The organism is Collinsella sp. CLA-JM-H32B, assembly GCF_040098065.1.
Classification (GTDB): Bacteria; Actinomycetota; Coriobacteriia; order Coriobacteriales; family Coriobacteriaceae; genus Collinsella.
The window spans coordinates 115,343-173,013 of sequence record NZ_JBBNNA010000003.1 but is presented as its reverse complement, the minus strand read 5'-3'; the positions used below and the strand labels follow the sequence as shown (position 1 = coordinate 173,013).

At 53.2% G+C, this 57,671-nt stretch carries 33 protein-coding genes and 1 tRNA gene (1 of these 34 cut by a window edge); 25 read left to right on the top strand and 9 right to left on the bottom strand.

What is annotated here, in order from left to right:
• The first annotated feature begins 133 nt into the window (after positions 1-133).
• From AAA138_RS03735 to AAA138_RS03715, 5 genes are all read left to right on the top strand, one after another.
• On the top strand, positions 134-967 hold the full coding sequence (locus tag AAA138_RS03735; RefSeq protein WP_349089638.1) for an ABC transporter permease: 834 nt from the start codon (positions 134-136) through the stop codon (positions 965-967).
• A gap of 9 nt (positions 968-976) precedes the next feature.
• The gene (locus AAA138_RS03730) at positions 977-1,765 is read left to right on the top strand and encodes an ABC transporter ATP-binding protein (RefSeq protein WP_349089627.1); all 789 of its coding nucleotides are present in this window, start codon (positions 977-979) and stop codon (positions 1,763-1,765) included.
• A gap of 20 nt (positions 1,766-1,785) precedes the next feature.
• Positions 1,786-1,859 (top strand) — tRNA-Arg (locus AAA138_RS03725).
• Between the two features lie 116 nt (positions 1,860-1,975).
• Entirely contained in the window at positions 1,976-3,133 is a 1,158-nt protein-coding gene (locus AAA138_RS03720) for an acyltransferase (protein ID WP_349089626.1), read from the top strand.
• Positions 3,134-3,158: 25 nt separating this feature from the next.
• Positions 3,159-4,532 (top strand): cell wall-binding repeat-containing protein, encoded by a 1,374-nt coding sequence (locus tag AAA138_RS03715; RefSeq protein ID WP_349089624.1) that lies wholly within the window; start codon positions 3,159-3,161, stop codon positions 4,530-4,532.
• A 366-nt stretch (positions 4,533-4,898) separates the two neighbouring features.
• On the opposite strand, the gene AAA138_RS03710 is transcribed toward AAA138_RS03715, so the two are convergent.
• The 3 genes from AAA138_RS03710 to AAA138_RS03700 all read right to left on the bottom strand — a co-directional run bounded on the left by AAA138_RS03710 (position 4,899) and on the right by AAA138_RS03700 (position 11,587).
• A complete protein-coding gene (locus AAA138_RS03710) occupies positions 4,899-8,315 on the bottom strand; it encodes an RICIN domain-containing protein (RefSeq protein WP_349089623.1) in 3,417 nt (1,138 codons plus the stop codon).
• A gap of 85 nt (positions 8,316-8,400) precedes the next feature.
• Positions 8,401-9,579 (bottom strand): nucleotide sugar dehydrogenase, encoded by a 1,179-nt coding sequence (locus AAA138_RS03705; RefSeq protein WP_349089622.1) that lies wholly within the window; start codon positions 9,577-9,579, stop codon positions 8,401-8,403.
• A 1,729-nt stretch (positions 9,580-11,308) separates the two neighbouring features.
• The gene (locus AAA138_RS03700; RefSeq protein WP_349089621.1) at positions 11,309-11,587 is read right to left on the bottom strand and encodes a hypothetical protein; all 279 of its coding nucleotides are present in this window, start codon (positions 11,585-11,587) and stop codon (positions 11,309-11,311) included.
• A 387-nt stretch (positions 11,588-11,974) separates the two neighbouring features.
• On the opposite strand from AAA138_RS03700, the gene AAA138_RS03695 reads away from it, so the two are divergent.
• From AAA138_RS03695 to AAA138_RS03680, 4 genes are all read left to right on the top strand, one after another.
• Positions 11,975-16,753: a cell wall-binding repeat-containing protein gene (locus tag AAA138_RS03695; RefSeq protein ID WP_349089619.1), complete on the top strand. Its 4,779-nt coding sequence runs from the start codon at positions 11,975-11,977 to the stop codon at positions 16,751-16,753.
• A gap of 63 nt (positions 16,754-16,816) precedes the next feature.
• Entirely contained in the window at positions 16,817-19,930 is a 3,114-nt protein-coding gene (locus AAA138_RS03690) for a cell wall-binding repeat-containing protein (RefSeq protein WP_349089618.1), read from the top strand.
• A gap of 245 nt (positions 19,931-20,175) precedes the next feature.
• Positions 20,176-22,128: a cell wall-binding repeat-containing protein gene (locus AAA138_RS03685; protein ID WP_349089616.1), complete on the top strand. Its 1,953-nt coding sequence runs from the start codon at positions 20,176-20,178 to the stop codon at positions 22,126-22,128.
• Positions 22,129-22,219: 91 nt separating this feature from the next.
• Positions 22,220-23,119 carry a hypothetical protein gene (locus AAA138_RS03680; RefSeq protein WP_349089614.1) on the top strand — a complete coding sequence of 300 codons (900 nt, stop codon included), beginning with the start codon at positions 22,220-22,222 and terminating at the stop codon, positions 23,117-23,119.
• A gap of 119 nt (positions 23,120-23,238) precedes the next feature.
• Here AAA138_RS03680 and AAA138_RS03675 read toward each other — a convergent pair whose 3' ends face one another.
• Positions 23,239-25,950, bottom strand: a complete 2,712-nt coding sequence (locus AAA138_RS03675) for a cell wall-binding repeat-containing protein (RefSeq protein WP_349089613.1) — start codon at positions 25,948-25,950, stop codon at positions 23,239-23,241.
• A 225-nt stretch (positions 25,951-26,175) separates the two neighbouring features.
• Between AAA138_RS03675 and AAA138_RS03670 the strand changes: the two genes are divergently transcribed.
• Entirely contained in the window at positions 26,176-29,376 is a 3,201-nt protein-coding gene (locus AAA138_RS03670) for a cell wall-binding repeat-containing protein (RefSeq protein ID WP_349089612.1), read from the top strand.
• Positions 29,377-29,471: 95 nt separating this feature from the next.
• Here AAA138_RS03670 and AAA138_RS03665 read toward each other — a convergent pair whose 3' ends face one another.
• From AAA138_RS03665 to AAA138_RS03650, 4 genes are all read right to left on the bottom strand, one after another.
• Complete coding sequence (locus AAA138_RS03665; protein ID WP_349089611.1) at positions 29,472-30,938, bottom strand: cell wall-binding repeat-containing protein; 1,467 nt, start codon at positions 30,936-30,938, stop codon at positions 29,472-29,474.
• A gap of 100 nt (positions 30,939-31,038) precedes the next feature.
• Entirely contained in the window at positions 31,039-34,989 is a 3,951-nt protein-coding gene (locus AAA138_RS03660; RefSeq protein WP_349089610.1) for a cell wall-binding repeat-containing protein, read from the bottom strand.
• 14 nt (positions 34,990-35,003) lie between these two features.
• Entirely contained in the window at positions 35,004-35,969 is a 966-nt protein-coding gene (locus AAA138_RS03655; RefSeq protein WP_349089609.1) for a hypothetical protein, read from the bottom strand.
• A gap of 145 nt (positions 35,970-36,114) precedes the next feature.
• Positions 36,115-37,050, bottom strand: coding sequence for a glycosyltransferase family 2 protein (locus AAA138_RS03650; RefSeq protein WP_349089608.1), 936 nt, complete (start codon positions 37,048-37,050; stop codon positions 36,115-36,117).
• A gap of 263 nt (positions 37,051-37,313) precedes the next feature.
• Between AAA138_RS03650 and AAA138_RS03645 the strand changes: the two genes are divergently transcribed.
• The 15 genes from AAA138_RS03645 (at position 37,314) to AAA138_RS03575 (ending at position 57,209) form a co-directional block, all read left to right on the top strand.
• Positions 37,314-38,609 carry an AAA family ATPase gene (locus AAA138_RS03645; protein WP_349089607.1) on the top strand — a complete coding sequence of 432 codons (1,296 nt, stop codon included), beginning with the start codon at positions 37,314-37,316 and terminating at the stop codon, positions 38,607-38,609.
• Positions 38,606-39,289 carry a hypothetical protein gene (locus AAA138_RS03640; protein ID WP_349089606.1) on the top strand — a complete coding sequence of 228 codons (684 nt, stop codon included), beginning with the start codon at positions 38,606-38,608 and terminating at the stop codon, positions 39,287-39,289. Before AAA138_RS03645 ends, AAA138_RS03640 begins: the two co-directional genes overlap by 4 nt.
• Positions 39,290-39,988: 699 nt before the next feature.
• A complete protein-coding gene (locus AAA138_RS03635) occupies positions 39,989-40,438 on the top strand; it encodes a hypothetical protein (protein WP_349089605.1) in 450 nt (149 codons plus the stop codon).
• Between the two features lie 278 nt (positions 40,439-40,716).
• Positions 40,717-42,885 (top strand): DUF4118 domain-containing protein, encoded by a 2,169-nt coding sequence (locus AAA138_RS03630; RefSeq protein ID WP_349089604.1) that lies wholly within the window; start codon positions 40,717-40,719, stop codon positions 42,883-42,885.
• Positions 42,882-43,787, top strand: coding sequence for a hypothetical protein (locus tag AAA138_RS03625; RefSeq protein WP_349089603.1), 906 nt, complete (start codon positions 42,882-42,884; stop codon positions 43,785-43,787). The genes AAA138_RS03630 and AAA138_RS03625 overlap by 4 nt, the downstream gene beginning before the upstream one ends.
• Positions 43,784-45,664: a DUF2194 domain-containing protein gene (locus tag AAA138_RS03620; RefSeq protein ID WP_349089601.1), complete on the top strand. Its 1,881-nt coding sequence runs from the start codon at positions 43,784-43,786 to the stop codon at positions 45,662-45,664. Before AAA138_RS03625 ends, AAA138_RS03620 begins: the two co-directional genes overlap by 4 nt.
• Positions 45,661-47,088: a GT4 family glycosyltransferase PelF gene (gene pelF / locus AAA138_RS03615; protein WP_349089599.1), complete on the top strand. Its 1,428-nt coding sequence runs from the start codon at positions 45,661-45,663 to the stop codon at positions 47,086-47,088. Before AAA138_RS03620 ends, pelF begins: the two co-directional genes overlap by 4 nt.
• 3 nt (positions 47,089-47,091) lie before the next feature.
• On the top strand, positions 47,092-48,636 hold the full coding sequence (gene pelG, locus AAA138_RS03610; protein ID WP_349089598.1) for an exopolysaccharide Pel transporter PelG: 1,545 nt from the start codon (positions 47,092-47,094) through the stop codon (positions 48,634-48,636).
• Positions 48,626-50,395 carry a CotH kinase family protein gene (locus AAA138_RS03605; protein ID WP_349089597.1) on the top strand — a complete coding sequence of 590 codons (1,770 nt, stop codon included), beginning with the start codon at positions 48,626-48,628 and terminating at the stop codon, positions 50,393-50,395. The genes pelG and AAA138_RS03605 overlap by 11 nt, the downstream gene beginning before the upstream one ends.
• Positions 50,382-51,173 (top strand): polyphosphate polymerase domain-containing protein, encoded by a 792-nt coding sequence (locus AAA138_RS03600; RefSeq protein WP_349089596.1) that lies wholly within the window; start codon positions 50,382-50,384, stop codon positions 51,171-51,173. The genes AAA138_RS03605 and AAA138_RS03600 overlap by 14 nt, the downstream gene beginning before the upstream one ends.
• Positions 51,174-51,176: 3 nt before the next feature.
• Entirely contained in the window at positions 51,177-51,842 is a 666-nt protein-coding gene (locus AAA138_RS03595; protein ID WP_349089595.1) for a DUF4956 domain-containing protein, read from the top strand.
• A gap of 85 nt (positions 51,843-51,927) precedes the next feature.
• Positions 51,928-52,899 carry a LacI family DNA-binding transcriptional regulator gene (locus tag AAA138_RS03590; protein ID WP_349089637.1) on the top strand — a complete coding sequence of 324 codons (972 nt, stop codon included), beginning with the start codon at positions 51,928-51,930 and terminating at the stop codon, positions 52,897-52,899.
• A 184-nt stretch (positions 52,900-53,083) separates the two neighbouring features.
• Positions 53,084-54,484 carry a PTS transporter subunit EIIC gene (locus tag AAA138_RS03585; protein WP_349089593.1) on the top strand — a complete coding sequence of 467 codons (1,401 nt, stop codon included), beginning with the start codon at positions 53,084-53,086 and terminating at the stop codon, positions 54,482-54,484.
• A 104-nt stretch (positions 54,485-54,588) separates the two neighbouring features.
• Positions 54,589-56,121 (top strand): glycoside hydrolase family 32 protein, encoded by a 1,533-nt coding sequence (locus AAA138_RS03580; RefSeq protein ID WP_349089592.1) that lies wholly within the window; start codon positions 54,589-54,591, stop codon positions 56,119-56,121.
• A 95-nt stretch (positions 56,122-56,216) separates the two neighbouring features.
• Positions 56,217-57,209, top strand: coding sequence for a PLP-dependent transferase (locus AAA138_RS03575; protein ID WP_349089591.1), 993 nt, complete (start codon positions 56,217-56,219; stop codon positions 57,207-57,209).
• 225 nt (positions 57,210-57,434) lie between these two features.
• Here AAA138_RS03575 and AAA138_RS03570 read toward each other — a convergent pair whose 3' ends face one another.
• Positions 57,435-57,671, bottom strand: the 3' portion of a protein-coding gene (locus AAA138_RS03570) for a LysR family transcriptional regulator (RefSeq protein WP_349089590.1). Its footprint extends 111 nt past the window's final position; only the last 237 of its 348 coding nucleotides appear in the window; the start codon falls outside the window, past its right edge; it ends in the stop codon at positions 57,435-57,437.

Below are 57,671 nucleotides of genomic sequence, written 5' to 3'. Positions count from 1 at the left end.
TCCATGCCTTTCTTTAGATAAAGTATGGGTTAATACCCCTCTTTTAGGCGCCCGTTCATTCTGCGAGCTACGGGAGGATATACTTCTCTCTCGACATGATATTGTTGTTAAGGAGTCGTTTGTGGCGAATAGCATGGATGGCCGCGTTGGTGCGAAGAGTATTCAATCGCACGCGGCCAATGATATTCAAAAGGATTTTTACATCCTAAAACAGCTAGTTACCAAGGATTTTAAGCTGAAATATCGTCGTAGCGTTCTTGGCGTCGCGTGGTCAGTGCTTAATCCTTTGCTTATGATGATCGTGATGGCGGTCGTTTTTTCGACGATTTTTGCCCAGGGCCGAAATGGTTCTATTACGCCAGAGATGTATCCGCTTTATTTAATTGTTGGTAATGTTACTTTCGCCGTTATGTCCGATTCCACATCGCAGGCCATGACGTCGATACTTGCTGCAGCGTCATTGTTAAAGAAGGTCAAAGTCCATCGCTGGGTATTTCCCGTTCAAAAGGCTTTGTTTGCCTTGGTAAATTTTGCTTTTTCGCTTGTTGCTGTTGCCTTAGTCATGTTGTGGTTCCGTGTAGTGCCCACATGGCATCTTGTTTGGCTTCCGGTGTGTCTGATTCTTTTAATGTTGTTTTGCATGGGTATTGGTCTGGCGCTTTCTGCCCTTGCAGTTTTCTTTAGAGATGTGATCCATCTTTGGAGCGTTGTGATTACCGCCTGGACGTACTTTACTCCTATTTTTTGGACTACAGATTTTATTGCCGGAATGCCACATATCCTTAGGGTTCTAATGTATGCGAACCCCATGTATAACTATTTGACTTTCATGCGTGATATCTTCCTGTTTCAATGCAATCCTTCCACACAGGTATTGGTTTTTTGCGTCCTATGGGCAGTCCTTTCACTGGTTATAGGGTATGCAGTATTTCATAAGAGCGAGCATAAGTTCATTCTTTATATCTAGGGGAATAGTATGTCTGGAGTTATTCAAGCGGGTGCTATGCCCTCGGTTGACTATGAGAAGAAGCCTCTTTCGGTTGAAGTCAAAGATGTCTCTATGGTCTTTAATATGGCTTCTGAGTCGCTGGGTAGCTTTAAAGAGTATTTTATAAAGCTTGCGAAACACGAACTCTTTTTTGAGGAGTTTAGGGCACTTAAACACATCTCATTCGAAGTTCATCAGGGCGAGGTCGTTGGTCTGGTCGGAACGAATGGATCCGGCAAATCCACTATGCTTAAGATCATTGCTGGCGTTCTTGAGCCGAGCGAAGGCGAGGTCAGGGTTCATGGCAACATTGCTCCGCTTATTGAGCTTGGTGCCGGTTTTGACCCGGAGCTGACGGCTCGCGAGAATATCTACCTTAACGGCTCGCTTCTCGGATATACCAAGGAATTTATCGATGCAAACTTTGATGGGATCATCGATTTTGCTGAGCTTAATGATTTTGTCGATATGCCGCTAAAGAATTTTTCTTCGGGTATGGTGGCACGTATCGCCTTTGCAATTGCTACGATTACCGAGCCTGATATTTTGATTGTTGATGAAACGCTATCGGTTGGTGACGTGTTCTTCCAGGAAAAGTGCGAAAGGCGAATTCAACATTTTATTGAATCCGGTGATGTTACTGTCCTATTCGTTTCGCACTCAATGGATCAGGTTGAGCGTATTTGCCAGCGCGCTGTGTGGATCGAGAAAGGCGATCTTCGCATGGACGGTCCCGTTGATGCGGTTTGCAGAGCATACCGTGATCAGTTCAATTAGGGTATAATCAATTTTTACCCGCTCCATTAGCTCAGTTGGATAGAGCAGGGGACTTCTAATCCCAAGGTCGACGGTTCGAATCCGCCATGGAGCACCTTGTTTTTGTTGGGTCGTCTGCAGCTTGTTGGCGGCCTTTGTTTTTTTGAGTGATTAATGGATCATTGCTTACTGTTGCGATGTGATTTTTGAGCGTTAGCCACGGTCTGGTTAGTGATTAGTAAAACTAGAGTCAAGGGTGTTGCTAATTTGCAGTATTTATGTCGTTATCATGTGAAACCGTCTTCTGCTCATATGGCCATTGGCTCTAGGGTTAATAAGCTTGACTATATAAGATGTCTTGCAATTTTGCTTGTGGTTGTTTGTCATTGTAACGAGCGCTTATATGGCAAGATTGCGGCACCACAGTTGAGGATCACGCTATCTTATTCGGCTTTCTTTGCGCTTGGTCGTATAGGCGTGCCGCTGTTTTTATTTTTGACCGGAAGCCTTGTTCTTTCTAAATTAGTTAAGGGCAATGATGATGTTGTTTCGTTTTATAAGCGTAAGCTGCTTCCATTAGTTGTTTCTGCAGCCCTTTGCACAGCGTTTTATTATGTCCGATCTATCCTAATTCTTGATCAGCCGTTTGATATATTTCAGGCATTTCGTATTTTATTGTTGCTGGAAAACTGCCCGCGTGCGGTTCTCTGGTATCTTCCAATGATAATTGGGATATACATCGCGCTGCCTTTTGTTGCAGTGGTTTTTCGAAATTTTACGTTCCGAAGTTTTTCTTTACCGCTGGGCGTTCTGCTTCTCGTTCAGTTTGTCCTGCCCTTTGTATCGAATATATCGGTTGTCTTTGGGTTTTCGCCTATTGGCGGGAACTCTGCTCTCGATATTTCATTTCTTGGTGGAGCATACGGTCTGTATATTGTTTTTGGCTACTTCGTTCAGAGCGGCGCTTTTGACGTTCGTTGTAAATCGAGGATTGTTTTAGTTATAGGCGCAGCCAGCTATTTCCTGCTAGTCGCCATGTTATTTATATCTTCCGTTTACCAACGTGGGTATGTGCTCTGGTATTCCGATTTGCTGCTTCTAATTGCATCCTGCTGCTTATATTTAATCCTATTCAATTATTTAAGACTAAATCGCTGCCATGTGATTGAGTTGGTTTCTAGGGCTTCTTTCGGCATCTATTTAGTGCATTATGCAGTAATTGATTTGTTTCAGTCTCCGTTTTTTGTGATGTCTCAAATGGGTGCTTTAGGCTATTTTGCTTCAGTCTCTATTCTTTCCGCAATCGTTTTTGGAGCAACTTTTTTGTTGATTCTGATTATTAATAAGGTTTCCCCAAAAATAGCTGAGTTGCTGTTTTTATATAAGTGATAATTCGCTTTGAGCGATGGATGAGTTGAATCGCGCTATTGCAGACATAAGAAATAAAGGGTTGTACTGGGCTGTGCAACCCTTTATTGATGTCCGATATTGCTTAGTGGGACTATCATTAAAGATGTGTTGCTGGGACCCTGCTAACTGGGTTGAGCCCGAAGGGTTTAATCCCCTTGAGGACTATAACGCTCCTGAGTACTTGCTTCCTGAAGGATATGGTGTCCTCGGGATTTCGGATTATGGCTGGATAGTTGACAACGAGTCGCTTAAAGACTCTACAGGAAATCCAGCAGGTACCATTTTTACCGTGCATCCTAGGGGCGCTGATTCTCCTAAAGTTACTTGGCGAGTTAACTGGAACCGCAATGCCGGCAAGCCCTTTAACCCCTCTCAGCCTAAGATGCTCACTCGAATCAACGGCGCCACTCGCTATCAGACCATGAGTGGATTGGTAGACCTAATGAGTGCTGGGAAAAACGGCGTCGTTATTGTGGCCTCTGCGACTAACTATCCTGATGCCCTCGCTGCGTCTTCGCTGGCTGGCTGCTATGATCCAGCTCCTATTCTGCTGACCGATCCGAGTGATTTAACCGCAGAGGTTAAGGAACAGATTCAAAAACTCAATCCCAGTTTTATTTATATTGTCGGAGGCGAAAGTGCTGTTTCCTCAACTGTGGAGGATCAGCTGAAGGCCAATTCTCAAGCCTATATTCAGCGATTGAGTGGTCAGACGAGGTACGAAACTTCGCTGCGCATAGCTAAAACAGCCTATAACGTTGCCAATATCGACGGGGAGGCGCCTTGGCAGGTCATAATTGCTACGGGCACAACCTTCGCCGATGCGCTGTCTGTAAGTCCTTATGCATATGCGGGTAAAATGCCCATCCTTTTGTGCGATCCTGTGGCTGGTTTATCGGATGACGCATTAGCTTTTCTTAAAGCTAAGGGCATAAGAAACGCCATGATCGTTGGAGGCAATCAAGCCGTTCCGTCATCCGTTGAGGCTCAGCTCGAGTCCGTTGGCGTGTCGTATAACCGCTATTTTGGTAGTACGCGCTATGAAACAAGCGTGAAAATCGCCGAACGCGCTTCCTCGTTATTTAATAATTCAAGCGTTCTTGGTCTAAGCGGTTCGATATTTGCTACGGGAAAGAATTTCCCCGATGCTTTGGCGGCTGGTCCGGTTGCCGGTCATTCACGGTCTTTTGTTCTTTTGGTTGATGATTATAATGATGCGGCGGTTCAGTATGCACGCAAGTGGACTGAGGACTACGGGAGTCGTCCTGACATGCAGGACATGGTTCCGACGGCTGCCTATATTGCCGGTGGAGTAAATGCGGTTGGTGAAACTACTGCCAATAGCCTTTCAGAGGCTATGAATATGCAGATTAAGTAGCACACCTTGTTTTAATGCGTACAGCGAAGGGGTCCTTTAGGCCTCTTCGCTTTTTTCGGGTTTGCAGCGCCACGGAATACAAGCAATTGTCGATGGCGAGGTCACAGCAATCTTAATGTCGGGGGTAACGACGTAATCCTCGATAGCCTTCTTGGCGATCTGGAGGGCAGCTGTGTGCAGCCCGAGCCTTTTGCCGAGCTTGTGCGCGATGACAGTCTGGACATCTGTCTTCCTATGTTTTGGGGTGCCTTGATGGCCTCTGGTGTGAATTTGCCATGGAGCACTTTGAAAGTAAAAGGGCCACATCGTTTGATGTGGCCCTTCTTGTGTGTTATGACATGCGTTTACGTCAAAGCGTGTGCGGGTTTAATCGTCACCAACATTCGTGCCGGTGAAGTCATAGACAATCGCCATGTAGTAGGTTCCATTCTTGTTTACTACGCCTACGCCTGCTTTTGTTACGGTTCTGCAATTCATCATAATTCGATGCTCCTTGTGATTCTTCCATTTGGTTACAGCGTCGTCGCCGGTCATTCGGTATGTGGCGTATTGTAGGATGTCTGAGTAGATGTGATACTGTTTCCTCATGGTATGTTCAAGTTTGCCAACATCTGCGCAATGTTGTGCAGACTGGTGTGCGAGGGCCTCCATGTAGCTGTCGCGCACGGGAATCGAGAAACCCTTGCTCCTGCGGTAATTGCAGTAAGCCGTCCAGATCTCGTTTTCCATGCTACGGCACTCTTCATTGGGGTCGATTTGCTTGGACGTGCGCCTGAGTGTCCAAGACTGGTTGGCGCTTAGGTTCCTGTCTTGTATGGTGACGTTGGCACCGTTTGTTGCCGTATTGCCGGTAATATTCAGTGCGCGCTGTGTGGCCAGGTTCAAAAACACGAGCTTATTGTCTTTGGTAAGCCACAGTTTCCATTTCTGATTGTTGCCTCCAACGTAGTCCCATTGTTGGACATTACCGCCGTTGACGTTTGTATCCTGGCCAGCGACTTCTAGGCATTTTCCCGAATTTACGTTGATAATCTTGTAGATGCCATTTTCAGTTTTGACGAACTGCCATTTTTGCCAATTGGTTCCGTTGCTTGACCAAGAATTAACGTTGACGCCGTTGTCTTTGCCGCCCCCAACCACATCAAGGACCTGATTGCTGCCAGAACAGCTCTGAATAATGTACATACCTTCGGAGACTACGTAATAGCGATCGCCGTTATCGTAGGTATGCTCGGTAACGCTTACGTTGCCAACCGTAATGGTCCTCGTGCCTTTTGTTTTAATCGTCTCGGGCTTGAGCTCGAATAGCTGGGCCTTACTGTTATTGCGGCTCCAGACCTGGATGTTGGTTCCATTGTCGGCGTATCCGCCGTAGCAATCGAGGACATAATTGGAATGCACGTTTATGAACATCAGCTTGTTGTTGTAGACCTCGGCACGCCACAGCTGATCGTCTCTACCGCTTGAACTCAACTGAAGAACGTTACAACCCTCTTCATTTTTATGATTAGAGTCAAGGCTCAGATACTTATCCGAATAGGCGTTCTTTATGCGGTATACGCCCTCAGATTCCTCAACGAATTTCCAGATCTGGCCTGTTACACCGTTGTTGTCCCAGAGCTGAACATTAGCGCCGTTGTCCTTGGAAACCGCTGCCACATCGACGCATCGATTGGTGTTGTTACATGTGCTAATCGAAAGCCATTGATTAGGGACGTCGACGTAACTGTATCCATCGGGATAGCTGTAGACCGTGACGGTAATTTCGCCGACCTTTACCTTTTTGACGGTTGCCTGACCCCTAGTGATCTTAAACGTCGAAGTTGCCGATCCAGTGTAGTCGTCCTTGCCGGTGACGGTAATGTTTGCGGTTCCGACTTTGATGTTGTTGCTGTAGGAGGTTGTAAAGTCCGTACCGGATTCGAGCGACTTGCCGTCGAGCGTGACCGTGGGTACGGGCGTAAGCTGCGAGCCGGTGTAGTTTTGGGCTGCAACGCTAATGCTCGCCTCCGAGATGTTTGCGGGCGAGATGGTGAACGTCCCGCTAGCGGTGCCGGTGTAGTTGCCTTTGCCGGTTACGGTTGCCTCGGCGGTGCCCGCATGCTGATTGTTTGAATATGAGACGGCGTAGTCCGTTCCGCTCTTAAGGGTACGGTCACCGAGCTTAACAGTGACGCTAGGGGACAGAGCCTGACCATTGAACGTCTGTTTGGCGGCGCTGACCTTGGCCGACGAAATGCTTGCCGCAGAGATGGACCAGTTCACTTCGACGTCGTCGGATTTGCCGGTTGAAGCCCACTGATAACGGGTCTTGTCCTTGAGCGAAAGCGTGGCCTTATAGGAACCCGCATTTGTGGCCGCGCCGTTCTTGACGGTATAGATTTCGTTTGAGGCTATGGCGGTTTGGCTGGACCCGCTGTAGGTTAGCTTGGCGGGGGAGGGTATATTTACGCTCTGCTTGGAGACGGAAGGTTTATCGATAATTTCAAAAGTGCCTTTGGCGACTCCCGTGTATTGATTAATGCCAGTAACTGTGACGGTTGCCGTTCCAGCCTTAGTATTGTTCGAATACGAGACACTGTAATCGACATCCTTTTTGAGCTTTTGATCACCAAGGGTGACTTCGGGGGCCGGCGTGAGCGGCTGGCCCGTGTATTGTTGTTGCGGTACTTTAACTTGAGCGCCTGATAGGTCCGTGAGGTTCGGTTTCGGCTGCGTTGGTGTATCATTCGGCGTCAACGCCACAACTATGCGTTGATAGTCATCGTCGGATACTGCGTTAATGCCGCCAGCAACGAAGGCGTTGCCAACATTGCCCTTAAACCGTTCAATGTAAGCGCATGCTGTTTGCGCTCCACTATCAACAAGAAGAAGGGGTGAGTTGATTCTGCCCATGCAGGGTTCCATTGCAAGGGCGTCGGCGTAGTTTGAGCCAGTCGCAAATCCCAGCGGGTCTGCCGTAAAGAGGCTGGTTTCCGATATTTCAAAAGCAGTAATCTGCGTACTTGTTTCGTAGCGAGTCACTCCACTCAGACGGCGAATTCCATCGGTGGCAATATTTGCATTATTGAGTTGAGAGATCACGACATCGGGGACAGCTGCGTTGCCGCCAACAAGGATTGCCCTGGAGAATCCTCCTGCGCGAATTGCTTCGACAGCCTCTTGCGTGATGCCGCCGTAAGGGTCGCACAATACGATGGGACTCTTGGTTACATACGCGAATGGGCTTATCGATAGGGAATCTGCGTAATTTGCGCCTGTAGCGACAATTACTGTGTCAGACGAAGAATTGCATTGGCGCAAGATCTCTAGGCTAGTTTCGTATCGAGTTGAGCCGTATAGCCGAATCGTATTGCTTCCGCATATATTGCTTGCCGCCTGTAGTGCCGCGTCGCTCACGGCTGAAGGGCCGCCAACAACATAAATGGTTGACGGGCCAAGCTGTTTAATTGTTGCAGCTGCCTTGCTTGATAGCTCAGTGGGGTCTGTAAGGATAATTGGGGCGTCATGTACGCCGGCTAACGCAGAGGCAGACAGCGCGTCAGGATAATTTGTGCCACTGGCAAGTATTACCTTATCGGATGCGCTCCATCCGCCAACGTTCGAAATCAATTCCGACATTGTGTCGTAGCGCGTGTCGCCTGCCACGCGCTGGACATTAACCTGTAAAGCTAGCGCTTCCGTCGCGAAGAGCGGCAGAAATGCCAGTACAAAAAGGGCTCCTAAGAAGGGCAAACAAAGTCTTCCTAGGAAGCATTTTGACTGCGCTTGTTCGCTTCGCATAAAACCACCTCTCATAGGTTGCCTATGTACTTCAGAGTATATGAGGGGAAATGTGAAAACTGTTGCGCAACAACTTTTACTGGTGCTAATCCCTCTGCCAGAGGTCTCGCGTGTAAACCTTGTCTGTCACATCGTCGAGAACGCTGTCGTAGCGATTGGCGATGATCACGTCGCTTGCCTGCTTAAATAAGACGAGGTCGTTGACGACGCGGCAGCCTTGGAGTGTATCGAGGGAACTGGAGGGTTCGTAAACGATGACCTCGACTCCGTGAGTCCTAAGCTTGTCGATTACATCGAGTGTCGAGCTCTGCCTGAAGTTGTCCGAACCGCTCTTCATGGTGAGGCGGAATGCGCCGACGACCTTCGGCTGCATCGCCAGAACTTGATCGACGATAAACTGCTTTCGCGTGCTGTTGGAATCGACGATGGCGCGAATCAGGTTTTGGGGGACGTCCTGGAAGTTGGCGAGGAGCTGCTTGGAATCCTTGGGCAGGCAGTACCCGCCGTAGCCGAAGCTGGGGTTGTTGTAGTGGGTCCCGATGCGCGGGTCCAGGCAAACGCCCTGGATGATATCGCGCGTGTTGAGGCCTTTACTTTTGGCATAGGTGTCGAGCTCGTTAAAGTACGAAACCCTCAGCGCCAGATATGTGTTGGCAAAGAGCTTGATGGCCTCGGCTTCGGTGGAGCCCGTCACTAGGATTTCTGTTCCTGCATCTTCGGAGCCTTCGTCCAAAAGATCGACGAAGGCTTGGGCGGCCTTGCGGTCGGCGGCCTTCGTGATGCCGGCGACGATGCGACTGGGGTGCAGGTTGTCCTCGAGCGCATGGCCCTCGCGCAAAAACTCGGGTGAGAAGATGATTTGGAGCTGAGGATATTTAGCGCTTACGTCCTTGGTGTAGCCAACGGGAATGGTGGACTTGATAACCACGACAGCGCCAGGGTTGAGCTCTTTGACTAAATCCAGGACGCTTTCGATGCTTGAGGTATCAAAGTAGTGGGTGACGTCATCGTAGTTGGTTGGTGTTGCTATGACGACATAGTCCGCGTTTGCGTAAGCCGCGGCGGAGTCCGTTGTCGCTTGCAGGGTGGAGGGGCGATCTGCCAGATATGCCTCGATGCAGGAATCCTTAATGGGGGAGATGCCGTTGTTAATTTCGGCAACCCTGTGCTCGTTGATATCGATGGCGACCACGTCGTTGTACTTGGAGAGCAGGCAGGCAAGCGAAAGGCCTACATAGCCAAGGCCTGCGACGGTGATGTTCATAGATATCTCCCTGCAAAGTTGACGTTTTAGGAATCCGATACTGATAATTCGACGATTAATCTTACCGCGTTATTTGTGATCGGCCGTATTGACGACTCAGTTTGCACGAGGTTTTCGCGTTCGCTGCCGGGTGGGAAATGAAGCTGGACATCCTCGATGATCCATATGCGCTCCTCCAAAACTTTTAGATTGGCACATTTTTGTTGCGCAACATTTATTGATATGTCCTATTTAGAAAATGTGCCGGTCCGCTTGTTGTCGGATAACAGCCGCTCGCATTTGTTGCTCAACATTTGGTTCGCGCACGGTCGTATCATCAAATTTGGATGACTGATACCCCGCGAGAAGAAGGACCTGTGCTATGAAAGCCCTCCGCAAGTGCGCATACGTAGCTGTTCAGCTCGTTGTTACCACCGCGCTTCTGTTCCAGCAGTGCCCTGTTCAGGCAATTGCTCTTGGCTTGGAGCAGGGGAGCGACTATGTCGAGATTCCCGCCAGCGAAGAGGATGCGGATGCTGCGGACGGCTCGGTTGACGCTCCCTCCACTGGTGACAACTCGAATGAGGCTGCGCCTGCTTCTTCTGGGGAAAATGAGGTTAAGACGGCTTCGAGTTCTTCGGTCGATGGCCGTGAGGGAGCTTGTGAATCGATGGCGCAGCGTGCGGAAGATGACTGCCCCATTTTGGATTCTCAGATCGAACCGCTGGAAGCCAAGAAAGAGATTGCTCCATGGGCCAAGTGTGGCCTTTGTGAATGGATGATTGATTCAAACGGTACTTTGATTATTCGCCCCCGAAATAATCTCGCAAGTGCTGAGCTCGACAATTATGCAAAAGCCCCTTGGCGTGAATATAGCGACTCGATTACTGCTGTTTTAGTTGAAAGGGGTGTCGTTGCGGCGGGCACCACTACCAGTCGGATGTTTTATGGCTTGGGGAATGTCGCTAGTGCAGACTTGTCGGGATTGGACACGTCTAGAGCGACGGACATGTCCTACATGTTTTACGGTTTCGGAAAAAAATTGACGCTCGATCTGAGCTCCTTTGAAACATGCAATGTTACTAGTATGTGCGGTATGTTTCAGGGGTCTGGTGTTGTCGGGGTTGATGTCTCATCCTTCGACACTTCGCGAGTCACCAATATGGAGCGTATGTTTTATGAGGCGCATGCAATTCAGTCTCTAGATTTAACCTCTTTTTACGTTCCAGAGCTTCTGAGCATGAAGGAAATGTTCTTTTGGTGTAATCAACTCAAAAGCATAAAGTTCAATAACTTAAATGCGCGGTCGCTCAAGAGTCTCGAGTCGACATTTCAAAATTGCTCAAAACTCGAATCCATTTCTTTAGGAAGTTTGGGACAGACAAGAGTTTGGTGCCTTAAAAACACTTTTAAAGATTGTGACTCTTTGAGGTGCGTCGATCTGCGCGGCTTTTCTTCACCTGTTCTTGAGACCATCGAACATGTTTGTTCTGGCGATAAAATGCTTGAAACTTTTTTGATGTCAGGTTCATTTCCTTCCGCATTGAAGAGTTCTTATTTTGCTTTTGGTGGCTGCAGCTCTTTGGAGACGCTAGATATTTCGGGGCTTACATTCAGTTCAAACAACTATACAGATAATGCCTATATGTTCAGTGGCGTAAATTCATTAAAGCGAATTAGCGTCGGAAACAGCTTCCGAGTTTACAAATCTCAGTCAGATGAGACGTTTTGTACTCCTGGAGATTCAGGCTTATTTACCGGCAAATGGGTCAATCTTGGTAATGGGCACGCATTTCGTGGCCTTGATGACATCAAGGGGGACGGTGGCGTCTATATCTGGCAAAAGGAATTGACGCCCGCAACTGTATCTGTGGATACATCTTCCGTAATATACGATGGTTCTGAACACGAGAAAACAGTCGTCAGTGATCTCATTGAGGGCGAAGATTTTACCTGTGAATATGACTCTAATGTAAATGTCGGAGAGGCCCATCTGAAAGTTGTCGGCCGGGGCGCCTGTATCGGCCAAAGTGTCTCCTTTACATTTATGATTGAGAAGGCCGTTCCCGTTTATGATGTGCCGGCTTCCATCGATTGCGCGTATGGAGAGGCGCTCGAGGATATTGATTTGCCGATAGGTTTTTCATGGGAGGGCAATGCTAAGCGTAGGGTTCTTAAAGTCGGTGACATTTCGTCTTTCACGGTGAAATACACTCCGACGGATACAACAAACTATAAATCCGTACGCGGCATTCCGGTTACTTTAAAGTGTGAAAAGAAATTAAAGCCCAGCCTATTTAGTGTTGATTTGTCTGGTCCATTTAAGTTTACGGGTAGTGAAATTCGTCCAAGGATTAGTAGCCCTATTTTGATTGAGGACACTGATTATCAGGTTTATTATGAAAATAATATTAACGTGGGAAGTGCTCGCATTGTTGTGACTGGTTGTGGCTCCTACTCCGGTCAGTCTATCGATTATTCTTTTGCTATTGAACCTTCTCTTCCCTCGTATAAGGTGCCCACCGGAATTAAGGCCGTCTATGGGCAGAAACTCTTTGATGTCAGGCTCCCCGACGGCTTCTCGTGGGAGGACCCGTCGCTTCCCGTCGGAGACCCTGGGGAGAAGACGTTCAAGTGCAAATATGCCGCTCCCGACGACAACCACACCGGTGTCGAGGGCATTGAGGTCAAGGTCCGCGTGACCAGGCCCATCGAAGCGTCGATGTTCTCGGTCGACGCCGAGGGGCTGGCCTACATCGGCAAGGCCCTCGAGCCCGCCGTCTCCTCCGAGGTGGTCCCTGCAGACTCCTTCTCGGTCTCGTATCGCGATAACGTCGCTGCGGGCAAGGCGGCCGCCGTCGTGAAGGGCTCCGGCTTCTACACCGGGACGTGCGAGTTGCCGTTCTCCATCGCCAAGGCGAAGCCAGCCTTCAAGGCCCCGACTGGGCTCAAGGCCGCTTACGGGCAGAAGCTCTCTGACGTCAGGCTCCCCGAGGGCTTCTCGTGGGAGGACCCGTCTCTCTCCGTCGGTAACCCCGGGGAGAACACGTTCAAATGCAAGTACGCCGCTCCCGACGACAACCACACCGGTGTCGAGAGCATTGAGGTCAAGGTCCGCGTGACCAGGCCCGTCGAGGCGTCCATGTTCTCTGTCGACGCAGAGGGGCTGGCCTACATCGGCAAGGCCCTCGAGCCCGCCGTCTCCTCCGAGGTGGTCCCCGAGGGCTCCTTCTCCGTCTCGTACCGCGACAACGTCAAGGCGGGCGGGGCGGCTGCCGTCGTGAAGGGTTCCGGCTTCTACACCGGGACGTGCGAGGTACCGTTCACCATCGCGAAGGCAAAGCCGAGCTACACGGTTCCCGCTACGTTAAAGGGCGTCTACGGTAAAAAGCTCTCTGACGTCAAACTTCCGGAAGGTTTCTCCTGGCCGGATCCGAGCATGCGTATCGATTGGTATGGGTCAAAGAGCATTGAGGCGACGTTCACTCCATCCGATACCAAAAACTATGAGGTCGTGAAGGGAATCGAAGTATCGGTTATTGTCGGCCGCAGTGTGATTGCCGTTCCCACTATTAAGGAGCTTGTCTATTCCGGATCTGTTCAGGCTCCTTCGGTCAGCATTGATGGCATTCATGTCGTTAAAAATGCCGGCGGCGTCAATGTGGGGGAGTATTCTGTCGAGCTTGCCCTCGATGATCCCGTTCTTGACTGCTGGAAAGACGGAACTACCGAGAACAAGAAGGTTGAATACAGGATCCTTCCTGCTGATATCAATTCCGCCGACATAGCCCCTATTTCTCCCTGCCTTCTCAAGAACGGTAGGGCCGAACCTGGCGTCTCGGTGACTTTCGGTGGGCAAGAGCTCTCCGTGGACAAGGACTTCGACGTTTCCTATTTCGATAACGGGAAGGTAGGGACCGCTTCTGTCACCATAAAGGGTAAGGGCAACTTTACTGGCGAAAAGACCGTCTACTTCCAGATCGCGAAGGGCGATCTAGGGGAGTGTCTCGTTTCCACTAAACAGAATGTCTATCTGTATAAGGGAAGTGCGATTGGACCTCGTGTCTTCGTTTCGACTAAGGACGGTGGCGCCGTTCTTCGCGAGGGCGTTGACTATAAGGTGACGTACGCTAATAACAATGCTTTGGGGACCGGCCATGCCACAATTAACGGCATGGGTGACTACATCGGTAGCAGCTCAGTTGATTTCGCAATCGTTGATACTATCGACTTGAGCACCTACTGTACGGCCCATGCATACGATGCTTTCTATACCGGTGGGGAGGTTTGCCCCAGGGTGGACGTCCGCCTGAATACTGAGAGCTATGACGAGGCCTACGGAAACGGCGGTGCTTCGAGATCCGAGGACGCCCCGATCGAAGGCCAGGACTACACGGTTTCGTATGAGGATAACGTCGAGCCCGGTATGGCTACCGCTGTCGTCCGTGGTCGCGGCAGATATACCGGCGAGGCCCGAGTCCAGTTTCATATCCTTCGCAAGTCGGACTTCGACCTGTCCGATTGCAGCGTGCGTCTCGACCCGCCTTCCGGTGCGGACAGGTATTCCTATGCGTTGAAGGGCGGCGAGTACAGCTTCCTGTATACCGGCTCCGCAGTTGAGCCGGATGTCAGCGTTTCCCTTTACGGTGGGTCCGGAATCTATGTTGAGCTGAGGGCCGGCGTCGACTACGAGCTGGACTACCGCTCCAACACCGAGCCCGGCTCCGCAACGGTTGCTGTCCGTGGCATCAACGGGCTCTCCGGTTCGCAGTCCCTCGGATTCAACGTGGTGCGAAAGCTCTCGGTCGCCGACCTGCTCCTTACGAAGTATGACTTTGAGCAGTCCGTGTATCAGCTTAAGCCTGGCTTCGCGCTGGCGCCTAAGCTCAAGGCTTCCTCCTCCTTTATCGAGGGTGCCGATTACACGCTCTCGTATTCCAACTGCGATAAGGCGGGCAACGGCCTTGTGACCGTGACCGGAATTGGGCGTTATGCGGGCAATGTTGTGATTGAGGTTCCCATCGTCGAGTCGCTCGATCGTTCGCTGCTTTCAGACTGCAGCTTTGACAAGATCGAGGACCAGGTCTACACGGGTTCGGAGATTTACCCCAGCGTGGTGCTCAGGAACGCATCTGGTGCCGAGGTCGACCAAGCAAGGGAGTGCAGCCTCCACTATTCAAATAACGTTAACGTTGGCAAGGCTACGGTTACTGCTAGCGAGGGCGCGTCTAGCTCAAGCTATATCGGAGAAACGTCGATAAACTTCAATATTCTTCCCGCTGACATCGACGACGCCTATTTTGCGCCGATTGGCGATGAGATCTACACTGGCAACGCGATAAAGCCTGATGTTCTCGTCCGCTTTAATGGAAAAACGCTTGTCAAGGGCATAGACTACGACCTGTCCTATTCCGATAACATCGAGGTTGGCACGGCGCAGGTTGTCGTTACGGGCAAGGGCAACTTTGGCGGCAAGCGTGAGATGACCTTTAATATCGTTCGGCCGGTGATCGAATTCGATCAGGACATGGTCGAGGGCAAAACGGTCTCCACTAGTTGGACCAAAAAGGTCAATGTCACCAGTTATCGCATGGTGCTTAATAGGGGCGGAATGGTTCGCATCCGTACGAGCTTCTCGCGCATCGATTCGGTGCTCTGTTCTATCCAAAATGAAAACGGAGATATTATTCAAAGCTGGGCGCCTTCGGATGGCGGCGACTATGGGTTCTTCGCCCTCCCGGCTGGCACATACTATTTCCAGTACATTGGTAGTCCAAAGTCCTACGGTGGCTTTGTTTACGCAAGCTACTCCATGACTCCCTTTGGTGAGCCCGCGGACACAATCTACGAGGTAGAGGATAACAACGGCACCGGGGATGGTCACACCATTGATGGAGACGCTACCCCCATTGAGATTGGGCGTTGCTTCGCCGGATCGAACTATTATGCGATTACCGATGGCTATGGCGATCTTGACTACTTTAAGTTCACGGTAACCAAACGCGGTCATTACTCTATGAGTTTGTCCACCAACGCGCGATTGATGTTTGCGCTTACGGACGCCCAAGGGAATATACTCGATAATCGCGATACGGGATCTGGCATCGTTGCTCAAAGTTATTCTGGCTCGCTGACGGGTCTCGACTTTGGCACGCTTGAACCGGGCACCTATTATGTTCTGGTGCTGTCAAAGGATGCGGATGCGATCGGCGCTGCTTACTTTGGCTGTGTTTTCGACTCGTCCGATCCCGCGCCGACCAAAAAGGGCGTTGGAAGAGTTTCTGGTAACACTCGTTACGATACCATGGGCAGCCTAACCGAGCGCGGCAATTGGGCCAAGGGCGGCTCGGTGGTGCTTGCGAGCGGCGCCAACTATCCCGATGCCCTGGCGGCTTCGTCGCTTGCGGGCGGGTTCAACGGCCCCATCTTGTTGACTGACCCCAACGGTCTTTCGACATCCGCTAGGGACCAGCTTAAGTTACTCTGTCCTTCTAGGGTGTTCATCGTGGGTGGCAATGCTGCGGTGTCGCCTTCCGTTGAACGTCAGGTTAAGGAATTACTTGGCTCTGGTTGTGCGGTGTTCCGCGTTGCAGGGCAGACGCGTTATGAGACGAGTCTGGTGGCTGCCGAGATCAACCCCAAGTCCTCCGATACCGTTATTGTCGCTACTGGCGGCAACTACGCGGATGCGCTCTCTGTAAGTCCTTATGCCTTTGCTTCGGGAAGCCCGGTGGTGCTATGTGATAAGTCGTCTGGCCTTACTCCCGGAGCTATAGATACCATTCATTCCAAGGCATATTCCAAGGCGGTGATTGTTGGAGGAAGTGCCGCCGTGCCTGCGTCTGTTGAACGCCAGCTGAGTTCTGCCGGCGTTAAAAACATCACGCGCCTGAGCGGTGCGACCCGATACGAGACTAGTACTAAGATTGCCGACTTTGAGCTTAAGTCGGGATTGGGCTTTACGATGGACGGCGTCATGCTGGCAACGGGCAATAACTTCCCCGACGCGCTCTCTGCTGGACCCCTAGCCGGCCGCTCGCGTTCTCCGTTGCTGCTAGTGGATCCCGGCGCCTCTTATGTTTCGTCCTACTTGTCTAAATATAAGGGCACGGTTCGTTCCGCAACGGTAGTTGGCGGCGCAGCCGCTGTGCCTGAGCGTGATAAGGCGACAATTGCCCGCGTCCTGGGGATATAGGATGTGGCACCGTTTGCTTATTGGGTTGATTAATTGTCGTATTCGAGAAGAAGGGTTAGTGAAATGAAGGCTCTCCGCAAGGGTGTTCTCGTGGTGGCCCAGCTTGTCGTGACCATCTCTCTTTTATTCCCGCAGTGCCCCGTTTTGGCATTTGCGGTGCCGGAGCAGGTTCAATCTGATAGCGAGGTGATTGAACCTACGGCCGATCAAGGGGGTGAAGCGGTTCCTCAGGATGCTGCCGCAGCCGATGCCCAGGCAAGCGATGATTCTGCCTCTGCACCCCAGGCTGTCGCTGCTACGGAGTCCTCCTCTGTACCCAAGCCCTCCAATCCTGGTGAATGGAAAACGGTTGGTTCATGTCTCTGGATGATCGATGGGTCCGGTCTTATGACCATTAAGCCTCAGAGCGATGACGCTGGATGCATCGATGGCAGGGATTATGGGTGTCCTTGGAGTGAGGATAGGGATTCGATTACTGCCATTGTTTTTCAGGGCGATATCGTTCTCAAGGAAACGTACTCGCTTTATGGATACTTCAGTTATTTTTCTAATTTGAAGAGTGTCGATCTGGGTTCTATTCATATCGACGAGTCGTTTAGCATCAATGGATTCTTTTACAAATGCGATTCGCTTGCGTCGATTAAGGTGGGTCAAGGTGCCAGCTTTAATGAAGCTGACTGGGGGGATCGCCGTGTAAGGTGGCGTTCGTCTGCCGACGGTGTTGTTTATCAGCTTGGTCATTTTCCCTGTGGCGTAGCGGCTACCTATGCGCGTGATGACTCAGTCGGCTTCGGCTCTTGGTATCAGGTTGGATCGTGCAAGTGGATGGTTGACGAAAAGGGTTTGCTCGCTATTAAGCCTTTGAACGGCTCTTCGGGATCATTCGGCTCTAGGGATGGCTTTAGAGATCAATATTGCCCTTGGTCGTCATTCAAAGATCAGATTACTTCAGTTGTATTCCAAGGGCATGTCGCTATCAAGGAATGCATGGATGATATGTTCCGCGATTGCAAGCAACTCCGGTCTATCGATTTTGGCTCGATTGATACTTCCGCTGTCACAAGCATGAATGGTCTATTTGCTGGTTGTTCTTCGTTGACTTCCGTTGATCTGTCTACTTTCGATACAAGTAAAATTAGCAGCTACGGTTTTTCCTTCTTCGAAGGCTGCGCCTCCCTCACTAAGATAACGCTCGGCGAATCGGTGTCTTTCGCAAATCCGAATGCTAGGTCTATCATCGATTTCCCCGATAATTCAAAAACTGGCCGTTGGGTTTCTTCTGCGGATGGGATAGCGTATGAGAATAATGGTTTTCCCGTTGGCGCTGCCGCTACGTATACGTCGCAAAAGCCGAGTGCAATTAAGAACAGCTGGAATCAATGCGGTTCTTGCCTTTGGAAATTGGACGATGCAGGCTGCCTGAGCATCAAGCCGCAGTATGACAATAAGGGCGTTTTGAGCAATGGTTTTGGTGACTACTCACATAATCCAGAAACATATGCTTGGCTCAGGTTTCGGAATCAGATTAAGGAGGTCAAGATTGCCGATGGTGTGAGTACGGGGACCAATGCAAGCAACCTGTTCAATGGCTGTTCTAATCTGACTTCTATCAATATCGAGGCTCTTGATACTTCGAACGCCGAAGATATGAGTTATATGTTCCAGGGCTGCTCGTCTCTTGCGTCTTTGGACTTGTCGAAATTCGATACATCCAAGGTCAAGAGAATGTTTTGGATGTTTAAAGGCTGTACGTCTTTAAGGACCCTGGATCTCTCTTCTTTCGATACGAAAAATGTTTCGGAAATAGGGGGCTTGTTTGGTGACTGCAGCTCGTTAAGGACCGTCGATGTTTCATCGTTTGACACTTCGAATGTTAATGATTTGAATGGCATGTTTTCGGGATGCTCTTCACTTGTATCGGTTGATCTTTCGAGCTTTGATACGTCGTCAGTTACTGATGCGTATGGTGTTTTTTATAACTGCAGTTCTCTTAAGCGGCTTGACCTGAGTTCATTTGATATGTCTGCAGCTCAAGAAATGGGCGGGTTTTTCTACGGCTGTACCTCTTTGCAAGAGGTTAGGTTCGGCGATAGCTTTGTTTTTGTCGGCGCTGATTCATTCCTGCCAAGCCAATACTTATGGGATGTTCCTATAACATGGCAAAACTCTAAGGGTAGTGCGTTTGCCGCCAAGGATATCCCCTCGTTTACCGCCGATACGTATCGTGCCGTTGTTGGCTCAATGCCGCGTCTTGCTGGCTACACGCGTTACGAGACGGCAGGTCTGCTGTTTGACCAGGGCAAATGGCAGCAGGGCGGTTCGGTTGTCTTGGCAAGCGGTGCCAACTATCCGGATGCCCTTGCCGCATCTGCTCTTGCCGGCGACTTGAATGCTCCTATTATGCTTACTGATCCCAATGGGCTTTCGTCTGAAACTGAGCAGCGCATTCAAAACTTTAAGCCTTCGCGCGTTTATATCATTGGCGGTAAAGCGGCCGTTTCCGCAAGTGTCGAGCGCCGTGTTGCTCAATTGGCCGGATCGGGTGCAAACATCCATCGCATTGCCGGTGATACGAGGTATGATACGAGCCTAAAGGTTGCCTCTTCGCTCTCGAATCCCTCGGATACGATAATCGTGACTACGGGTACCAATTACGCTGATGCTCTCTCCATTAGCCCGTATGCGTTTGCTACGGGGAGTCCCGTGGTGCTTTCCAGTCCGTCGTCTGGATTGTCTGATTCTGCCTTAAAGGCGATTAAGAAAGCGGGCTATAAAAAGGCTGTCATTGTCGGTGGAACCTCTGCCGTTCCCGCGTCGGTGACATTACAGCTAAAGGCTCAGGGTATTGGCAGCATTACGCGTCTTTCGGGTGATACCCGCTACGAGACTAGCGCTAAGATTGCCGAGTTCGAGCTTAAGCAAAACGTTGGATTTACCATGGACGGCGCCTATTTGGCAACGGGTCAAAACTTCCCCGACGCACTTGCCGCGGGCGCGCTTTCGGGCAAGCATCTGGTGCCCTTGCTGCTCGTCGACCCGAGCGCGCGTGAGGCATGCAGCTTCTTGTCAAAGTACAAGGGCGAGGTATCATGCGTGACCTTTGTTGGCGGAACAAGTGCTATTGGCAACGCCGAAGCCGCATCGATCACCAGAGCGCTTGGCATTAAAAGCGCATAGCATTTTTTCTAACATGTAATTTCTTGATATACCCGCAGACGTCCCTGTAAATGGGATGCCGGCGGGTCTTTTGTTTGGCTTTGGTCGCTGTCTTTTGCCCATTGCGCTCTCGTTTCCTCAGCATATCTTTACGGTTTGACCGTTTACCGAATCAAATGACCCTCCGTGCACATGGGTTGTCTAAGCATGCGCATTACCGGAGAGAATGGTATTGACATATGTTTTCGACCCGAGGGGGGGGAGACATGCTAGTTAAGAAACAAGCTCCAGCTGTCCTATTGCTCCTAGTCTTGGCGGTGGTGTCTGCCTTCGTTCCGACGGTGGGTTATGGCGAGCCAATTTGCTATGACACGGTCGATGCGTTTGATTACGTTGTGCAGGACGGTGACGGCTCCGATACCTCCGATGCCATGGCGGCTTCGGTTGATGGCGAGTCCATTTCCAAGGCAGCTTCCGAAATTGTCGTTCGCATTACTGCCGGGTGGGGCAACTGTTTGTCTTCTGTCGATGTGTCCGATGGGGGCTATACCGTTGGCGATTTCTGGGATGCCTTGGGTATCGTCGCAGTAGATCCTGAATATTATTGGGCCGCATCACAGTTTGGATTTGGGTATATCGACTCCAACGGGAATAGCAGTCCTCAGCGCACGGAACGCTTGACTTCAATTTCGCTGTACTACGTGGTTCCCACCATTACGGTGCCGGATGTTATCAATGCGACCGAGGCTAAGGTTTCGGAGGCGTTGACTTGGATTCCCAGCAACGCTACGCGATTCCAGATCGTTCAGGCGCTCCATGACTATCTGGTGCGGAATTGTGTCTATGACAGGTCTGCTGTGAATGAGGCGGTATCTCCTTCACGCACGGCGTATGGTGCACTTGCAAACGGTAAAGCAGTCTGTCAGGGTTACTCGCTTGCCTTCAAGCTACTTCTGAGGCGCGCCGGCGTTCATGCAGTATATGTGGGTAGTGATTCTATGCAGCATGCATGGAATATGGTTCAGATGGAAAATAACGCCTGGTATCACGTTGACGTTACATGGGACGATCCTATTCTGCATACGTCAACGTATCCTGAAGGGAACGACGGAGGATATTTTCGCGATGTAAGCCACGAGCTGTTCTTGCGTTGCGACAGCACGATGCGCGACGAACTTAATCATTATGGTTGGGCCGCCGCTTATACGAGTCCATATACCGACTATGGCAATCGCGAGTATCCGGAATATAAGGGTCCTGCCTGCCCCGTGCCCGGCATGTATCGCGCTGCCGGTGAGACGCGCTATGCAACTATGGCCGCTTTGCTCCCCAAGGCTCCTTGGAAGGCCGAGCGTACCGTTGTGCTTGCGAGCGGTTCTAACTATCCTGACGCCCTTGCTGCGGCATCGCTCGCTGGGGCCTACGATGCGCCTATCGTCCTGACCGAACCCAATTCGCTTTCTGTCGATGCTGCCGACATGATCGAGCAGCTAAGCCCTAATGTTATTTACGTTGTTGGTGGCGAAGCCGCGGTTTCGAAGTCGGCGGTCGATACCGCTGCATATTATGCGGCTGACGGCTGCAAGGTATTCCGCATCGCAGGCGACACGCGTCTAGAGACGAGTCTTGCAATTGCCAAGCGCGTGCGTCAAAAGAGCACTGCTTCCGATACCCTGATCGTAGCTACCGGGTTTAACTACGCTGACGCGCTGTCCGTCAGTCCGTTTGCGTTTGTCTATAAGTCGCCCATCTTCCTGTGCGGCTCCGATGGACTTTCCGCCGACGCTATCTCCTACATTTCTGGAGCTGGCTTTAAGCGTGCGATTCTTGTTGGTGGCACCGCCGCTGTTCCCGACCGCGTAAAACATCAGCTAACGAGCGCTGGTATCTCCTCCGGTTCTATTACGCGCCTTGCTGGAGCCACGCGTTACGAGACGAGCGCCAAGATTATGTCGTATGCTGTGAACGCTGGTATGAATGTTTCGAACGTATACTTGGCAACGGGTAAGAACTTCCCGGATGCGCTTGCTGCGGGTCCTGTCGCAGGAATGCTGCGTGCCCCGTTGCTGCTCGTCGATCCTGGCATTGAATATGCCCATACTGTTCTTGCGAATTACCGCGGAAGCGTTAATGTCGCAACTGTCGTTGGCGGCACGAGCGCTGTTTCGGCAATCGATGCCTTGTCTCTTGCCCGCACGCTGGGACTCGACCTTTATTAGTGCATGTTTGCATTGACGTGGCTGGTTTATCTGCTCAAAATTGCTAAATGTATGCAGTCGCTTTAGATGGTCCGATAGAGGAGTAATTAGAATGTCCGATGTTTCATGGATGGCAGACAAGAAGAACAAGCTTCGACGTATGATGGAGCATGCGCGCACGCGTGTTTCTGGTGAGCGTCGGGTCATCGTGACACTTACGTCGTATCCTCCCCGAATGAATACCATCTGGATGACGCTTCGGTCTATTTTTAGCCAGTCACGGCTTCCCGATAAAGTTGTCCTCTATTTGGCAAAGAGTGATTTTCCCAATAGGGAAGCCGATTTACCCGATTCGCTCAAAGAGATGCTATGGAATGACTTTGAGATTCGTTGGGTAGATGAGGATCTTAAGCCGCATAAGAAGTACTACTGGGCGTTTCGTGATTTTCCAGACGATCTTATTGTCACCATCGATGACGACCTTATTTACCGCAGGAATATGATTGAGACATTGCTGGCCTGTCAGAAGTCTCATCCTAATGCCATCGTTGCTTCGCGGACCCATTTGATTATGTTCAACGAGGATGGCTCGCTTAAGCCATATGATCAGTGGATCTACGAAGCCCCTCATTTCCATGAAAAGCTCGTTGGCAAGCCTTCTATGCGCCTGTTTGCAACGACGGGCGCGGGAACCATGTTTGATCCTAAGCTCTTCCCAGACATGACCTATGATGCAGATTTGATTAAGAAGCACTGTTTGGTTGCTGATGACGTCTGGCTTAAGGTCATTGAAACGATTTCCGGCGTTCCGGTGGTGGCTGCTACAGCCGATCAGCTTTTGGAGTATGTGCCCGATACTCAGGAAATTGCCCTATGCCACGTTAATACCGAGGCTGGCGGCAATGATGTTATTCTGGCGAGCCTTCTTGGTGAGCTTGAGTCCAAAGGCGTTTTACCCAAACCGTTTGCCGATCTCGTTCGTGATGACAGCTTAGATGCTTGTCTTGACTAGGCATTAGTGCGCCTTTGATGACTCTTGGCATGAAATTGCCCCCTTGAGGAAAGCTCGTGTATCGAGTTTCCTCAAGGGGGCTTTTGTTCTATAGATACAATCTACTTATAGGTGGCTAGCTATAGAACCTTTAGGCCGAGAGCCTCTGCGAGGGTTTGGGCGTCATTCTGGGGAACGACTGCCGTTCCTCCTACAATATAAGCATTCGAAATCGAGCCCTTGTACTCGCCTAGCGTTTTGCATGTGGTTTGCATGCCGGGGTCGACAAGCAGGAGAACGGTGCCCTTCTTGGCGGCAACGGGGCCGGCTGCCAAGGCGTCGGGGAAATTATTGCCGGTTGCCAAGAACACTCCGTCGGTTTTGATACTGGTGGTATGGGTTTCAAAGTCGAGGATTTCGGCGCTCGTTTCGTACCTTGTCGCACCGGAAAGCCTGATCTGATCGTTAAGTGCAAGCCACTTGAGCTGGGTTTCTACATGCTGGGGTACAGCGCTTGTGCCTCCGACAAGGATTGCGTAGTCGTAGCACATCTCGTGCACAAAGTCGAACTCTTCATTTGTTAAGCCCTTCACGGGGTCGCAGAGCAGGATCGGATACCCCTTCTTATACGCGTAAGGACTTATCGATAGGGCGTCGGCATAATTGGTGCCCGTAACAATGATTACCGTCTTGGCTTGTTTAAAGGCCGGGTGGCTTGCGATCTTCATGCACGTCTCGTAACGAGTCTGGCCGGCAATGCGTTCAACCGTGCATTTCTTTCCCGTGATGTTCTGGATCTGCTTATAGGTGGAGGCGCTAATGGCGCTTTCGCCACCTATGACATACACCCTGGTAGGTGCAAGCCTTTTGAGCTCATCTGATGCATCGGTGCTGAGCCCTGAATTTTCGGTAAGGATGACGGGGGCATCCAAGAGTCCAGCCAGCGAGGATGCGGAAAGCGCATCGGGGAAATTGGCGCCTGATGCCACGATTGCGGTGCCGCCCTGTTCCCATTCACCCTTTTCGACGAGTGCCGCCATCGTCTGATACCTTGTTTGGCCGAAGATGCGGTGCAGGCCGTTTTGATTGGGGTTGGGCTGAGGCTGGGGATCCGGATTGGGAGTGGGGTCGGGAGTAGGATCGGGCGTTGGATCGGGATTGGGGTTGCTGGTCTCGGTTGTGTCGTAGAACCACCATTTGCCGTTTGATTTAACCAATACCTTGGAATCGGAAAGGTTCAAATCGCAGTACTCGGAATACTTAAACGGAACAATTACGGTGCCGTTGTCTTTGACCAAACCCCAGTATCCGCGAGAGTCCTGGGCCCACCAGGCCTTGGTGGAAGGGTTGTACGGGGAATTGTTCGTCCTGTACGTCTCGGTCTTAATTGTTGCGACGGAGTATGTGCCAATCGTGAGGGGCTTAAGCTCGTTTTGGGGATCGTAGACGCGCGCCGTGACTGCAGAGGTCTCCTTGTCGACGGGGTTTGCAACAAAGTAGGTCTTTTTGTTGACCGTGATTGGCGTAAGCGAATCGCTGGCCTCAACGCTTCCGATGAAATTGAGCGTGTCGGAGTTGTAGACATATGTTTCTGCGTATTCGGTTTCTGCGTCTTCGGTGGCGATGACGTAGCCGTTTACGAGAGTGCAGTTCTCAAAACCTGTTAAGAGGACTTTTCCGTTTTCGTTAATGAGCGCAGAGTACCACGTAAAGCCGTCGTTGTAATTTAATTGCGCATATTTGCCGCAGGTGGTCAGGTTTGCTTGCTCGATGGTGTCGCCCGTCACGTCATCGCTCGAGATGCTGGCAATCTGTTTTCCGTCGTATGACAGCACGAAGAATCGGTGAACGTACCTGCCGTTTACGGGCTCATATATATGGCAGAGATACTTTTGGCCTCCGGGGAAGGCCACTACCGACCTGTAGCTCTTGAACAGGGTGACCTTGGTGCCGCGGTAGTCGAAGCATTCCTTGATTTGCGTGTGTGTTTCCGTAGTAAAAATATAGTCACCCTGAACGTTCACTTCGCTGTAGGTGCTCGGAAGGGTTGTCGTCGTTCCGTTATAGGTTATCGATGCGAGCTTGGTCGCGGCGCTTGTTGTGACCGTAAACGATTCGCCTTTGTGGTTTTTGCCCTGCACCGTGGTCTTTACGCCCGTGGGATCTTTAGTCTCCTTGAGTTTGTCGCCATCGATGGTGTAGTAATGATCCTCGGGATCTTCGCTAATGTGCTCGTCGCCGTCTTCGATAAACCTGATGGTCGCCAGGAACTCGTTTGCGCTGTTGGTCCACTCTACAGTTGCTTCGGTCGTGCCCATAATGTCTATGGTGTCCAGAAGGGTAGATGAGTGGCCTTGGTAGAGCGAGAGCGTTACGGTATTTTGGTAGTAGTTTGCGACTACATATCTGCTGCCGTCGGGCGAGATGGCGATGTCGTCCGTAGTTTTGTTAAGGGTAATAAGGTCTTCGCCCGTCGTCGCATCTGCCAAGCCGCACGTAAATAACCCGCCATTGTCGGTAACGGTGTTGGAAAGTGTAATGTAACCGTTGCCGAAGGTGGCCAACGCGGATTCCAGTGGGTTGTTCCAGCTCGGCGCGTCGTTAATGTACCAACCGGTGCCGTTCTTTGTTGCTCGTTTAACGGCACCATTAGAGTCGACAAGGTCGATTGAGCCATTGTCGGACTTCATGATTGCCCTGTTGTTTACAACGCCGTAGACATCGTCGTACGCAAGGCCAGTTGCATTGGTTATGCCTTTTGCGGTGTATGCCGCCGCTTGCGAGGGGGCAACAAATAAGGCGAGCATGGTAAGTAAACTGCTTATGAATAAGACGGGCGCGGTTTTCTTCATTTTGGGTCCACCTTTCGATGCAAGACGCTGGAAAGCGAGCTATTCAGAGACTGGCTTTTCAAGCATACACTTTCTATTTCTGCTGTATTCACCCTTTTTATTGCCTGTTGTACAACATGGTTGTAACGCTATTTGTCATGACCCTTTAATGTTGGATATTTAAAATATTTGTAAGGTCATGCCAATTGCTTTCACTGCTGTTTTTGGTCAATAAAGGAGGGCCCTATGAGAAAGAGGATTGTTCGATCCAAGGTGCTTCTTGTGCTGATTTTATCCCTATTCTTAACGCTGGAAGGACTTTTGCCCGTCGTCGCTTTTGCGACAGATGAACCCTCTGAGCAGGAGGTTGTCGGTGAGGCGGAAGCTAAGGGTGAGAGCGTGGCGGAAGATGACGCTAGCGCAATAGGGTCTATGAATGGGCCGAATGGGGAGCCCGTCGAGCCCAATTCACCGGCAGGCTATGATGTGAATGCCACTCCAAGTGAGGATGCCCCAGCTTTGATGTCAAGCGATTCCATTAGGTCTGGTGATTGGTCATACTACGAGAGCGTCAATTCTAGCAATGAGCAAATATATGTGATTGATCACTATTATGGGTCGAATAGATCGATTACTCTTCCCGCCACGCTTGATGGGCTGCCGATGAGTAAGGTCAGCTTCTTCTATGGTGGGTTACCAGGTTGCGTGACGGAGGTTGAATTTCCAGCTTCGATACGTGAAATTGGAGCTTATGGGTTTGCCTATTCCAGGGTATCGTCAGTCGTAATACCCGACAATTCGCAACTTGAAATAATAGGGGAGAGTGCATTTTACAATACGCCGCTTACTTCATTTGTTCTTCCTAAAGCACTTAAAGAGCTTGGGCATGATGCGTTCGCCAATACGCTCATGAAAAGTTTTACGCTCAACGATGATCTTGGGCCCATGTTCTATTTAGAGCACGTCGTGTCGGGCAATAATGAATTCGATGTTTCTAGGCATTTTAATCCCTGTCCGGGCGCTCCCATTGGACTTAAGTTCAACGTTTCTCCCAGCTCAAGGAACTATAAGACCGTTGACGGTGCCCTTTCGTCTAAAGACGGCACGATTCTGTATGCGCAGTATAGCGATCTGGGCGGGGGTCAATATGTCGTTCCTTCGTCTGTTCAAATTCTTGGGCAGTGGTCGATGGAGTTGAATAAAACGTTTTCGAGCATTTCGCTCCCTTCGGGTCTTACCGATATGGAGGGCGGATGCCTCTATGGAACTGCAATTATCGAACTTTCAATGCCGGATTCGGTCACTCGCGTTCAAGGTCTTATCTGTGAAAAATGCGCCGATCTTACAGATGTCACAATAAGTAATAACCTGATAGAACTTGGTGAATCGGCAGGCTGGGAGTGCTTCTATGGTTGCACTAAGCTCAGGGATGTTCGCCTTGGTTCAAAGCTGCGCGTAATCGGTAATTCCTGTTTTGCTGGATCGGCAATTTGGAGTATTGACCTTCCTGATTCCTTGGAGCAAATTAACTACGGAGTATTTGCCGACTGCAAAAGCCTGGCTACCGTTACTGGCGGCAAGAAACTAAAGAGAATCAATCGTCTTGCCTTTAGCAATACCGCTCTTTCTGACTTTAGCTTTGGTGACAGCTGCACGTTCATTTCGAATGAGGCGTTTGATGGCTGCTCTTTTACACCAAATTATCCGTCTTATCTTACGGAGCGCTCAGATGGATACTACTTAGTCGACCAGCTGAGAGTCAAAGGTGATGTAAGTTACTCCATGGCATATCAGGTCCTAGATCTTGTTAATCAGGAGCGTTTAAAGCGGGGGTTAAACGCACTCCAAATGGATCGTGGTCTTCTTGATGCCGCTATGGTTCGTGCGTTTGAAACTTCTATTGGATTTAGTCATACTCGCCCAACTGGTGAGAGATGTTTTTCGGCGTCGAGCAAGATGGTCGGCGAGAATATTGCTTCCGGCCTATGGTCACCTGAGGACGCGATGGCCTCCTGGATGAATTCTCCTGGCCACCGTGCCAACATACTTGATTCTGATTATCAATCGGTAGGTATTGGCTGCGTGAATGTGTCGGGAACGTACTATTGGGTTCAATGCTTTGGTGTTGGCGCGGCTGACGCGTGCGACCAGCCTTCTGATTGTGCTTCGACGGTGGCTAAGATCGACTATACAAAACAGGGTCTTGACGAATTGGGCAGCACGTTCAATCTTGTTCCTGTTACCCTCGATGGCTCTGAGCGTACCTGGAATAATGATACGAATCTTAGTGTTGGGTCTTCGCAGCGCTACGCCTTAACCGTTCAGCCTTGGACGTGGGCTACAACCTTCCTTCTTGATGATTGCGTCTCTTGGACTGTTGATTCATCCGGAACCGTTGGACTTGATAGCAATACACCGACAATTACAGCCAAAAAGGGCGGAGACTACACTTTGACCGCATCGCTTGTCGGCGGCACAGGGACTATAACACGGTCGGTCTCTGGCAAGGTAGTCGCTACGCTTAGCAGACTCGCCGGTGGCACGAGATATCAAACCATGGGTGTTGTTGTCGATGCTGGTTCTTGGAAGAAGGGAGGAACGGCGATAGTCGCTTCGGCCATAAACTTCCCTGATGCTCTTGCGGCTGCCACGCTCGCGGGGGACGAGAACGCTCCCATCCTGCTTACTGACCCCGATTCGCTTTCTCCCGAGGTCGCTTCGAGATTGAGTTCTTTGTTTCCAGCTAAGGTTTATATAATCGGCGGGACGAGCGCTGTTTCCGACACTGTAAAGTCACAGATTAGCAAGAAGGTTGGCAGTGGTTGCGCAGTCACAAGGATTGCGGGCAGCACCAGATACGGCACTGCTCTTAAGCTGCTTGAGGAAACATCCGGTCGCTCTAAAACACTGATAGTTGCTACCGGCGTTAATTTTGCCGACGCGCTGTCGGTCAGTCCATATGCTTTTGAGTCGGGCGCGCCTATTGTTTTGAGTGATCCCGGCTCTGGGCTTGACGCCGATTTACTTGATGAAATTCGCGCCAGAGGCTTTACCAGCGCGATTATTGTTGGCGGGACAAGTGCAGTTCCTACGAAGGTCGAGTCTCAGCTGTCTGGCGTAGGTATCCTAGATGTGGCTCGCTTGTCTGGCTCCACTCGCTTTGAAACGAGCAAAGCGATTGCCGAGTACGAGCTGAACCATGGGTTTAAGTTTGATGGCGTCGTATTTGCTACGGGCATCAATTTCCCCGACGCCCTTGCTGCTGGCGCTCTTGCAGGTAAGAGCTCTTCACCCGTTCTTCTTGTCGGCCAAGATTCCGATGCTGCCGTATCACTTGCAAAGCAGTATTACGGCCAGGTTAGCGCTGCTTATGTTGTGGGAGGAACGAGTGCCGTGTCCGATGACGAGGCCCTATCTCTTGCGTCTGCGCTTGGTATGAAGTACTAGTCTCGTTTCATTAGAGAGGCCGGCCCTCGCTGCTTGTATAAGAGCGAGGGCCGGCCTATTTTGCTATAGGTTCGATTGGCTATTCTGTGGGGTGGTTATAGCCCAACACTTGTTGCGCCGTATTCCGCTTGTTCTTGGGTAAACCCATCGTGTATCAATTGACTAATTAATTGCGATTTGCTGAATGAGACTATTTCTTGATAATTCGCTGCTTGTTTTGCTGCTTGGTCAAACCAATTTGCTCCACAATTATCTGCTGCGTAGATTGCCTGTCCATCGGTAAACTGTTCCGCCTGACAAGTTAGCTGATTTATGAGGCCATTGTATGAAAATGCCTGGAAGCTCAAATAGTTTTTTGCTTTATTGAGGGCTTGCTGGCTCCAGTTGGCACCTGTTGAATTTGCGCCAAACTCTGCATCTGAAGTTGAAAAGCCTTCATATTTGAGTTGATGAACAAGCCCTTGCCTGGAAAATGACATGAAGCGCAAGTAGCTATTCGCCCTATTTGTAGCGTTTGCTTGGGATTGTACTGTTGACGGTGCAGCGTCGCTGCCGTTTTCTAGCCAGCTTTCAATGTTTCCGAAGACTGACGGTGCAATTGCGCCGCAGCCTCCGAGCACATAGCAGTTCTGGATATTGGAACGATTTGAGAGAATCCAATTCTTAATGGCGGTGCCATCGTTTTTGGGGGATAGGATAAGCACGCCACGATTCGAACCAGCTACGGGTCCACCTGCAAGTGCATCGGGAAAGTTCTCGCCTGAAGCGATAGCGACTACGCTTGTATTCCCGGTGCCGCTACTAATAATATTGTCTGCTATCTGTTGCGAGGTCTCATAGCGCGTTTGACCGGCCCATCGCTCGACGGACATCGTTCCTTGCAGCTTTTCTTCGGCTTCCGGCTTAACCGCACTTAGCCCACCCACGATAATCGCATTTGTTGCTCCAGTGGCTTTTATGGCTTCGGTTGTTTTCTCTGATAGAGTGCCGTCTTGGTCTGTTAAAAACACCGGCGAGTGCGTAGCATTAGAGTAAGGGCTAATTGACAGCGAATCCCAAGGTGATAAAGAGCTGGCAATGACGACCGTGCTCGATCTTTCTCCTTTTGAAATATATGAAGCTATAGAGGCTGCCGTATCTTGTCTTGTCGCACCAGCAATTCGTTCAGTTTCAATGCCTTTCGATTTTAGAGTTGACTCGACTTTCGCTGATATCGCAGCTTCACCGCCGACAATGAACGCCTTTCCAGTTTGATTTCTATTGACCCATCTTTCGATGTCGCCAGATAGTTCATCTTTGGACGTAAGAAGGATCGGAGCGTTCTCGGTTCCAGCCAATGCCGATGCCGCCAACGCATCGGGAAAGTTCTCTCCCGATGCGACGATGATGGTTCCGCTCGTACGCGACATTTTCTTTGAAGCCTCATAAGCGGTTTCATATCGTGTCTCACCGCATAACCTTGATGTCGACCCGTTCGATGCGAACGCTTGGTGGGGAAGGGTGCAAAGCGCGGCAGCCATGATTGTGGCGGCGATTGCCCTATATATTTTCATTTGTCTCATATTTCTCCTGTCTGCTGCTCATAATTTTTCTGTCGCTTCAAATAGAGGGGGACGCCCCTTGTTAAAGAGGCGTCCCTTTTTCTGCCTTATAGAAGATGGTTTAAATCCCCATCGCCTTTTTAAGTGTTTGGGCATCTGCAGGCGTAACGGCATTTTCTCCGCCTACGATCAGCGCGCCGCTAATGTCGTTCGCGTGTGCGCTCAGCCATTGCGACGCTGAGGATGCTCCGCTATCCACAAGGAGGAGCGGCGTTAGCTTTCGTCCTGCAACCGGGCCGGCAGCAAGCGCGTCAGGGAAGTTAAGCCCTGTTGCAAGCGCAATTCCGTCAACGCCGAAACCTAGTTGTTGCGACAGCTCAAAGTCTGCAATCAGCTGGCTTGTCTCAAAGCGAGTTTCTCCTGCCAGGCGCTTAATGGTGGCCACACCGTTCTGCTTGAGTTGGTTTTCAACCGACGTGCTGACTGCATTTTTACCGCCAACAATTACGGCGTTTGTGTAACCTCCGTTACGGATCTTGGTCAGTGCGTCTTCCGACAGGCCAGTTGAGGGATCGCATAGAATTACCGGTGACCCCGTTGCATATGAGTAGGGGCTGATGGACAGTGCGTCAGCGAAATTGGTTCCCGTTGCAACGATGACTGTGTTAGAGCGACCGCAGAGCTCACCCATAATATTGAGCGACGTTTCATAACGCGTTTGGCCCCAGATGCGCTTGATTTCTGCGTTCGGTGCAGCATTTTTAGCGGATGAAAGTACACTCTCACTGATGGCGTTGGGGCCGCCGACCGCCACAACCTTAATTGGGGCGAGACGAGTGATCTCCGCTTTTGCCTGCTCGGTGAGCTGGCTTGAGTCTGTCAGCAAGATGGGGGCATCGGCATCGCCTGCTAGCGCCGCTGCTGCTAATGCATCCGGGTAGTTGGCGCCGTAGGCAAGAACTACTGTGCCGCCTTGGCCCCAGTTGCCTTTCTGGCACAGTGATGCCATGGTGTCGTAGCGGGTATTGCCCGAGACGCGGTTGATGCCAGGCTCAGCCTTTTTCACGATTTGGAACGTTCCTAATGCCGTGCCGGTGTAGTTTCCGCATCCTTCTACAGTTGCGTATCCTTCACCCGTGTTTATGTTGTTGACGTAGCTCACTGTAAAGTCGACGTCGGGACTCAGTTCCTTATCACCAATCTTAACGGATGGAACCGGAGTGAGCGGGCTTCCTGTGTATGCCTGCTCGGGAATGGTTACTTGTGCGGAGCTAATATCGGCAGGAGCAATGCTGTACGTAGCGGTGACTCTACCGCTGTAGTTTCCCTTTCCCGTTACAGTTGCGGTTGCATTTCCTGCGTTAGTGTTGTCAGCGTATGTGAGTTCGTATTCGGTTTCTGAACTTAATGACTTTCCGTTAAGCGTTACTGTCGCCTTGGGCTCATGGGCAGTTCCGTCATAGGTGTAGCTCGAAGAATCAAGCTCTACCGTCGCATCTGAAATATTTGCAGGTGCGATCTTGAAGTTTCCAGAAAGCGTTCCGGTGTAGTCGCCCTTGCCATACAGTGTGAACGCCGCTTTGCCAGCGTTGACATTGTCTGAATAAGAGACTTCGTAGTCGGTCCCCTGTTTGAGGGCCTTGTCTTTATAGCTTACCTTGAGTGCGGGCTCAATGGGTTCGCCGGTGAAGGTGACATCATCAATCTTGTTAACAGATGCCTTAGAAATTTCCAGGACCTCTTTGCGAATCTCGAACTTGCCCGTGGCGGTTCCAGAATAATTGCCCTTGCCCTTGATGGTGACGGTTGCGGTTCCTATCTTTACGTTGTCCGAGTAGGAAGCCGTGTAGTCTTTTCCGGCTTTTAGAGTCTTGCCGTTCAGCGTCACGTTGGCATCGGGCTTGAGCTCGCTGCCAGTGTAGCTCTGGCTTGGTATGAGCACGGAAGCCTTTGAGATGTCCGCGGTGGCAATCTCGAACGTCGTTTCGATTGAGCCGCCGTACCGTCCTGCTCCCGTTACTACGGCAGTAGCCTTTCCTGCATCTATGTTGTTCTTATAGGAGACGGTGTAGTCCTTGTTCTCCTCAAGCTCTGCATTATCGATGGATACTTTGAGTTTCGGTTTTTGTTCAGAGCCGTTATAGGCCGAACCGCTAGCGACGGTGACCTTTGCCCCTTCAATCGAGAGGGGTGATATGGTGAACTGTTTAGTTGCCGTTCCTGTGCAGCCAGCATATAAACCGTTACCAGTGAACGTAATCGTTGCTTGACCTGGTTCAACGTTGTTGTCGTAGGAGACCGAGTAGGCATCGCCGGGCAACAATGTGTAACCGTTTAGTTTGAGCTTGGGAAGGGGGCGCTTTTTAATGCCGTCGTACGGTTGAGGGTCAACATCTTCGATACTGAGATTTGGATCGCTCAGATCGGCACAGATATACATCATGTAGCCTCGGCTGCCTGTATAGTTTCCCTTGCCTTCAATTTGCAGATAGGCTGAACCCGGGTTCTTTTGGTTGTTCATCTTGACGGTGTAGTCTTGGTTTTCTTTGAGCTCGGTGGAGCCGTTCTTGATTACAAGGCCGGTGTCAACGTTGGAACCTGTATATGGAATTCTATAGTACGTTTGGCCCCATTCGTCTACCTCTGATGTGACTTTGCTGTCGAAGGAGATATTCATTTGCCGTATATTATTTTGCCCCATGTAAACAATGGGGAAGACATTGACGGATACTCCGCAGTAGGAGGAACCTTTCGGAGCTTTTAGGCGCGAATAGTAAGTGCCTTCGGCCTTCGGTAGCTCGGTCGACCAGTATTTATCATTGTTTAGATAGTCATCCCACGTTAGTTTGCTATCTTCTTTGGCGTATTCAATCGCATAGTCTTTGCCCTCTATCAGTTCGTTGCCCTGTTTGTTGACGACTTTGATCTCGGGACGTTTTCCAATTGAAAGGTAGAGCGGTTCCATGTTGACATGAACTCCGGGATCAAGAAACTTCATGCTGCACAGTGCCAAATCATTTTTGGCATAGACGGTTACTTGCTCCGTGAGCGTTCCGTAGTGGTTTCCCTTGCCCTTAAACGTGAATGTATATTCACCAGGTTTGGATGGGATGGAGGTTCCAACATTTTTGCCGTTTTCATCGATGACTTTAGCAATTTCGAATTCCGAGCTGGGGTCCAAGCTCAATTGCTGCGGCGTGTCTTCTGAATCAATGTAGTATACACGGAGATCGATGCTATTCTCATCGCCGATAATCGGGCAATTATAGAAGTGGTAATTAGATATGTCAGCGGGATCAATGGCGTCGATATTACCGCTATTCGATCTTCCATAAAGCCCCGATCCTTCCGTTGCGCTTGCGATGAATTGATAGGTTCCGGGCTCTGATATGGAGTCAAATTCTTTACCATTTTTATAGTAAGTGAAGGTATAGTCGTCTGGGTCGCTGAGCACCTCTCCGGCTTTGCTGGTAATTTTAAGGGGCGGTTTTGTTCCAACGAGGATTGCTCCCTGATAGGCATTGGAATAATCCACGCGACTGCCCTCGAGAGAGAGGGGGTCTCTGAGGGTGAATGACAAGCTCTGGGTGCCGTGCAGCTTGCTCCCCTTGGCTGGAACTATAATTGCGATGTAAAAACCCGCTTTATCTGGGCAGTTTTTGCCGAGATTTACACCGCTCTGGGATTCGTAATGATCAATTACGAAGTCCTTATCTTGTTCATAGTAGGATTCACCTCTGTAGGTTATCGTGAACGAAGGCTCATAGCCGGTTATCAGATCGTTCGATCCCGTCTGATACAGGAAAGAGAGGTCTAATGGGTCGGCGATTTCGAGACCATATTCTGTCGTCTCTCCGACTTTGTTTGATCCATCGACAGCAACTGCTTTTACGGTGTACCATCCAGCCTCCGAGGGAAACCCTGAGACCTCTTCTCCGTTGTGCGTAAAGACCAGTCTGTATTCAGAGCGGTCCACCGTACTACCGTCAGAATTGTAGACGGGGAAATCGGCGCTGCTGAGCTTATCGCCGACTTTAAAACCACCCTCGAGGTTAAAATGGCAAAATGCCATATCGTTGGCAGCCTTTACGGTAAAATGAACTTTTTTGTTCCTTTATACGATCCCGCACCCTGCAAAACTGCATAATAATCGCCGGGGTCTGTTGGGGGCTCAGGCTGATAACTGGTTGACTCGCTATCTGAACAATAGCCTAAAACGTTATAGTCGATTCCTTGTTTCAGGTCGATGGTTACGGACTCTCCGTTTTCACCGAGACAATAGAGCGACGATCTAAATGTTGGCTCTGTTCCCCCAATTACTGCGCTTTGGTTGATATAGAAATTGAAGAATGAAATGTCCGTCGTGTCGACAATATTGATGGTGTAATAAATATTGGTCTGACCGGTATAGCCTGTTCCTGCAATTGCTTTGGCGTTAACGTGATATTCGCCGCACTCCACTGGAACGCTGTCCAGCTTATTCCAATTTTTGTCACTATAAGAGAGCATATAGCAGGATTTGTCGACTTGGTTTCCGTTGGAATCAATCAGTGTTGCATTTAATGCAATAGGTTTTCCCGTATAAGCAATGCTACTATTGGCGACATGAAGGCTCATGCCTTCGAGGTCATTTTCTTCGAGTATTCTAAAAATCCAATAGCCGGTTATTCCGGTTGCGCCGGAGTCTTTATTGGCTTTTGCGTAAACATAGTATTCACCAGCAGCTGTGGGAACCTTGTCGGTTTCTTTTCTTTCGCCGTGGTTGGTGTAGGTAAAGAATACAAGAGAATAGAGTTTCGGGTCTACTTTTTCCCCAGAACCATTGTGTACTTCAAAGTCAGTTGTTTTTGGCCCCTTTCCTTTTATGTATTGATTTCCATAGCTCAAGCTATTGTTAAAAGATATCCTACAATTTGACAGGTTGATTTGTTCGCTGTCGTTTTGGGCTGTTTCGGCTTTTACATCTTGGGTTTGGGCACTTGTTACGACTGGAGTGCCCAAGATGGATGCGGCCAAGACAGTGCTAAGCACGACTGGTACGGTTTTTCGCATCGCTCCTCCTTACTCTAAGGTTGAGTTAACTTATATCGTAAAAATGCAGGCTGATCGGTTAGATTTTTGTTAGCGTTGCCTATCACCCTGCGGTCGGTGCAATTTACAAATGAACACAGTATTATTTTTTGTTTGTAAGGGGATGCTATGGGCGGCTTTCTGTTTCCTCATACACCCTCAGCTCCCACTGTTTCCGCTCTACTTTCGCCACGGAGTCCAAGATGAAGCCTGTAGCGAGTGACAATCCGCACAGGAACATAAATGCGGCTGCGAGAATCGCGGTAGGGAAGCGAGGCACGAGACCGGTGGCGAGGTATTCTGAGATGAGAGGGACTCCTAGGATAAGACCGATAGCCGCAAAGACAAGCGCAACAAGTGAGAAGAACTTAAGCGGGCGGTAGTCCTTAAAGAGGGTGCCAATCATGGCGATCACTCGGATGCCGTCGCTTACGGTATTGAGCTTGGACTCAGAACCGGCTGGACGGTCTCGATACTCGATGGGGACATCTTTAATGCGCCAACGATGGTCGACGGCGTGGATGGATAGCTCCGTCTCGATCTGGAAGCCTTCAGAGAGCACCGGGAACGTCTTGACGAAGGGCTTGCTCATGGCGCGATAGCCGGTCATGACATCGTCAAAGCTGTATCCGTAGATCCACTTGATCATGCTGCGTACCAGGTTGTTGCCAAAGCCGTGGAAGGCGCGCTTGTTCTCTTCGGCGTATGTACCGTTGGAAAGTCGATCGCCTACGGTCATATCCGCTTCGCCGGCAAGGATGGGGTCGCACAGCGCGCGCGCCGACTCAGCCGGATAGGTGTCGTCTCCATCGACCATAAGGTAACAATCGGCCTCGATATCGCGGAACATTTGGCGGCAGACGTTGCCTTTACCTTGACGCGGTTCGAATTTAACGGTTGCCCCGTGTTCACGTGCGATTTGTGCAGTGCCGTCAGTCGAGTTGTTGTCGTAGACGTAGACCGTTGCTTCGGGAAGCTCTCGGTGAAAATCATCTACTACCTTTGCAATGGTTAGTGCTTCGTTGTAGCAGGGGATGATAACGGCAATGTTGTTTGAGTTCACATTGATCTCCAAAGTCTGGTTGTTGCCGTTAGAAGTATAGCCGTTGCTTTTTTGTATTGGTTTTAAAGGCCTGAAATAGGATGGGATACATGTATATACCGTGCTATCGTTTAAAGGTGAGCTGAGTATTTGCTCTCATGAGCACCGCCCATTATTCTCTGCACAATTGAAGTCTGAAGTGGTTGGCTATAATGCTGCTAATTAAGAATTTCGGCACGAATTTCAACTCGATTGGCTACTAGCATAAATCACGGGAGGCTATCGTGAGCTTCGCTAACGCTGCGTTGCAAATTAAGAAACTGAAGATAACCAACTTCCGTAAGTTCGAATCATATTTGATTGAATTCGATCGCCAGCTTACCGTTTTGGTCGGCGACAATGGTACGGGTAAAAGCACGCTTATCGATGCAACCAGCGTTGCGCTGGGGACGTTGTTTCTGAAAATTGAGTACGCCGAAGCTCCGGGCATAGTTCCTGGTGATTCTCGTGGAGCGGTTATCAAACAGGGCGACATGTTCGACGTTCAGTCTCAGTACCCAGTGTCGGTTGAAGCGTCGGGTATTGCGCTGGGGGAAGAGATTGGCTGGCTGCGCTCGCTGAAGAGTGCTAAGGGGCGTACCACGCAAGCCGATGCCGGACGCATGATTGAAGCCGGCACTCGCCTGCAAGAGCTTGTCGGTAAGGGCAACGAAGTCATTCTGCCCGTTCTTGCCCGCTACGGGACTGATCGGCTGTGGAAGCAAACGGCGTCAAAAGATAAAGCAACGCCCAATAGAACGCGCGGTTACGAGGGTGCTCTGCGGGCTTCTGCGAATGAAGCCCGCATGAATGCGTGGTTTAAGTCTCAGTCGATTTGGGAGTGGCAAAATAAGCGAGAGAGCGCATTATTCACCGCGGTAAAAAAGGCGCTCGCGTCTTGCTTTGATGCCGCTGTGTCAACCAGGGGCGCCATGGTTGACTATGACGCCGAGCTTAACCAGCTTGTATTTACATACGCCACTGCAGACGGTGTTTATCACCGCGATAGAATGCACTCTATGAGCGATGGCTATCGTGGAACGTTGAGCCTTTTCGCGGACATCGCGTACCGAATGGCAACGCTTAACCCGGCTTTGGGCTCTTGCGTGCTCGAGACGCCTGGCGTTGTTATGATCGATGAGATCGACCTTCATTTGCATCCCCGCTGGCAAGTGCGGATTCTCGAAGACCTTGTTCGCATATTTCCTAACGTTCAATTTATAGTTACAACGCATTCGCCTGTTGTGGTTGCATCGGTGCCCCGTGGTAACATTCGCATTCTTGGTGAGGACACTGCAACGGTGCCTGCTATGGAGACGCGTGGACGCGATGCCGGGGATATTCTCAACACAGTTCTGGGAGCATTCTCTCGACCTGAAGAGGCGGCTCGATTGTTCGATTTGTTCAATTGCGCCGTTGATGAAGAGCGCTTTGGCGACGCCAAGCTTGCGCTCCAAAAGCTTGAGGAGTTTGTGGGCATGGATGATCCCGATGTTGTTGCCGCTAAGACGACACTTGAGCTTGAGGAGCTGCTGTCGTGATTCCGATCGTTAAGGGAAAAGAGCCTGCGGCGCTTACCAAGGCCAAGAGGGCCATACGCAACACCCCCGATACGACGTTTAATTACACAGCGTTGCGCGGAGAGAGCAAGCGAGAAGTTCTGGAGGCCTTGCTTGCGGAGCAGGGCCATCTCTGCGCTTATTGCACGTGCAGGATCGGCGTTGGTGATCGTCTGGCTACGATTGAGCATTTGATTCCGCAAAATCCTGAGGATTCTGCTCCGGATGGCGAGTTAAGTCTGGATTATCACAACCTAGTCGCCGTTTGTGACGGACGTGGTGGGGCAACGTGTGACAAGCGACGTGGCAACGAGCCCCTTACGGTTGATCCGACCAAGCCTTATACGCTTGATAGCATTTTCTATCATCGAGACGGGCGTATTGATGCTGTTGATGGAAGCGTGCGGCGAGACCTTGAGGTTACGCTCGGGCTTAACGCGTCGGGTACCAACTTGTGTGCTAATCGTTCCAAAACTATGGAAGCAATTGAAAAATCTATCGATCGAGCTATCAAGCGAAGGGGTGCTGAGGGCAACAGAGCGGTAAAGAAGGCCATTTGTGCAAAGGTCCTCAAACTGTTTGAAAATCAGGTGGATATGAAAGAAGAGTATTTGGGTGCCAAGTTGTATAAGGCGCGCAAACTCTTCTCAAAGTTTGCTTAGTGTTCTTTTGCTGCTGCGGTGGTGAATGGCTTGCGCCTGACAGCGCGCCGCCCAACCGCGCCAGCGATGCCGTCGAGGGAATGCGTGCATCACCCTCGATCCGCGCTCTATCTCGCGGTTCGTCCGCCCCTGGTCGTTGTTGGTGTACAGGACTTCGTGTGCGACGGTGGGAATCTAGGTATGCCAGGGAATCCCGCTCGGCCTCCTTAAGGATTGCCGCCGTCCTTAGGCAGCGCCCGTCCAGCACGGGCTGCAAGACATGTGTTATATGGCGGTCACGGTGGCGGCGTAGCGCCCGCGGAACGCCCGTGAGTCGATTCTGCCCACTCGGCGCCTGGGCTGCCAGAGCCCCGCCTATCCCGGACTTGTTCGCCGGAAGCTCGGCGTTAGCCGCCACCTGCGACCTCCTGGCGTTGTAGAAAACCCTAGGCGCGCGGCGCGCGCCGGACCCCGGTGCCCGCGAACATTATTTGCATTGCTTCGTGATATCCTGCAAGGCTTAAACGAGTATTTACTTACTCTAACTTTTTAGTCCATCCTGTTGCATCTATTTCGAATCCGTGGGCTCGAATTATTGAGATTTGAGTTCCTGCGGCAACGTATGCTGCATAGATTTCGTTATATTTCGATGAGCTTTCTTGTCTGTACACACTATTTTATTGATAGACATTTCTACGGTTCAAAAGGAAAGGTAATTGCATGGCTGAATTATTTGCATCTTTCTTTAGTGGGGCTTTCGGTTCGTTATTGACCTATTTTGCTGGCAAAAAGACATTGATTCCTTCTGCTAGGGAGGAGCTTGAAGATTTAATTTCACTTGCGAATAAGGCAACTGACACTGAAGTGAAGGATGCTCTATATTTAAGAGCCGCGAAGGTTGCTTCTCATTATGGGAAGCGTTGCTTGTTTGATATCGTGTTATCGATGGTGCATTGTGCGGTGGTTGTAATGTTGTGTATGACAGGGTTTGCGTGCGCTGTCTCCATCTGTGCTGCAGCTTACGCGTTTTACCATTCAGGAGCTGCAGATTCAATTGAAATCGCGGGTTCATGCATTGAGTATTTTTTGTACTTTGGAGCTATTCTTGTTTTTTCGGGCTTTTTAAAGGCAATTGCCTGGATTGGGGCCGAGCGATCGCTGAATAAATAACTTCATTACTAAGGAACATACGTCATCATCTTCGATAGCCTAATAGAATTCAGAGTTTGACGTGACTTTTTCTGTCCGTCTGTTGAGTTGCCTTTTGTTCAACGTGAAGGTATGCGGTCATCTTCTCTGGCCTAGCATTTCAACTAATCCTCGGGCCCTCACCCCATCCTCTAAAAAAGTTCTTAAGACAGCCTTAAAGGCGCCTCGGCTTGCGTTGACAGCGTACAATACGCATGTTTGACTATGGCAAAAGTGGAATTTTAGGGAAGGGGCGCGTCATGGAGGTGCTGGTTGTTGGCAATACCGCGTATGTTGACGACGACTTTTGTGCCAAGGCGTTCCCCGACGATCATGTTCAGGTTGTAGCTGCCGACGATGCACAGCGCGAGTCATCGTCCCACAGCTCGTGGAAAGAGTTGCTGCGCCACCTGGATCAGGCCTACGAGTTTGACCGCGTGGTCTATCTCTCCACTTATCTCACTCCGCATACCGAGACCTTTGGCGACATTGAGCTGCTGCGCTCGGTGTTTCGTGCCTGCATGGGCCGCCGTGTGCAGCTGCTGTATGTGGCGGGTCCTGCAGGTGCGGAGGGTGCTGGCGGCGCGTCGAGCAATGCCGATTCGCTTGATGCCACAGATGCTGCCGCCCAAACGGGTAAGGGCATTATCGCCCGCGCGGCCAATGATCTGTGCCGCTACTATGCCTCGCAAGACGATATCCAGGTCAAGATCCTGTGCACGCCCTATCTGTATACCGCCTCCGCGGCGCTCAACGACCCCTTCTTGGTGCCGCTGTTCGAGGCGTGCTCGACCGGGTCGGTGGCGCTCCAAGGTGCCGCGGACGCGCCGTTTCCCCTGCTGTGCGCGGAGGAGCTAGCGGTGCTGGTGCATCGCGTCTTTGACAGTTGGGATGCGACTTTTGAGACGCTCGACGTTGCAGATGCTTTCCATCGCACGACGGACGACTTGGGCGGCGCGCTCCAGGGTCTGTTCCCCGGGCTGTCCGTTGCCTATGGCGAGTCGACCGGCTATGCGTTGCCCGCAGGCGATGTCGCTCGCAAGCGCTACGGCTGGTTCCAGCGTTACGACCTGCTGCGCGACCTTTCGACCATCCACGCCCGCTGGGTTAACACCCGCACCAAAAAGGCCAACCCCTTACGTGCGGCCATCGATCGCATTCAGCTGCGCACTCTGCCCATTAAATGCCTGGAGACGGGCTTCGCATGGGTGCTGTTCGAGGTGCTGGAGCATCTGTTCTCCCAATCGGCCCAGCTCAACGTGCTCGACTATCGTCTGCTCTATGTGGTCCTGATTGGCACGCTCTACGGGCTCGATTTTGGTCTGGTCGCCGCACTGCTGGCGTCGATTGGTCTGGCGGTGAGTTATTTTGCCCTGTACGGTTACACCTTTCAGGGCTTGTTCTATGAGCCTTCCAACTGGCTGCCGTTTATTGCGTACTTTGTGGTGGGTGCCGTGTGCGGCTATGTACAGCTGCGCAACAGCGAGGCAATTAAGGCGGAGCGTGACGAGAACGAGCTTGTTCGAAACCGCAATACGTTCCTAACGCGGCTCTATCACGACGCAATCGAGGACAAGCGTGCCTATAAGCGACAGATTGTGGGACGTCACGACAGCTTTGGCAAGATATTTGCCGTGACACAGGAGCTCGACGTACTCAACCCGCGTGATATATACCGCAAGTGCTGCGAGCTGCTGGGCGAGATTCTCGAGAACGATTCGGTGACAATCTACCATGTTTCGGGCGGGGCATTTGCGCGCCTGGTAGCGGCGAGCCCGGCGATTTCCAACAATGTGCCGCGCTCGCTCTCGCTCGACGACCTTGCGCCCGTGCTCCAAGGCTCGATCTCTGGTTTGTGGGTGAACCGCGCACTGACGCCGGGGCTTCCGATGTTTGGCTATGCGATCGAGCGCGATGGAGCCCCCGCCGTGTTGATCTTTGTGCGTCACGTGGCCGAAAGCCAAATGACCCTGTACTACCAAAACCTGTTCCGCATCCTGTGCGGCCTGGTGGAAAGCGCGCTGGGACGCGCCTTCGATTACGAGGCCGTGGCGCAGGATAAGCGCTGCGTTGCCGGCACGTGCGTGCTCAACCACGATGCCTTTGGCCGGGAGCTTGCCGCCGAGCAAGCGCTTGCGGACAACAAGATGGGGAGCTTCTTGCTCCTGCGCGTGGTGCCGGGCATGGAGCCTGTTGGCGAGCTGGTCGGCGCCATTGGGTCGGCGATTCGCGAGAGCGATGCTGCAGGCCTGGTCGATGGCGACACGCTTTACCTGCTCATGCGTCAGGCGACCGAGGCCGACCTTCCCGTTATTTGTGCGCGCTTGGACGCCAAGCACATTACGGTGGAGCCCGTCGACAGCGAGGATGTTGTGGCCCTGCTGCAGCGCATTGCGCCCGCTGGCAACGGTGAGGGGGAGGCCGCTTGATCTCGCTTGTCGTTGCTGCCGTACTGCTATTACTTCATGCGCTGGTTTGTCTGGTGCTGTGGACGCTTATGAAACTGGGCCTGCTGCCGGTTCGCGGGCACATGCTTGCCGTGATGGTGCTCGTACCGCTGTGGGGCCCGTTGCTCGTGGTGCTGCTCTCGCTGCGTAGCGCGGTGTTCGGTGACGACCTTAAGGATGCCACGCTGGAGTCGCTGCGCATTAACGACGACATGCATCGCAGCATGCTGGTGCAGGGGCGCGAGGGCGATGATGGCGTGGTGCCGCTCGAGGAAGCGCTGATTGTTAACGACCCGGGCGACCGCCGCCGTCTGATGCTCTCCATGCTTACCGAGGATCCGGATGCGTACCTGGCACAGTTGCAGGCAGCAAAACTCAACGACGATGTCGAGGTCGCGCACTATGCCGCGACGGCGGTGGCGCAGATTTCCAAGGAGTCCGACCTTAAACTGCAGCAGTTGGAGCGCGCGTTTAAGACCGATCCAAGCTCGCATAACTTGGATGCGTATTGCGACTTTTTGGGCGCCTATTTGGACTCGGGTTTGGCAGAAGGCCGCGTGGCACAGATTCAGCGTCAGCAGTATGCACGCCTGCTCGCGCGTCGTTGCGAACGCGAGGACGGGCCTGCGCTGCGCATTCGCTATGCCACGGCGCTGGCCGATGCCGGCGAGATCAATAAGGCAGAGGACGTCGCTAGCCAGTTGGTGATCGATGCGTCAGACGAGCAGGACGTGTGGATGCTCTGCTTGCGCTTGGCTGTGATTCGTCGCGATGGGCAGGCGGTGCGGCGTGTAGTCGACGCGATCGACAAGCAGCACGTGTATTTGAATGCCGAAAATCGCGAGAGGCTGGCATTTTGGCGTGAAGGAGAGGAGGCCCGATGAGCGTGGTGCAACATATCCGCGAGCGTGCGGGCCATTTTCGTTGGATAGGGCTGCTCGTGGTATGGGCTGTCTTTATCGCCATGGCCGCTGTGCTGTTGATCGAGCGTGCCGGCGTGCAGTACAGCGCCGGGCAGCATAAGCTGGGTATGCTCGCCGCCAACGATGCGGTGCCGGCAAGCTCGGCGATGTTTGGCCAAAAGCCCACGTGCTTGGTTATTACCGACTCGGGCCAAGATGGCGTCGAGGACGTCAAAGAGCAGTTTGACCAGATTCTGCTCGACATGAAAATTGCCCACCGCGATGTGGATATTGCCACCGATGGTGTTGATGCGATTCCTTCCCTCACATCTTTCGACCGCGTGATTTTACTGATGCCTTCGATCGATGGGCTCGGTACGCACCTCTCCGACATCATGAGCTGGGTGAGCTCCGGCGGTTCGCTGATGCTCGCCATGACACCGGACAATTCGAGCTATCTGCAGGCAATCGGTCCCAAGCTAGGCATCGATTCTGCCAGCTATGAATATACGACGGCAGAGAGCATCGTGCCGAGCGAGGACTTTATGATCGGCGGTGGACAGCGTTATGAGTTGTCGGATCCCTTCGATTCGTCGCTCTCGGTTTCGCTGCGTGAGACGGCTCACGTGTGGGCTAAAACCGGCGACACGGGTACTCCGCTTATTTGGTCGAGCGATTGCGGCACCGGGCGTACCGTGGTGTGCAATATCGGTATCTACGACAAGGTTATGCGTGGTTTCTATGCCGCGGCCGTGAGCCTGTTGGGCGATGCCACGGCCTATCCGGTCATCAATAGCGCGGTGTTTTACCTGGACGATTTCCCGAGCCCCGTTCCCTCGGGCGACGGCACGTACGTCAAACGTGACTACGGCCTTTCCATTGCCGATTTTTACACCAAGGTCTGGTGGCCCGATCTGCAAAAGCTCGCGCAAAAATATGGCATTCGCTATACCGGCGTGATGATCGAAAACTACGAGGACGCGGTCAACCAGACCGAGCCCGCGCGACAGGCCGATACCACGCAGTTCCGCTATTTTGGCGGCATGCTGCTTCAGATGGGCGGCGAGCTGGGCTTTCACGGCTACAACCATCAGCCGCTTGCGCTCTGGGACACCGACTACGGCACGTTGTACGACTACAAGACGTGGAAGAACAAGGAAACGCTTGTCGCATCGCTCAACGAGCTTATCGCTTTCCAGGACGAGGTGCTGCCCAACGCGCACGGCTCGGTCTACGTGCCGCCGTCGAATATCCTTTCGGCCCGAGCGCGCAAGCTTATCGGCACCGACGTTCCGCGCATTAAGACCATCGCCAGTACGTATTTTGAGGATGGCACCGACCTGCCGTACGTGCAGGAGTTTGGCGTGGCGAGCGATGGCATTGTGGAGCAGCCGCGCATTGTCTCGGGCGGTATGGTCGGCGATTCCTATATGCGCCTGGCTGCCGTATCCGAGCTCAACATGCACTACGTAAGCACGCACTTTATGCACCCGGACGACCTTTTGGACCCCGATCGCGGCGCTACGGAGGGCTGGGAGGTCTACAAGGGCGGCCTGACCGACTACCTGGACTGGCTTACCAAGTTTGCGCCCGGCCTGCGTCGCCAGACCGGCTCGGAATGCTCGGGCGCCATCCAGCGCTTTTCGTCGGTGACGGTGGGCATGGATACCAGCGCGGATGCCTGGACGCTCAGTCTGGGCAATTTTCACGACGAGGCGTGGCTCATGTTCCGCGCCAATAATGGCGAGCCAGGTGCGGTGACGGGTGGCGAACTAACGCACCTTACGGGCAATCTGTATCTGCTCAAGGCAAATGATAAGACCCTGACGATCGAGCGCAAGGAGGGTGGCGACAGATGAGAATCTGCTTGGTACTCGAGGGTTGCTACCCCTATGTGCACGGCGGCGTATCTACCTGGATGCATGGCTATATCCAGGCCATGCCCGAGCACGAGTTCGTGCTGTGGGTGATTGGCGCGCATGCTGCCGACCGCGGCAAATTTGTCTACGAGCTGCCCTGCAACGTGGTCGAGGTGCACGAGGTGTTCCTGGACGATGCCCTGCGGCTTTCGGGCGAGCAGCACGAAGCCAGTTTTAACGACCGTGAGCGCGAGGCGCTACGCCGTCTGGTGTCGCTCTCCAATCCGGACTGGGACGTGTTATTCGATATCTTCCACCGCCGTCGCGTGCATCCGCTCTCGTTTTTGCAGAGCCGCACGTTTATGGATATCTTTCGCGATGTGTGCCTGGCCGAGTATCCCTACACGCCCTTTGCCGATGCATTCCACACCATGCGCTCCATGTTGCTGCCCGTGCTCTACCTGTTGGGCAGCGAGGTGCCGGTGGCCGATGTGTACCATGCCATCTCGACCGGCTACGGTGGCCTGCTCGCCTGCCTGGGCTCAAGCGTTCACCATGCGCCGGTGCTGCTGACCGAGCATGGCATCTATACCCGCGAGCGCGAGGAAGAGATCATTCGCGCCGATTGGGTGGTGCCGTCGTTTAAGGACCGCTGGATTCGCTTTTTCTACCTGCTTTCGGAGGAGATCTACCGTCGCGCCTTTCGCGTGACGAGCCTGTTTCACAACGCCCGCAAGACGCAGATTGATATGGGCTGCGATGCGGACAAATGCCTGGTCATCCCCAACGGCATCCAGTTCGATCGCTTTAAGGATATTCCCTTAAAGCCCGATGACGGCTGGGTGGACATTGGCGCGGTGGTGCGCCTGGCGCCCATCAAGGATGTCAAGACCATGATTTATGCCTTCTTTGAGCTGCACGAGCGCCTGCCCAAGGTGCGCCTGCACATCATGGGTGGCGTGGACGACGAGGAGTACGGCGCCGAGTGCCACGCGCTGGTCGAAACCCTGGGCGTGCGCGACCTGATCTTTACCGGCCGCGTCAACGTGGTCGAGTACATGGAAAAGCTCGACTTTACCATTTTGACGAGTATCTCGGAGGGCCAGCCGTTGAGCGTGCTGGAATCGCTGGGCGCGCGTCGCCCCTGCGTGACGACCGAGGTCGGCTGCTGCCGTGAGCTGCTCGAGGGCGCCCCCGGCGACGACTTTGGCGTGGCTGGATTCGTGAGCCCGCCCATGTATCGCAAGGGTCTGGCCGATGCCATGGAGCGCATGTGCGCGAGCCGTGCCCGCCGCCTGGAAATGGGGGAGCGCGGTCAGCGTCGCGTGGCGACCTACTACCTACACGAGCAGATGCTCGCCAACTATCGCGCGCTGTACGACGAGACGGCTCGTGCGTTTGACCTGTCCAGAGAGGGGGTGTAGCCGGTGGCCGGAATCGGTTTTGAGCTCAAACGCCTGTTTAAGCGCAAGGGCCTGTTTGCCACGATGCGCGCCTACGGCTACGCCGGCATTGTGTGTACGGGCCCCATGCTGCTGGGCGTGCTGCTGCAGGTGGGCATCTTGGTGCTGTGCGGCCTGTGGGGTGTGGGCCGTGCCAACCAGGACTTGCTGGTGTGCATGGTGACCTATACGCTGCTGGCGTCGCTCACACTTACGAGCTTTTTCTCCATGCCTGTCACGCGCTTTTTGGCCGACATGCTGTTTGCCGAGCGCGAAGAAGAGGTCTTGCCTTCGTTTTGGGGCTCCAACGCCATCATACTCGTTGCGGGCACGGTGCTCTACGGCGTCTTTTTGCTGTTCTCGGGCGCCACGCTGTTGCAGGGGCTGCTGTGCCTGTGGCTGTTCAACATTATGATCGTCAACTGGAACGGCATGAGCTATCTCACGGCCATCAAGGATTACCGCGGCATCCTGTGCAGCTTTGCTGCGGCCATTGGCGTGGCGTGCTTGTGCGCCCTAGTGGCGCTGGCGCTGGGGCTGCCGCCCGTCGAGGGCCTGCTGGCCTCGATCGCTCTGGGCTACGGTGTGATGCTCGCCTGGGATGTGGTGCTGCTGTACCGGTATTTTCCTCAGAGCGATCGCAGCCCCTGGCTCTTTTTGCGCTGGCTCGACCAATTTATGCCGCTGGCGCTCACGGGCCTGTTTACCAACCTGGGGCTTTTTGCGCACCTGGTGATTATTTGGGCAGGGCCCATTGGCGTGCAGGTCAAAGGCCTGTTTTACGGCGCGCCCTATCATGATGTGCCGGCGTTGCTTGCGTTTTTGACCATTCTGGTCACGACCGTCAACTTTGTGGTGTCGGTTGAGGTCAACTTCTATCCGCGCTACCGCGACTACTACAGCCTGTTTAACGACGGCGGCGTGGTGGGCGACATCGTGGTGGCCGAGGAGGAAATGCTCGCCACGCTCAACCGGGAGCTGCGGTTTTGCGCGCTCAAGCAGCTGTTTGTGACGGCAGCGGTCATCTCGCTCGAGACCACGGTGCTCTCGGCCCTGCCGCTGGGCTTCAATAACCTGATGCACGGGTATTTTCGCACGCTGTGCGTGGGCTATGGCCTGTATGCCGTGGGCAACACGATTCTGCTGATCTTGCTGTACTTTACCGACTACAAAGGCGCCGTGCTTGCCTCCGGGCTGTTCGCGGGCGTGGCGGGGCTGGCGACCATCGTCTCGCTGTTCTTTCCGCAGCAGTTTTATGGCTTTGGCTTTTTGCTCGGCGCGGCGGTGTTTTTTGTTGTGGCGCTCATGCGGCTCGATACCTATACCGCCAACTTGCCGTATCGTATCCTGAGTCAGCAGCCCATTGTGGCGACCGACAAGACGGGTCGCTTTACGGAGTTGGGCTGCTTGCTCGACCGTGCCGAACAGCGCTACGAGGAGCTGCGTCTAGAGGGCGAGCCGCATGGTGCGTTTGAGCGCACGGTGGTCCGTGTGTATCGCAATCGTTGGGGAGGTCCTGATGACCGATAGGATGATATCGCGTCGCCGCTTGATTGAGGCGGCTGCCGGCACACTGCTGCTTTCGGGCTGCTCTTCGCAGGACGAATCCTCGACAAAAAAGACCAAGAAGCAGGACAAGATTAAAAAGGCCGATGCGTCTAGCGAGATCAAGCATCTTCGCGACAAGGACGAGCTGTACGAGGTTTACGACGACTCGGGCATCGTATGCATGTACCTGACGGTCTCTCGCGGCAACAGCTCTGAGAATACTGATCATAGCTGGGCCGAGATCAATACCTACTCGGTGTATGACTATGCCGACATGGGCGTGACGCGCTATCAGGTTATGGGCCTGCTGCAGCCTGGCGATGATAAGGGTCCCGTTGCTGGCGAGGTGGGCTATGGCGAGAAGGCGCCCAACGCCACGGTGCAGGTGCGCGGTCAGACGTCGAGTACCTATACACAAAAGAACTATAAGGTGGAGCTCAAAAAGGGCAAGGGCACGTGGCGCCAGCAACGTGCGATTGCGCTTAACAAGCACATGGGCGAGGGCATGCGCTTTCGTAACAAGATGGCCTACGATCTGATTCGTGGCATTCCCCAGATGATGGGCCTGCGCACGCAGTTTGTGCACTTATGGGTGTGCGACCAGACCGAAAAAACTAACGACACCTTTGAGGACTACGGTCTGTTTACGCAGGTCGAGCAGCTCAACAAGACGGCGCTCAAGGCCCACGGTCTGGATAAGAGCGGGCATCTCTATAAGGTGAACAGCTTCGATTTCCATCGCTTTGAGGACACCATTAAGCTCGCCGATGACCCCGACTATAACCAGACGGCGTTTGAGGGCATGCTCGAGATTAAGGGCGATTCGGACCATACCAAGTTGATCGAGATGCTCGATGCGCTCAACGACGATACGCAAAAGATCGACGACGTGCTCGACACCTACTTCGATACCGAGAACCTGGTCTATTGGATGGCGTTTCAGATCTTGACGGGTAATTGCGATACGCAGAATCGTAACTGCTATCTGTACAGCCCGCTTAACTCCAAGGTTTGGTACATCCTGGATTGGGACAACGACGGCATGCTGCGCAAGCTTGAGCTGAGCCTGACCGGGTTCTCGGATTATGCGAGCTGGGAGCGCGGCGTGAGCAACTACTGGGGCAACGTGCTGTTTAACCGCGCGTTGCGCAGCAAGTCGTTCCGCAGCGAGCTCGATAGCGCCGTGAAGGACCTGCGCTCGTATTTGACCGAAGAGCGTCTGAGCAAGATGGTCGAGCATTATCGCGAGGTCACGGAGCCGCTCGTCTTTGCTGCGCCCGACCTGGATAACCTGCCCGTGACCAAGGACGAATACGAGCAGATCGCCGCGGCCATCCCCTCCGAGATTGAGGGGAACTACAAGAGCTATCGCGAGAGCTATAAAAAGCCCATGCCGTTCTACATTGGCGTGCCGCAGACCGATAACGGTAAGCTGCGCATCAACTGGGATGCGTCCTACGACTTTAAGGCGCGCGACATTCGCTATACCGTGGAGCTTGCGCACGATTACGCCATTACTGACGTGATCTTTAAGGCCGAGGACGTGCTGCTCCCCGAGGTGACCTGCGATGCGCCCGATGCCGGGCAATATTTTGTGCGTGTGCGCGCCACCAACTCCGACGGCTATACGCAAGATGCGTTTGACTATTACGTGACCGACGACGGCAAGCAGTACGGCATGAAGTGCTTCTACGTGCAAGATGGCGGCAAGGTCGTGGAGGACACGTATGAGGAGGGCTAGCGCGCTGCTTGAGCGTCTGGCGGCTCCGCCTGCGCGTGCTACGCAGGAGCGCTACCGCCACGAACTCAAATATCTCATCAACGAGGGCGAGCACGCCGCGCTTGCCTGTCGCATGTCGCCGGTCTTTAAGCTGGACAAGCATGCACGGGCGGGCGGTTACACCATCCGCAGCCTGTATTTTGACGACTACTGCAACTCGGCCTACGAGGAAAAAGACGCCGGTATCCTGATGCGCAAAAAGTATCGCGTGCGCATCTATAACGGCAGCGACAAGGTGATTAAGCTCGAGCGTAAAAAGAAGTACGGCAGCTGGATCTACAAGGAGGACGCGCCGCTCACGCGCGACGAGTTTGAGCAGATCCTAGCCGGCGACTACGACTTTTTGCTGCGGAGCCCCCACCAACTCTGCCGTGAGTTCTACATCGAGTGCATCTGCAACATGATGCGCCCGCGGACCATCGTGGACTACGAGCGCGAGCCGTGGGTGATGGATGAGGGCACCGTGCGCATTACGTTTGACATGAACGTTCGTGCCGCGGTGGGAAGCTTCGATATCTTTGACGCGACGCTGCCCGCGCTGCCGGTCCTGGAGCCCGGCAAGCTGGTGATGGAGGTCAAGTTTACGGAGTTTTGCCCGCAGTTGGTGCGCGATATGGTGCCGCCGGGCGCTGCCGAGCTCACGGCGGTCTCCAAGTACTGCCTGTGTTACGAAAAGACCGCCTACCTGCGCGGTTTTAATTACTGGGAATCGGATTTTGAGAACCGAGGGGATATTTAGACCATGAGCACCAGGGACTTTTTTAAGAACTCCGTCTTGGAGGCGTTTGGCCAGGTCGACCCTGCCAAGATCGGCCTGTCGCTGCTCGTGGCGCTCGCCATGGGCATCCTGATCTATTACGTGTACAAGCGCTTCTTTACCGGCGTGGTGTATTCGCGCAGCTTTGCCGTGACGCTCGTGGGCATGTGCGTGCTCACCTGCATGGTCACGCTCGCGATCTCGACGAACGTGGTCATCTCGCTCGGTATGGTCGGTGCTCTGTCCATCGTTCGCTACCGTACGGCGGTCAAGGACCCGCTCGACCTGCTGTATCTGTTTTGGGCCATTACCACGGGCATTACGGCGGGCGCCGGCATGTATGCGCTCGTGGGGCTCACGGCAGTGGTGATCGTGGCGATGATCGCTGGCTTTGCGAGCCACCAGGACAAGGCGCGCGTGTACATGATGGTCATCCACTACACGGGCCAGACCACCGGCGATGATATCGTGCGTGCATTTGGACGCACCAAGTTCACCGTTAAGTCTAAGACCATGCGCGGCGACAAGGTGGAGATGGCCGTCGAGGTGTTCTCAGACGGTGTGGATATGCCCTATGCGGATGCCATTCGCGCGCTCGAAGGCGTGGAGGACCTGACGTTAATCCAATACAACGGCGAATACCACGGCTAACTATGTTCCGGCGTTCGTCAGAACGCCGGAACGAACAGGTATCATTGTGTAAGCGATTTCAACGACAGGGGTGCTCGTGGTAAAGATGAAAGATGTGGCCGAGCTGGCGGGCGTTTCGAGCGCCGCCGTCTCGCGCTACCTCAACGGTGGATATATCTCGGCGGACAAGGCCGAGCGCATTAAGCAGGCGATTGAGCTGACCGGATACGTGCGGTCCAGCCAGGCTCGCGCGCTGCGCACCGGCTCCACCAAGCTCATCGGCGTCATCGTGCCCAAGATCAACTCGGAATCCGTGAGCCGCATTACCGCCGGCATCGGCCAGGTGCTCGGTCGTCGTGGCTACCAGATGTTGCTTGCCAATACCGACAATGCCCCCGATCGCGAGCTCGAATACCTCGATTTATTCCAAAACCACCCGGTCGATGGCATTGTGCTGGTAGCAACCATGATTACCGACGAGCACCGTCGGGCGATTGAATCGTGCCGCGTGCCCATCGTGCTGATCGGTCAGAATGTTGAGGGCGCGGCTTGCGTCTACCATGACGATTACGAGGCTGCCTTTGAGCTGGGCCAGGCGCTCGCGGGTCGGGTAGATGGCAAGATCGCCTACATTGGAGTTACTGAAGAAGACCGCGCGGCTGGTTATGACCGCCGTCGCGGTTTTGAGGCCGGATTGCGCGCCGCGGGCAACCCGCTCGATGCCGCCTTAATTCGCCTGGGCTCGTTTACGCTCGACTCGGGCTATGGTGCGGCGCGTGAACTGCTTTCCGTCGACCCCGATGTTTCGTTTATCGCGTGCGCGACCGACACCATGGCGGCGGGCGCGCTGCGTGCCATCGATGAGGTTCGCGGCACGGGCGAGGGTATACACCGCGTGAGCGGTTTTGGCGACAACGCGTTTTTGCGCGCGCTGACGGGCGGCATTCCCACCGTGCATTATGGCTACCTGACCAGTGGCGTCGAGGCGACCAATATGTTGCTCAACACGCTCGATGGCGTGGAGGGGGAGAGCGGTCTCAAGACGCTCAAACTCGGCCATCAACTTATGAATGTCTAGGCTTTGGGCATGTCTGCCTGCCTTTGAGGCCCCTGTTTTTGCGGTAAAACTACCATTCGCCGGCTTTTTCCTACCGTTCACCCTACTATGAAAACGATTACAGACATATGAAACTGAAAACGATTACAGTGTAAGTGTCAAAGGTAGTCGGGTGCGCATGCACCCGTTGGAGGAAAGGGAAGTCATGGACTACCGCAAATCAGCCCAAGAGGTGCTCGACAACATCGGTGGCGCCGGCAACGTTGTTTCGGCCGCACACTGCGCCACGCGTCTGCGCCTGGTGGTTGCCGATAACGCGAAGGTTGACAAGGAGGCCCTCGAGAATATCGACGGCGCTAAGGGCGTCTTTGAGGCCCAGGGCCAGCTTCAGATTATTTTTGGCACCGGCACCGTCAACAAGGTCTACGACGAGTTCATTACGCTCAGCGGCGTCGAGGCTGCCACCAAGGCCGAGGTCAAGGAGGCCGCCGCGCAGCAGCAGAACATCTTTATGCGCGCCATTAAGGTGCTCGGCGATGTTTTTGTCCCCATCATCCCCGCCATCGTGGCTTCGGGCCTGCTGCTGGGCATCATGAGTGCCCTCAACTTTATGGCCTCCAACGGCTTTATCGCGCTCGACACCAATAACTTTATTTATAAGATCGCCGACCTGGTCTCGGGAACGTCCTTTGGCATCCTGCAGATCCTGATCGGTTACTCCGCCGCTAAGGCCTTTGGAGCCAACCCGTATCTGGGCGCCGTCGTCGGTGGTGCGTTCATCAACTCCTCGCTGCAGAGCGCCTACACGGTTGCCTCCGAGGGCTTGCAGACCATGGTCACCGTCATCCCCGGCGTGTACAGCTTTGAGTGGGTTGGCTATCAGGGCCATGTGATCCCGATCGTCATCGCCTGCGCCATCCTCGCCTTCTTGGAGAAGCGCCTCCACAAGATCGTTCCCGAGATGTTCGACCTCTTTGTGACCCCGCTCGTCTCGGTGTTCGTGACCGTGCTCGTGACCCTCGTTGCCGTCGGCCCCATCTTCGTGTGGGCCGAGAACGCCATTCTCGGTCTGATTCAGGCCCTGCTCACCCTGCCCTTTGGCATCGGTTCCTTTATCGTCGGCCTGTTCTATGCCCCCACGGTCGTTACCGGTATCCACCAGATGTACACCGCCATCGATCTGGGCCAGCTCGCTCAGTACGGTGTGACCTATTGGCTGCCCATCGCCAGCGCTGCCAACATCGCCCAGGGTGGTGCCGCGCTCGCCGTTGCCTTTAAGACCCGCGATGCCAAGATCAAGGGTCTGGCGCTTCCTTCGGCCCTGTCCGCCTTCATGGGCATTACCGAGCCTGCCATCTTTGGTGTGAACCTGCGCTTCTTTAAGCCCTTCATCGCCGGCTGCATCGGCGGCGGTTGCGGTGCCCTGGTCTGCGCGCTCACTTCGCTGGCTGCCTCCGGCACGGGTGTTACGGGTATCTTCGGTATCCTGCTGTGCCTGGCCCAGCCCGTGCAGTACGCGATCATGTTTGCGGTCGCCGCGCTGGTTTCCTTTGCCGTCTCGTTTGTCCTGTATAAGGACGAGCCCAAGGCTTCCGAGCAGGCGTAGGATTCGCGTAAACAAAACGCCCGCAGGCTCCATCCTGTGGGCGTTTTCTTAATCTGGAACCCTTGATTTGAGCGTTCGTTGATTTAATTCGATTGGATACCGACATGTCTAACGCACTTCAGCGCGATCTTTCCAAGCTCGTTGCCAACATGGATGCCGCGGCCGCCGAGCGCGGTCACGGGCCCTATGCTCAGCATTTTCATATTATGCCGCCCACGGGCTGGCTCAACGACCCCAACGGTCTTTGCCAGGCAGATGGCGTGTTTCACGCGTACTTTCAGTATGCCCCGTTTGATGTGAACGGCGGCGTCAAGATGTGGGGCCATGCCACGAGCCGTGACCTTATGAACTGGGAGTATGTTGGCGCGCCACTGCTTCCCGACGAGCCGTTCGACTGCCATGGCGTGTATTCGGGCTCGGCATTGGTCGAGGACGGTCGCATTCGCGTGCTCTATACCGGCAACGTTAAGCTCCCCGATGCGGACGGCGTTTTTGACTATGTCAACTCCGGCCGTCGCGCCGACACCGTGTATGTCGAGAGTGTCGATGGACAGACGTTCAGCCAAAAGCGCGTGGTGCTGGCGTCCGAGGATTATCCCGAGGATTTGACCTGCCACGTGCGTGACCCCAAGGTGTGGCGCGATGATGATGGGCGTTACCACATGGTGCTGGGCGCGCGTCGTCACGTTGACGGTCCGCATGTCGAGAGCCGTTTTTGCGCCATGCATGGCGAGGGCGCCGGTCGCGATGTGGGCGAGATCTTGGTGTACGGCTCGGCTGATATGCTCAGCTGGGAGCTCGAGAGCCGTGTCTCTACGCCCGAGCGCTTTGGCTTTATGTGGGAGTGCCCGGGGTATCTGGAGCTTGAGACGGATGGCGGTGTACCGGCGAAGTGGCTGTCCTTCTCTCCCCAGGGGCTCGAGGGCGGTCGTTGGGACCGCGGTAACGTATACGCTGCTGGCTACATGCCTGTAACGGGCGACATTACCGGTGGTGTCGGAGCCTATGAGCTTGGCGAGTTCCGCCTGTGGGACGCCGGTTTTGACTTCTATGCTCCGCAGGAGTTTACGTCCGAGGATGGTCGCCACATTCTGATCGGCTGGATGGGCATGCCCGATGAGCCGACCTATGGCAACGACCCCACCGTGACGTGCGGCTGGCAGCACTGCATGACGGTGCCGCGTGAGCTTACAGCCGGTGCCGACGGCGTGGTGCTGCAACAGCCGGCGCGCGAGATTGAGCACCATTATGCCTCGGTGCGTGTGGGGGCGGGCACGTTGGAGGTTGCCGGCGATACCTGCTTTGACGTTGTTGTTGACGGTGTCGACGGTGCGTTTACCGCAACCGTCGATGGCGAGCTGAAGCTGGCGTTTGTGCCCGCCGAGGGCGAACTGCCCACGCGTTTTGAGATGCGATTTACCGACGAGGGTCGCACTTCTGCCGGCTGCGGTCGTACCGTGCGCTGGGAGCCCGTCGACGAGGTTCGTAGCGTGCGCATTGTTGGCGATGCCTCTTCGGTCGAGGTGTTTGTGAACGATGGCGCGCTCGTGTTTTCGACGCGCATCTATCCCGAGGCCTATGGCGTGACCGTTGACGCTCCGGGTGCGAGTGTGACCTATCACACGCTCAACATCTAGGCGATTCGTCGCATATAGGCGCTATACTGCAGCCGTTGGCCACGATGCGGGGAACACCCGCATCGTGGGTTTTTGTTTTGAAGGGACGGTACCGTATGGGCGTACAGCAGCTAGAAGAGGCCTGGGCTTTGAGGGCCAGCGCGCGTGAGGCGCGTCTTGTTGCGGCCCCGCATGTGCCGGCGGCGCTGTCGCTGTTGGGGATTGTACGTCCCGGTGACCGCCTGGTTGCGTTTGCCGATGACTTTGCCGATGCGTTTGCGCGCGGCTTTGATGCCTGCGACGTTGTGCTCGTGGACCCGCCGTCGGTTGCGGCGTTTGCCGCCGCGTCCGAGGGCTTTGATGCTTCGTTTGATGCCGAGGGTCCGCACCTGTGGTGGTTCGTCAACTCCATCGGCGGGTTTGGTCTGCGTGTGCCCGATCTGCGCGCGCTGGGTCGGGCGGCGCGTGAGGCCCATGCACTGCTCGTCGTTGACAACACGGTGACTTCTATCTTTGGCTGCGATCCTTTGCGTTTGGGTGCCGTGCTGTCGCTCGAGGCACTCGACCGTGCGTGCGCCGGTGAGGCGCCGCGCAAGCTTGTGGCGGCGTCGGTCGCGCGCTCGCAGCTTAAGCGCCATCGCGTGGACGCCGCTGCCGAGTGCGCGCATGCCCTGCTCGAGGGGTGCGGATTGATCGCGCTCGACTTGTCCTCCGATGAGGCTGAAGCTCTAGGGCACGGGCTCGACACGCTCGACACTCGCATGCAGGCGCATTTCGACCGCGCCCGTGCGCTGGCTGAATATTTGGCCGCGAACGAGATGGTGCGCAACGTGCGCTATCCCGGGCTGACCTCGCATCCCGATCACGCCATCGCGACCGGCATCCTGGAGCACGGTTTTGGCCCGGCAGTTGAATTTGACCTTATCGAATGCAGCGCGGGCGAATTCTTCAGCATACTGCCAGACGAATTCCGCACATCGCCCGCCGGCGGCGCAACAACGCGCCTTTCGGCCCCACGCGGCAAGCAGGGGAGCACCATCCGCCTCTTCGCCGGTATCGACAATCCTCTGGTAGTAGCGTCCACCCTAGACAACGCCCTCCGCAAGTAGCTAATCGGGGCCTGTGCCACGAAAACGGCCTATTTACTACGTTTAAGCCATAGGGGTCGACCATACCCGCCTATTTTGAAAATTACCAAGCTGTCTACCAGCGGTTTTAATTTCACAATGTCCGGTATGGTCGAGGGTATTCAGCTAAACGTAGTAGATGGGCCCGTTTTGTGGCGCGAGCCTCAATCCGAGGGCGCGGTGGACAACATTTCAGCCCCAAAAGGACTACCCTGCGTTGATGCTGGCGATGAGGTCGTTTGCTTTGGTGGCGATGACGTTGTTGATGTCGGCCTGCAGCTCCTCGTAGACCGCTATGGCTCGCTCGCCGGCTTGGGTGAGCGATGATCCGCGGGCTCCGTCGCGCTCGATGAGCTTGCAACCCAGCTGACCTTCGGCCTCGTTCACAATGCGCCAGGCCTTGGAATACGCCATGCCCATGCTCTTGGCGGCGCGGTTGAGCGA

Coding starts and splice junctions, on each gene's coding strand:
- AAA138_RS03735 (WP_349089638.1), top strand. CDS start 134: ATGGATGGCCGCGTTGGTGCGAAGAGTATTCAATCGCACGCGGCCAAT.
- AAA138_RS03730 (WP_349089627.1), top strand. CDS start 977: ATGTCTGGAGTTATTCAAGCGGGTGCTATGCCCTCGGTTGACTATGAG.
- AAA138_RS03710 (WP_349089623.1), bottom strand. CDS start 8,315: ATGCGAAGCGAACAAGCGCAGTCAAAATGCTTCCTAGGAAGACTTTGT.
- AAA138_RS03705 (WP_349089622.1), bottom strand. CDS start 9,579: ATGAACATCACCGTCGCAGGCCTTGGCTATGTAGGCCTTTCGCTTGCC.
- AAA138_RS03690 (WP_349089618.1), top strand. CDS start 16,817: ATGAAGGCTCTCCGCAAGGGTGTTCTCGTGGTGGCCCAGCTTGTCGTG.
- AAA138_RS03685 (WP_349089616.1), top strand. CDS start 20,176: ATGCTAGTTAAGAAACAAGCTCCAGCTGTCCTATTGCTCCTAGTCTTG.
- AAA138_RS03680 (WP_349089614.1), top strand. CDS start 22,220: ATGTCCGATGTTTCATGGATGGCAGACAAGAAGAACAAGCTTCGACGT.
- AAA138_RS03675 (WP_349089613.1), bottom strand. CDS start 25,950: ATGAAGAAAACCGCGCCCGTCTTATTCATAAGCAGTTTACTTACCATG.
- AAA138_RS03670 (WP_349089612.1), top strand. CDS start 26,176: ATGAGAAAGAGGATTGTTCGATCCAAGGTGCTTCTTGTGCTGATTTTA.
- AAA138_RS03665 (WP_349089611.1), bottom strand. CDS start 30,938: ATGAGACAAATGAAAATATATAGGGCAATCGCCGCCACAATCATGGCT.
- AAA138_RS03660 (WP_349089610.1), bottom strand. CDS start 34,989: ATGGCATTTTGCCATTTTAACCTCGAGGGTGGTTTTAAAGTCGGCGAT.
- AAA138_RS03655 (WP_349089609.1), bottom strand. CDS start 35,969: ATGCGAAAAACCGTACCAGTCGTGCTTAGCACTGTCTTGGCCGCATCC.
- AAA138_RS03635 (WP_349089605.1), top strand. CDS start 39,989: ATGGCTGAATTATTTGCATCTTTCTTTAGTGGGGCTTTCGGTTCGTTA.
- AAA138_RS03630 (WP_349089604.1), top strand. CDS start 40,717: ATGGAGGTGCTGGTTGTTGGCAATACCGCGTATGTTGACGACGACTTT.
- AAA138_RS03620 (WP_349089601.1), top strand. CDS start 43,784: ATGAGCGTGGTGCAACATATCCGCGAGCGTGCGGGCCATTTTCGTTGG.
- pelF (WP_349089599.1), top strand. CDS start 45,661: ATGAGAATCTGCTTGGTACTCGAGGGTTGCTACCCCTATGTGCACGGC.
- AAA138_RS03605 (WP_349089597.1), top strand. CDS start 48,626: ATGACCGATAGGATGATATCGCGTCGCCGCTTGATTGAGGCGGCTGCC.
- AAA138_RS03600 (WP_349089596.1), top strand. CDS start 50,382: ATGAGGAGGGCTAGCGCGCTGCTTGAGCGTCTGGCGGCTCCGCCTGCG.
- AAA138_RS03595 (WP_349089595.1), top strand. CDS start 51,177: ATGAGCACCAGGGACTTTTTTAAGAACTCCGTCTTGGAGGCGTTTGGC.
- AAA138_RS03590 (WP_349089637.1), top strand. CDS start 51,928: ATGAAAGATGTGGCCGAGCTGGCGGGCGTTTCGAGCGCCGCCGTCTCG.
- AAA138_RS03585 (WP_349089593.1), top strand. CDS start 53,084: ATGGACTACCGCAAATCAGCCCAAGAGGTGCTCGACAACATCGGTGGC.
- AAA138_RS03580 (WP_349089592.1), top strand. CDS start 54,589: ATGTCTAACGCACTTCAGCGCGATCTTTCCAAGCTCGTTGCCAACATG.
- AAA138_RS03575 (WP_349089591.1), top strand. CDS start 56,217: ATGGGCGTACAGCAGCTAGAAGAGGCCTGGGCTTTGAGGGCCAGCGCG.